Raw genomic sequence first — 56,311 nt, 5'->3', positions numbered from 1 at the left:
CCACGCGATGCGCAACGTGCAGTGGACGCGCGACACCGAGTGGACGGAGGCCAACCTGGTCAGCCCGACGGTCGAGGTGGCGAGCGGCCCCGGGTGGGTCGAGGAGCGCACCGGGCTGCACGAGCTCGAGTTCATCGAGGTGCGCAGACACTGGTTCGAGTCGACCGTGTCGCACGACACCGAGGGCACGGTCAACGTGCTGAACCTGGTCGAGGGTGCGGAGGCGATCGTCGAGAGCCCGACCGAGGCCTTCGCTCCGTTCATCGTCCACTACGCGGAGACGTTCATCGTTCCCGCACAGGTCGGCGCATACACGGTGACGCCGCACGGGCCTTCGGCGGGGAAGCGAATCGCGACGGTGAAGGCGTCGGTGCGCGGAACAGCAGTCTGAAGCGCGCCCTCGATGCCCTTCCCGGGGCGATGGCTAACCGTGAACTGCGGCACCGATCAGCGGCGCGTCGTCGAAGAGGCGTGAGGCGCGCACGGTGACGCGATCGGTCCGGACGTCCGTACTCGCCAGTCCGCGCTCGAACGCGGGTCCGAGTACATCCCACGACCGGGCCATCGACCCTCCCACGACGACCTCGGAAGCGCGGAACCGAACGACCCACGGACCAAGCGCCTCGCCGAGCTCGAACATGGTCGTGTCGAGAGTGTCGATCGCCTGCGACTCTCCGCCACGGGCGCGCTCGGCGATCTCGCGCACCGAGATCTCATGCAGAGCCGGTGCTGCGCCGACATCCGCTGCAGTGACGGTCGCTTCGACATAGCGCCGCTGGATGGCACGCGTGGAGACCGAGTCCTCCAAAGGTCGATCGCCGATGGTCAACAGGTGCGCCCATCCGTGCGGCGGCACCTCGGGGCCGTCCTCCACCGCCCGTCCATCGCTGAGGAATGCCGAGCCGACGCCGGTCCCGAGCGTGATGCACACCAATCGGTCGGGTCGGTGCGGAGAGACGAACCATTCGCCGATGGCGTAGGCGATCGCATCGTTCACGAACCGCACGTTCTCCGGGACGATCCCCAGCAAGCAGCCGAGGCGCTCGCGCAGGTCGACCCCGGCGATGGCCCCGAACTTGGCCACGCCGGCAAAGGTTCCGTGTCCCGCTTCGTAGTCGAAGGGTCCCGGCAACGCGATGGTGCAGCGGTCGATCTCGCCTTGCACGTGCTTCAGCGCGGCCGAGATCGACCCGAGGATCTGGTCGGCGTCGCCGTGCGTCGCGACCGCAGCAGTGGTTCGGCTGACGATGGTCGGCTCGGCCGAGAGTGCGATGCGCGCCGTGGTCACGTGAGATCCGCCGACATCCGCGACCCACGCCTCGCCGCCATCGGCGATTACATCGGTTGCACGCATGGCTTCGGGCGCCGCGTTCACTGCGGCCCTCGTGGCTGCAGCTGCAACTCCACGGGCAGCTCGACTGTCTTCGGCGGCCCGCCTGCCGTTTGCTCCTCGTCGATGCGGGCGAGCAGCAGCTCTGCCGCGCGACGCCCGAGCGCGCGCGGATCGTGGGCGACGACCGACAGCGGCACCGGGGAGAGGTCCGCGAACTCGAACGAGTCGAACCCGATCAGCCGAACCTCGGTGCCTGAGCGCGCGATGGCGCGGATAGCGCCGAGCGTGTTCCGGTTGTTGGCGGAGAAGACGGCCGTGGGCGGCACCGCGTGCTCCAGCAGCTCGCTCAGGGCCTTGTCGGCGCCGGCGGCCTCCTGCTGCCCTGTGCGGATGAGGTGCTCGTAGACCGGCACGTTGTGGTCGCGATGCGCGTTGCGAAAACCCTGCAGGCGGCGCTGTCCGGTGAGAACCGAGGTGCGGGTGCCGAGGAACGCGATGCGCGTGTGACCTTCCTCGAGCATGCGGCTGGTCGCTTCGTAGGCGCCGCCGATGTCGTCGATGAGCACGGTGTCGACGCCGAGACCGGGCACCGGTCGGGACGCGAAGACCATGGGAGTGCCGCTCAGCGCCTCCGGACCGAGGTGGTCGGCGTGGCTCGGGTCCGCCGGCACGACGATGAGGCCCTCGACCCTGCGGCCGATGAAATCGGCGACGAGCTGGCGCTCGAGGCCGGGATCCTCGTTGGAGTTGCCGACGAGGATGCGACGGTTCGCGCGCGCTGCGACCTCCTCGATGCCGCCCTGGAGTTCGGCGTAGTACGGGTTTGCGATGTTCGTGATGGTGACGCCGATGAGGCCCGACTTGTGTCCGGGGCGCAGGCTCCGCGCGTTCTCGTTGCGCCGATAGCCGAGCTCGTTCGCCGCGTGCTCCACCCGCTGGCGCAGCTGAGGGCGCACTCCGTCACCGCCGGCGAACACCCTGGAGACGGTCATCGGGCTGACCTGGGCCCGCGCGGCCACGTCTTTGACCGTGGGCGGCTTGCTCGACAGATGAGCCGAATCGTCGTCCTCGGACAGACCCCTCATGAACGGCACGCTATACCACCGCATCTTTCTGGCTGCACGGCCGAACGCTTGCGCGGCCCCAACCCCTGTGCTACTTTCAAACGATTGGTAACGATACCAAACTTTAGTCGGAACAAGGGAGTTCGTGTGAAGGCACGTAAGTGGCTCGCTGCCACGGCGGTGGCGATAGCAGTGGCGGCAGGCCTGGTCGGCTGCTCGTCCAACTCGTCGGGTGGCTCGGGCAGTGCCACCCTGAACTTCGTCGAAGACAAAGGCTGGAACTACGACCCGTTGTCGACGGCGGCGAAGAAGAACATCGACGTCTCGCTCAAGACGAGCACGTACAGCAACGAGAACCAGTTCCAGGCGTTCGTCAAGCAGTCGCTGCGCACGCCGAAGGCGCCCGACATCTTCACCTGGCACACCGGCGCGCAGCTCAGCGACCTGGTGCAGCAGGGTCTCGTGGCAGACACCAGCAGCATCTGGAAGAAGGCGGTCGCCAACAAGTGGGTGTCGCCGTCGATCGAGAAGATGTTCACGGTGAACGGCAAGCAGTACTGCGTGCCGCTCGAGGTCGACTACTGGGGCATGTACTACAACAAGGCGATCTTCGCGAAGTACAACCTGACGCCTCCGACGACCTGGTCGGAGATGCTCTCGGATGCCGCGACGTTGAAGTCGCACGGGGTCACCCCGTTCTACAGCCAGGACGGCAACCCGTGGGCGTTCGTTTACTACATGCTGATCATGGCCGGCACGAACCTCGACACCTACAACGCCATCAATGACGGCAAGGCGTCATACACCGATCCCGAGGTCAAGACGGTGATGAACACCTGGCTGAAGATGCTGCAGAAGGGCTACTTCAGCGACCCGGGTTCGACCACCCCGTCGCAGACCGTGTTCAAGGACGGCCAGGCTGCCATGCAGCCGTTCGGCACCTGGTACCCCGGCACGCTCGCCAAAGTGGGCATGAAGCCGGGGACGGACTGGGGCATCTTCCCGATTCCGGCGGTCACGGTGCAGAACGGCAAGACTCCGGTCGCCGTCGAGACGGCTCCCGTCTGCGTCACCGCGAAGGGCGCCAACAAGACTGCCGCGCTGAAGTACTCGCAGTGGCTCATGAGCCCGGAAGCCCAGTCGACGTGGTCGAAGGCGCAGGGCATCCTTCCCTACAACCCGAAGGCGACCGCGGCGAACTCGACCCTGCAGGACTTCGGCAAGCAGGTGACCGACCCGTCCAAGTACACGACCTACCTGCGTTACTACGAGGCGGCACCCGCACCCGTGCTGACGGCTGCACTGAACAACTTCACCGGGTTCATGACCTCGCCGGGTGACGCTACCAAGTACCTGCAGAGCATCCAGAGTGCGTCTCAGCAGTACTGGGCGAGCAACAAGTAGTCCGTGTCTGTGAAGTCGTCCACGACACGCGGATACCAGCGATCCGCCTGGGCCTTCATGGGCCCAGGCGTGGCGCTGGTGCTGCTCGCCATGTACATCCCCGTGGTGTACACGATGTATCTCAGCCTGACCGACTACAACGGGCTCGACGCCCCGAAGTTCATCGGGTTCCAGAACTACGCGACGATGTTCGCGGATCCCGCCTTCCTGATGTCGCTGGTCAACACGGCGATCTGGGTGGTCGGAACGCTGATCGTGCCAGTGGCACTCGGGCTCGCCGTCGCCTATCTCTCGTTCGGCTTGAGGTGGGCGGGGATCTTCCGCATCCCGTTCCTCATCCCATACGCGCTGTCGGGCGTCGCGATCGGTGTGGTGTTCAACTTCATCCTGCAGAACGGTGGCGCGCTCAGTCAGGCGCTCACCTTCCTGCACCTGCCCGGCGCGAACACGCACTGGCTGGAGGTGGCGCCGCTCAACACGATCGTCATGATCCTGGCGTCATCCTGGCAGGGCATCGGCGTGAACGCGCTTCTCTTCATCGTCGGCCTGCAATCGATTCCGAAGGAGCCGCTCGAGGCCGCGCGCATCGACGGAGCGAACGGCTGGACGCTGTTCACGACGATGGTGTGGCCGCTGCTACGGCCCTCGACCACCATCGTCGTCGGGCTCTCGATCGTGAACAGCCTGAAGACCTTCGACATCGTCGAGACGATGACCCAGGGCGGACCGAACCGCGTCTCGGAGACCCTCGGCGTCACCATGTACACCGACACGTTCCAGAGCAGTCAGTACGGGCTCGGTGCCGCCGTGGCGATCTTCCTCACGATCGTGACCGTCGCCGCCTCGGTGCTCTACCTGCGCAGGCAGCTCGCGATCGGTGACTCCTCCGGACCTGGAAAGGTGGCAGACGCATGACCTCGCGTGTCGTCCGTTACGTCATCCTCGGACTGCTCGGCGCGTTCTGGCTCATCCCGATCTATCTGCTCTTCGCCAACTCGAGCAAGTCGAACGCGGAGTTCTCCGGAAGCCAGCTCTGGACCACCGGCAACATCGGCGCCTTCTTCAACAACGTCGTCGACGTGTTCACCTCGACGAACATCGCCGCAGGGTTCGGGGTCTCGATCATCTACGCGATCGTCGCGCCGGTCATCGCAGTCATCCTCGGTGCCTGCGTGGGCTTCGCGGTGATCGTACTGAAGCTCACGCACGGGTTCGCCTGGTTCTTCGTGGTGTTCTGCGGAACGGTCTTCCCGATCCAGATGATGGTCATCCCGTGGTTCAGCTTCTCGGCGAACACCGGCCTCTACGACACGATCGTCGGGATGATCATCATCTACTCGATCGTCGCCCTGCCGTTCAGCGCCTTCGTCATGCGCAACTTCTTCCTCGGCATCTCGGAGTCGGTCTTCGAAGCCGCGGTGGTCGACGGGGCGTCGGTCTGGCGTATCTTCACCCGCATCTACCTGCCCATGAGTGTCAGCGCACTGGTCGTCGTGTTCATCCTCCAGGCGACCTGGGTGTGGAACGACTTCCTGCTCTCGCTCATCCTCACCCAGAGCACCGCCCGTCCGGTCATGCCGCTACTCAACGCACTGCAGTCGACCGAGGGCGGCGGTCCCGGTTACACCGTCACGCTGACCGCGGCGATTCTCGTCTCGATCCCGACCGCAGCACTCTTCCTGTTCTCCCAGCGCTTCTTCCAGAAGGGCCTCGCGCTGGGCCAGTACTGATCACCGATCGTTCCGACAACCACCCATCGTTCATCCAACCTCTCATTGGAGAAAAAAGGTCATGTCCTCACCCAAGCTCGTCGCAACCCGCCCGTGGGATGACGAGGATGCCCGAATCGGCCTCATCGACCGCGCGGTCAGCGTGGAGGGCACCATCGGCGGCACTCCGGTCGCCGTACTGCCGGAGCCGCTCATCAAGACCGTCGACGGGGTGCGTGCCCAGTCGGTGCGCCTGATCGGACGCGACGGGCCTCTCGCGGGACGGGGGCTGCACCCGTCGCTCACCACCTCTGACGGAACAGACCTGACGGTCGGCGTCGAAGACGGACCGGCAGGCAGCATCCGGATGCTCGTGCGGGCCGTCGAGGACACCACCGGCGTGCGCGTTGCGGTGCCAGAGCTCGGCGAGGAGACCCTCGCGTTCGACCTGCTCCACCAGCGTGAGTGGACCATCCATCTCGTGCACCACTCGCACTTCGACTTCGGCTACACCGATCGGCAGACCGAGGTCTTCGCTGCGCAGCGCTCGTACCTGGACAGCGCGCTCGACCTGGTCGACGAGACCTCCGACTGGCCGGAAGAAGCGCGGTTCCGATGGAACAGCGAGGCGCTCTGGGCGATCACCGACTGGCGGCGCAACCGCCCGGCGGCGCAGATGGACCGCCTCGTCGCTGCCGTGAAGGGCGGCTCGATCGGGTTGAGCGCCCTGCCGTACAACCTGCATACCGACGTGTGCTCCACGGACGAACTACACGAGCTGCTGCGTGACGCGCGTCGGTTGCGCGACGAGTTCGGCATCCCGTTCAACTCGGCCATGCAGACCGATGTGCCTGGGCAGGTCGCCGGGCTTCCCGACGCGCTGAAGGAGGTCGGCGTCAAATACCTCTCCGTCGCGCACAACTGGGCGGGCCGCTCGCAGCCGCACACCACCGGTGCTCTCAACCTGCCCCGACTGTTCCGCTGGCGCTCGCTCGCCGGCAACGAGGTTCTGGTGTGGATGACCGACAGCCCGCACGGCCTCGCGTACATGGAGGGTCCGATGGTCGGATTCACCGAGGGCATCGAGCAGGTGGAGAACTTCTTCCCGGCCTACCTGACCGCGCTCGCCACACGCGGCTACCCATTCCCTCCCGGTGTGTTCGGAGCGCACGGCGAGTCGTTCGAGGGTCGTGACCCCTACCCGTGGGACGTGCTGCACCTGCGCATCCAGGGCTACATGGGCGACAACGCTCCCGCTCGGCTCGCGTTGCCGAGCATCGTGCGCGAGTGGAACGAGACCTGGGAGTCGCCGAAGCTGCGCGTCTCGCGCAACGAGGACTTCTTCGCCGACGCGGAGGCCCGGCTGGGCGACGAGCTGGTCACCGTCGAGGGTGACTGGGGCGACTGGTGGGTCGAGGGCGTCGGCTCTGCGGCCGTGCCGATCGCCTTCATGCGACGTGCGCAGGCCGAGGTCGTCGACGGGCGCACCATCTCGCAGCTGAGTGCGCTCTCGGGTGGCGAGGCGGTGCGCGTCGAGGCCGCAAGGTCGTCCGAGACCTACGACGCGATCTCCATGTTCAACGAGCACACCTGGGGAGCAGGCAACTCCTGGACCCATGGCGACGAGGGCTTCTCCTCCGGCGAGCTGCAGTGGGAGTGGAAGGTCGCGCAGAGCCTCGTCGCTCAGCAGCGTTCCGCGGAATTGCTGGAGAGTGCGCTCGTCTACTTCGGCGAGACCGTCGAGCCCGGCCCCGGAGCAGCCGCGTCGTTCGCTGTCGCGAACCCGACCGGGCTGATGCGCAGCGGCACGGTGAGGTTCCTGCTGCAGGAGGCCCTCGTGCCCTTCAGCGCAGAGATCGACCTGGTCGACGCGCGCGACGGATCCTCCGTGCCGTTCGTGCTGGAGGCGCAGGGCAACGCTGCGCATCGTGAATCCGGTCGCTGGGTGCGGGCTCACGTGAACGACGTGCCGGCAGCGGGCTACGCGCGGCTCGATGTGCGGGTCCCGGGCGCTCACCAGGACGCCGACGCAGCGGGCGACGTGGACGAGGCGCAGACCTCGCGCAGCGCATCGGGCCGCAGTGAGTACGGCCTGCTCTCGTTGGGTGACTCGGGCCGGAGCGAGGGAGCCGACCTCTCGGCCATCCCGCGCGACGCGCTACTCATCCTCGAGAACGAGCACCTTCGTGTTCGCATCGACGAGCACACCTCAGCGATCGCCTCGATCGTGGAGAAGCGCACCGGCCGGGAGCTGGTGAACTCTGATGCCGTCGTGGGCTTCAACGGTTACGTCTACGACGAGTATGCGAGCTCGGGGGCGGGCTTCAACCACCTGGCGAACAAGCTCGCCACCAGCGAGCGCCTGGAGATGCTCGCCACCCGCACACTTGCGCGACCCTCGCGCATCGTCTCGCGCACCGACGACGACCTCGAGCAGGTGCTGGTGTACGAGTATCAGGCCGCGGGCGTCGATTGGGTGCGGGTCACGCTTCGCCTGCCCAAGGCATCCCCGTGGCTGCTCATCGAAAACCGGCTCTCGAAGCCGTCGCGTCTCGTGAAGGAGAGCGCGTACTTCGCCTTCCCGTTCGCCGGTGACGATGCGCGTATGCGGTTCGAAGTGTCGGGCAGCGTGACCGGCGAGGGACTGCCGCACATTCCAGGAGCCCCACAGCACATGCGCGGCGTGCGTGACTGGGTGCTCGTGGAGAACGGACAGGATGCCGTTGCCTGGGTCACCCGCGACGTGCCGCTGGTCGAGCCGCACTCGATCGCTGTGCCGTACGCGCCGTTCCCGGCAAGCACGAGCCCGCACGAGCCCGGGACCGTGTACTCGTGGGTGCACAACAACGTATGGGACACCAACTTTCCCATCGAGCAGGGCTTCGAGGCGACCTTCGCCTATGCGGTCGGCGTACGCGCGACGGGTGAGGAGTCGCCGAGCGAGTTGGCACTGCGCACGGCGGCCGAGCTGGTGCATCCTCTTCGGGCGGCAAGGGCGACGGGTCGGGCCGGCGCCGAGGACGCGTCTGCTCGGAACGCTGGCCTGCCGGAGGGCGGACTGCTCTCCCTGTCCGATCCCCGAGTGCAGCTCGTCGGAATCGCGCAGACCGAGGACGGCACCACCGTCGTCCGGGTGCAGTCGTTCGCCGACGAACCGGTCGACGTCGCGATCTCCTTCGATCGCAGTGTCGGAAAGGCGGTGCGCTCGACCTTCCTCGGCGACGACCTCGGTGCGCTCGACGTCGCTGGCGACACCGTCACCCTGCCCTTGGCACGGTTCGAGGCGGCAGCGATCGTGGTGACGCCGCAGTCGTGACATCCGATCCGCTGCGGTTCGCCATGATCGGCGCGTCCTCGATCGGTGGCGAGGCGCTCCTCGAGCCGGCGTTGCGGCGCGACGACGTACGCGTCGTCCGTGTCGCCGCGCGCCGGCCGGGGGCAGCCGCCGCCTACGCCCAGCGATGGAACTTGCCGCGTTCCTCTGATCGCTACGAGAACGCGCTCACCGATCCCGAGGTGGACGCCGTCTACATCGCGAATGCCGCGGCGGACCACGCGCTGTGGACGGAGGCTGCGATCGCCGCGGGAAAGCACGTGCTGTGCGAGAAGCCGATCGCGGTCACCGGCAACGAGGCGCGCACAGTGACGGAAGCGGCATCCGACTCGCATCGCCTCGTGATGGAGGGATTCCACTATCGGTTCCACCCGCTCTTCACGGCGGTGCGGGGCCTCGTGTCGTCCGGGCGCTTCGGCGAGTTGGTCTCGATCCACTCCGTCGTGGACGGCTCGCGAGCGTTCGACCCTAGCTCGATCCTGCACGTCGCGTCTCTCGGTGGGGGTGCCCTGCTGCACAACGGGGTCTATGCGATTCACTGGAGCCGCCTGCTGTTCGACGCCGAACCCGTCGCCGCTCGAGCGAGCTCGACACTCAACCCGAGCGGCGCCGACTCCGAGACGCTGTCAGATCTCTACTTCGCGGACGGCCGGACGGCGGTCATCGAGTGCTCCTTCGACCGGGACGCTCCGGTCACGTTGACCCTGGCCTTCGAGTCCGCGCGCGTCATCGTGACAGGCCCGATCGGAGCCCATCACGGACACAGCCTGCGCATCGAGCCGACCTTCGGGTCGACAGAGGTCATGACCGTGGCGGGCGGCACCAGCTTCGACTACCAGTTGGAGGCGTTCGTGCGGCGGGTCGGCGCGGTCGCAACTACCGCCGGCGGCCTCGATCGTGGCGATGACATCGTCGCGCAGGCGGACGTGGTGGACGCCATCCGTCGTGCTGCCGGTTCGGGACGCACGGAATCCGTTGTGCGCTAACCGGCAGTGCTGGACGCTCTGATCGCGGCCTCGAAGCCGTCCGCGATCATGGCGACCCCTGCATCGAAGTCGCCCGTGCCGTCATCATTCGCTGACCCGACTGCCGCCTCCGGCGTGAGTTCGGCGCCGGCGGGCAGCAAGCCGAGGGAGTCCGCCTGCAGACGCTGCTGCTCGTGGAACGCGTAGCCGACGACGTAGTGGGTCAGGGTCTCGGCCGCGATGCGGACGAGGTGCTCGGGGATGCCCGCCCCACGCGTCGCCTCAAACAGCTTCGGATGAACAGGGGACTCGATGAGGCCGAACGCGAGTGAGCTGGAGACCAGCTCGGCGCCGTCCCGATAGGTGAGCAGGCACGCGCGGAGGGTGTCGCCCAGTTCGCGCACGCGGTCGTGAACCGAGACGGCGTGCATGGGCGCCCCGGACGTGGGCGCCCCGGACACCGATATCTCCGACACCGGCGCGAGGATGCGCTCGCTGACGGCGGCCAGCAGCGCCTGCTTGTTCGGGAAGTGCCAGTAGAGGGCACTGGGTTGCACCCCGAGCGCGTCGGCGAGGTTGCGCATCGTGAGGTCGGGTAGGCCGTGCTCGTCGAGCAGTCGGAGCGCCATCTCGGCGACGTCGTCGCGGCTGCGGCGGCGAGGGTTTCCCGATGGCGTCATCCCGCCAGTATAGTGAACGGCGTTCAGGTGAACGCTGTTCAGGTGAAGAGGCAGGAGAGCCCATGGAACGCGAGAAGGGGTTCCGCCGTCGGATCGACGCGACCGACCTGGCGCGGGTCGCCGTGTTCGCGGCCATCGTCGCGGTGCTCGGGCTGCCGGGCAGCTTCACCGTGTTCGGCGCCGTGCCGATCACGGCGCAGACCCTGGGCGTCATGCTCGCCGGAGCCATCCTCGGCCCATGGCTCGGCGCGCTCTCCATGACGGTGCTCCTCGCGCTCGTGGCTGCCGGGCTGCCGCTGATGGCGGGTGGCCGTGGCGGAATCGGTGTCTTCGTCGGACCGTCCGCGGGCTACGCGATCGGATGGATCGCGGGTGCTCTCGTGATCGGTCTGATCGTGCATGCGGGGAGCCGGAAGCCCACGCGGTGGCGGACGCTGCTCGGTGTGCTCGTGGGGGGCATCCTGGTGATCTATGCGTTCGGCATCCCTGTGCAGAGCGCCGTCACGCACCTGCCGCTCGGGGCGACCGCGCTGACGAGCCTGGTGTTCGTGCCCGGCGACCTCATCAAGGCGGTGGTGGCGACGGTGGTGGTCGTCACCCTGGTCAAGGCCTACCCGCGCGCCTTCCGCCGTACCTGGCGCTCGGCGGCCGTCGAGCGCGAAGTCGAGCCGGTTCCCTCTTCGTGACTCCTCGCATCGTGCCGTTTCGGGGCTCGACGGAGGTCGTGGTCGAGCGGCTCCGCGCCGTCCGAGCCGCCGGTGACATCCCTTTGGTCGGTGACGAGCGGTGGCCGGAGGCGCAGTGGGATGCCGTGCAGGCGCTCTGCGCACGTGCCCGGCCTTCGCAGGAGGCCGCCTGGGCGACGCTCACCTCGGGAACCAGCGGCGCACCCCGTTTGCTGACGCGCAGTGCGGCGTCGTGGCAGGCATCCTTCGGCGCGGTCTCGGAGTTGCTTGGAGCCTCGGATCGGGATGCCATCGTGCTGCCCGCTCCGTCGTCCTCCTCCCTCACACTGTTCTCGCTCGCGCACGCGCTCGGCGGCGGCCCGCAACCCGTCTTCCCCCGAATCGACCCACAGGGGGCGCGCGTAGCGACCGCGTTCCACGGAACGCCGGAGGGTCTCGACGCGATGCTCGACGCGGATGCCATCCCCGGGGTGCGCACCGCACTCGTCGGCGGCTCGCGGCTCGACGAGCGGGTGCGCAGCAGAGCCGAAGGCAGGGGCATCCACGTCATCGCCTACTACGGCGCCGCCGAGCTGTCGTTCGTCGCCCTCGACGACGGAGACGGACTGCGCCCCTTCCCCGGCGTCGAGCTCGAGGTTCGCGACGGCGTGCTGTGGGCCCGCTCCCCGTACCTGGCGCTGGGTTATCTCGGAGATGGCGGTCCGATGCGGCGCGATGGGGACTGGGCCACGGTCGGCGATCTCGCCGAGCTGGCGGACGGCAGGCTGAGACTTCGCGGACGAGCGGACGGCGCCATCATCACCGCGTCCGCCACCGTGGTGCCGGAGGAGGTCGAACAGGCACTGCGGAGGCTTCCCGGGGTGCGCAACGCCGTGGTCTTCGCCTATCCCGCGACGGGGGTCGGGTCACTCGTCGCCGCGATGATCGAGCAGGACTCGGAAGAAGCACGAATGGACGCCGGCGTTCTGCGCCGGGCGAGCGCCGAGCTGCTCGCGCCTGCACACCGTCCGCGGCTGTGGTTCAGCGGCGAGCTTCCTCGCACCCCATCAGGCAAGCCAGCCCGCGCCGAGGTCGCGAGGCGCGTTCTTGCGGGGGAGGTCGACCGTGTCGGATGAGCCCGTCATCGTCGCCGCGCGCCGCACACCGATCGGCACCCGTGGCCGCGCGCTCGCGGGGTTCCGCGTGGAAGAGCTCGCTGCTCCCGTGATCGTCGCGGTCCGTGCCGACGCCTCGACGGCGACCGGGCTCCCGATCGACATCGCCGACGTCGTGCTCGGCAACTGCATGGGTCCTGGCGGCAACCCGGCGCGTGTGGCCGCGCTCGCCGCGGGTCTAGGAACCGGCGTGACCGGGGGGACCGTGGATCGCCAGTGCGGCAGCGGCTTGGCCGCTGTGTTGGATGCGGTTGCCGCCATCCGTTCCGGCGATGATCGCGCCAGGATCGCCGGCGGCGTCGAGAGCGCATCGACCGCACCGGTTCGCTCGGTCGACGGCGTGCCCTATGCACGTGCTCCCTTCACTCCGCAGGGCTGGCCGGACCCCGACATGGTGCGCGCGGCCGAGGACCTCGCCGCCGCCAGCGGGATCGACCGCGCCAGGCAGGATGCACATGCCGCACGCAGCCATCGCCGCGGTCGCGCCGCTCGCGACGACGGACGGTTCCTCGCCGAGCTGGTCCCGGTCGGCACGCTCACCGCAGACGACGCCGTCGGAGCCGCCCAAGCCGTGCTGCCCAGGATGCCCGTGCTGTTCCCCGGCGGCACACTGACGGCCGGCACGGCGACACGGATCAGCGACGGCGCGGCCGCCGTGGCGATCGTGCCGCGCCGGCTCGTGGGTGGTGCTCCAGGACTCGTCATCCGTGGACAGGCCGTCGTCGGGTGCGACCCCGCACTTCCGGGCCTCGGCGCCGCACCGGCGATCGAGGCTGCGCTCGCAGCAGCGGGTACCACCGTCCGCGACCTGACCGCGATCGAGATCGTCGAGGCGTTCGCCTCCCAGTCTCTCGCCGTGCTCGAACGATTGGGAATCGAGGATGACGACCCGCGGGTGTGTGCGGACGGCGGGGCGCTCGCGCTCGGGCATCCATGGGGTGCCAGCGGTGCGGTCAGCATGGTCCGGCTGTTCAGCCGTCTCGTTCGGGGCGGGGCTGAGCCCGGCACTCTGGGAGTGGCCGCCGCGTCCATCGGAGGCGGCATGGGCATCGCCGCCGTCGTCGAGGTGGTCAGGTGAGCGTCGAACTCGATCGGGTGGGTGTGCGACTCGGCGACGCCGAGGTGTTGCGCGACGTGACGCTGTCGCTGACCGCGCGCACGACCGCGATCGTCGGCGAGAACGGGTCGGGCAAGTCGACGCTCGCCAGGGTGATCGCGGGGCTTGCCGCCGCGACCTCGGGCACTGCACGCGTGCTCGGGCTGGATCCAGTGCGGCAGGCATCCGAGCTGCGCCGCCGTGTCGCCGTCGTCTTCAGCAACCCCGACGCCCAGATCGTGATGCCGACGGTGAGCGAGGACGTCGCATTCTCGCTTCGCACCGAGAAGCTCACGCCGGCTGACCGATCGGCCCGCGTCGCGACAGCGCTCGAGCGCTTCGGTCTCGCCGAGCTGGCCACGCGCCCGTCGCACGATCTGTCTGGAGGACAGAAGCAGCTACTGGCGTTGTGCGGAGCATTCGTGCGGCATCCGGAGCTCGTGATCGCCGACGAGCCGACTGCGTACCTCGATGCCCGCAACGCCCGCCAGGTCGCCGACCACCTCTTCGCGGACACCGGTCACCGCCTGGTGCTCGTGACTCACGATCTCGTGCTCGCGCGCCGCTGCGAAGCCGCGGTGCTCGTCGCCGACGGACGCGTGCAGGCCGTTGGCGAACCCGATGAGGTCGCCTCGCGATACGAGGAGGTGCTGCGATGGTGACCCTCTACCGCCCGGGAAACAGCCTCTGGCACCGGCTGCCCGCCGGCTGGAAGACGGTGCTTCTGCTCGCGCTGGTACTGGGCGTCTGCCTGCTGCCCCAGACCTGGTGGACCGTCGCGGTCGCTTCCGGTCTGTGCCTGGCCTGCTACGCCCTGCTCGACCCGAGCCTGGGGGAGCTGGGCAGGCAGATCTGGGCCGTACGCTGGGTCGTCGTGATCACGCTCGCCGGACAGCTGCTGTTCCTCGGCCCCGAAGCCGCGATCAGCAACACCACGCGCGTGACCGCGGCCGTCGTGCTGGCCGCACTGCTCATGCTGACCACCCCGGTTTCCGCGGTGCTCGACGTGCTGGAGCGAGCCATGAGTCCGCTCGCTCGGCTGGGCCTCGATCCTCAACGGCCCGCCCTGCTTCTGACGATGACGATCAGCACGTTCCCGGTGCTCGCACGGCTGGCTCGCGAGATCCGTGAGGCGCAGCGTGCACGGGGAGGCCGGGGCAGTCTTCGCCTGTTCGCGATTCCGTTCCTCATCGCTGCGCTGAAGCACGCGGACCAGCTCGGTGATGCGCTGACCGCGCGGGGCGTGCGATGAAGCCTACGACGCCGGTGGTGCACGGCCCGACCGTGGATGACCAGACGCGGTGCATCCACTACCGAACGCCCCTGGATGTCATCGCCATCCGTTTCGCGTGCTGCGGCGAGTACTACCCGTGCCATCTCTGCCACGCCGAGTGCGCAGATCACCCATCGCGTCAGTGGCCCGCCGACGCGCGTGAGGAGCGTGCCGTGCTCTGCGGGGTGTGCTGGACGGAGCTGACGATCACCGACTACATGGCGACCGGCGCGTGCCCCGCATGCGAGGCAGCGTTCAACCCGCGCTGCGCGCTGCACTACCCGCTGTACTTCGCGTGACCCATCCCGGACGCCAACGGACATCGGGCGACCCGGCCGATCTGATATTTTGATCCGGGGCGCGAGTGGACCTCACGTTCTAGGTGTTCGAGTCCCTCCACGGGCAGGCTTTCTGCCCTCTGATCAGGTTGTCCCTTCAGGGTCAGGACTGGATGGTGACGACGTGAACAGGCAGCCGCCGATGCGGGCCGTGGCAGACGCAGCCGGCGTCTCGATCGGGACCGTCTCCAACTACCTCAACTCGCCGTCCATCGTGGCGCCCGCCACGCGCGATCGCATCCAGGCGGCCATCGACTCGCTCGGTTACATCCGCAACTCGGCGGCCCGAGACCTGCGTCGCCGGGGGAGCGAGGGCATCGCGCTCATCGTGCCCGACATCCTCAACCGCCTCTTCGTCGACGTCTCGCGGGGTGCGCAGATCACGGCGGGAAGCCGTGGCGTCAGCCTGCTGATGGCCAACGCGGTCTATACGTTCGAGTCCTTCAGCCCTTACGTCACGAGCGACCAGCAGGACAGATACCTCGACTACTTCGCGGAGGCGAGGGTGCGCGGCATCCTCTTCGCGGCCATGAGCGACCCGACAGAAGGCATCGGGCGCATCCACTCGCACGTGCGGCCGATCGTCGTGATCAACTACGACCAGATGGGCGACTGGTGCTCCGTGCTGATGGACAACGAGCAGGCGGGCCGGCTCGCGGCGGAGCACCTGGCCGAGATGGGCATCCGTACCATCCATTACCTGTCACCGCCCGACGCACCGCAGCCCATCACCGACAGACGACGCGGACTGATGGATGCCGCACACCGGCTCCGACTCGACGTGATCGAGCACACCACGGTGGGCATCCGGTACGAGCACGCGCACGAGCCGACCCGACGCATCCTCGACGACGCGAAACCGGGGGAGCGGATCGCCATCCTCGCGGTCGCCGACGACCTCGCGATCGGAGCCCTCAGCCTGCTGCGTGACTCCCCAGGGCTGCGGGTGCCGGACGATGTCGCCGTGATGGGACTCGACGGCACGCACGACGGCCTCCATTCCGACTGGATCAGCCTGACCTCGATCACGTTGCCAGGGCACCGCATGGGGGAGGAGGCCGTGCGCCTGGTACTCGGCGAGGCGGAACCCGGTCATCGCCACGAGCGCGTGGTCCTTCCCGTCGGCCTGAGGGTCGGCGCCAGCACGGGAGCGATCGCTCGCGAGGCCGGCATCGCGGGATAGTTGCTCAGGGCAGCGATACGGGCGGGGTCGAGGCGCTCCGGTTCTCATCGACGCTGGGCAGCACCGCTGACGCGTAGATAGACGACGAGCCAGCCGAACACTATCGCCCCGGCGATCAGCTCGGTGGCCGTGAGCACGTAGTAGCCGACGACGAAGAACACCGCGACGACCACGACGGCGGCGAACGCGAGATAGCCGAACACGAAGAAGGATCGGGGCGCCGTCGGCAGCGCTTTGCGCACCCAGAACACGACGGGGCTGAACGTGATCAGCATGCCCACCGCCGAGACGTTGTGCAGGGTGGCCGAGACATCGAGCGGAAAGAAACCGACGCAGGCGAGCAGCACGCCGATCAGGATCAGCCCGACGCGGAGACGCATCGATGCCGCTCGGAGGGCACGGTCCTCGATGCCCCGCAGATCTGTGGCGTAGCGGGCGATCGCGGCCATGATCAGGCCGGCGAGGATCAGGGTGATGTTGAACGTGAGCGACGAGAACGTGTTCGACATGCCGAGAGCGCTGAGGTGTTTCTGCCACCAGTGCGGATCGGGCGCGCTGAGCATCGAGGCGAGGAGCCCGACGACGGCGAACACCGCGAGCACCGTCGAGAGACGCATGAGGCTCATCTCGGCTGCCGAGAGAAAGACGATGTAGGCCGTGACGGCAGTTGCGACAGCAGCGAGCGTCATCGCAGAGAGGAAGTACACGGTCGCATCGGTGAAGCTCGCCGCCAGCAGAGCGCCGAGCACCACCCAGGCCAGGAGCGCGATGACGCCGTGGGCAAGCGCGATCACGATCGTGTCGAACACGTTCACCCTGGCCGACGACAGCCTCGGGCCGCTCTCCCGCTCGCGGAAGGGAGTGAGCCGCTCGCGGTGGAAGAGCCGCCCGACGACATAGGCGAGAACGGCGACGATTCCGGCACGCTCTCGCGGAGTGGGTCGTACCTGAGTCATGTCGGCCTCACCCGTGCGTCGCCGTCGCGGTAGTGGTCGCCGTCGCGCGTCCCGGAAGGAATCCGGAGACGACGGAGCCTGCGATCGCCACGACGACGAGCACCGTCATGGCGAGTGGATAGCCGTTCGCGCGTTGCCCGACGCCGAGGCCGAGGATGGTGGCGACGATGGCGGTGCCGAAGCTCGATCCGAGATTGGAGATGCTGCGGGACAGGCCGGAGATCTCGCCCTGCCGTTCCTCGTCGAACGCCGACTGCACCAGGTTGACGCTGGGCGTCAGCATGACGCCGATGCCCAGGCCGATGATGAGCAGGCCAGGAACATAGGGCCAGGCACCCGGTATTGCGCCCACGAGCAGGAGCGCGACGGCGCCGACGGCCGTGACCAGGAATCCGGTCAGCACGAGTGTGCGCTGGGGGATGTACCGCACGAGACGTCCGGCCGCGAGCGACGACACGAGGATGCCGAGCGTGGCAGCCGTGAAGATCACTCCGGTCTCGATCGCGTTGTAGTTGCGCACGACCTGGAGGTGGCTCGAGACCAGGAATGAGATGCCCATCAGCAGGAGCCACTGGAAGTTCTGGGTCACCAGACCGAGGTTCGAGGTGCGGTTGGCGAACAACGAGGTGGAGAGAAGAGGCTCGCGGCCGCGTCGCTCGAGGCGTCGGATCCAGGCGAAGAACCCGGCGATCACGGCGACGCCGACCACCAGCAGCACGACGCCGAGAACAGGAGAGGTGTCGATGACCAGGATGCCCGCCACGATCGCCACCAGGCCGCCGCCCGACAGCACCGCGCCGACGACGTCGTAGGGGCGGTGGGGATCTGCGGGAATCGGGTCCTTCAGCGAGAGAGCGAAGACGATGATGACGACGATCACGATCGCCTGGAACCCGAAGGCCGCTCGCCAGCTGATCGCGCTGCAGATCCACCCGCCGATCAGCGGCCCGGCCGCCGCCCCGATGCCGCCAGCGGCGCTGACGAGTCCGAACGACCGTGCCCTCGCCTGCACGTTCTTCCAGTACAGGGTCACCAGGATGTAGACGGGCGGGATGAGCAGCGCCGTCCCTGCACCCTCCAGAATCGAGTTGCCGACGATCAGAAAGCCGAGCCCGGGGGACAACGCGCTGATCACGGCTCCGACGCCGTAGACGCCGAGCCCGAGCAAGAAGCAGGTCTTGCGCCCGATGAGGTCGGTCAGCTTGCCGAACGGCACCATGAGCGCCGCCATCGTGAGCAGGAACAGCGTGATCGACAGTTGGATGCCTGCAACCGTCGTTCCCAGGTCACGGCTCATGTCGTTGAGCATGACGTTCATGTTGGAGCCGGCGAACGAGCAGATGAACTGCGCGAGCGCAAGAGGAACGAGCGTCCATCCCGCGACCGTGGCGCGATCGGCTGTCGCACTCATGCGCGACCCTTCTTCTCGAGGTGAGCAACTCAAGGTGAGAGACGCAGGTGCTCCGGAAGGAGCGGGCCGGTGCCGCTTCGACGCGGCGGCCTGAAGGATGCCGAGTGGATCGTGTGCGCGAGCGATGGTGCTCTGACCCGCTCATGGTAACTCCGCCCGTGGCAGCTGGGTAGATATGCCGGGCCTGATCCGCTGCCGATCCGTCGCCGTCCCGTCCCTCGGAATGCACCTCCGAGGGGCGCTTTGTTTGTGCCCGCTTGCGATCCCGTTCGGAGAGATATAACTTCTCCGGTACAGAGATACGACCAATTTCAGGAGGCATGCGACCCAGTGGAGAGCGCAGTAGAGAGCTCGGTCGAGAGTGCAACGGAGAGCCAGAAGCCCTTCCCGGCACGATCACGTCGGCGGTATGTCGAGGTCGCGCACAGCCTGCTGACCGCCTTCGCCAAGAAGGAGTTCGCGGTCGGTGATCGTCTGCCGCCGGACAGGGACCTCGGCGTGCGCTTCGGGGTGTCTCGGACCGTCGCACGCGAGGCGCTGCTCGTGCTCGAGCTCATCGGGGTGGTCGAGATCCGCCATGGCGACGGGGTGTACCTGCTCGGCAGCCCTGTGCGCATCGGCGGCACGGAGGGCTCGGCGCTCGACGTTCCGCCGCGCGAGCTGATCGAGAGCCGCATCGTGCTCGAGCCGAGCGTGTCGAGGATGGCCGCCGAGCGCATGAGCGCAGACGACCTCGCGCGCATCCGTGCCGACCTCGACACGATGGAGACCCTCGTCGACGACCTCGACCAGATGCCGCTCTTCATCACCCTCGGCCTGCGTTTCCACGTCGATGTGGCGAGGGCGTGCGGCAACAGCCTTCTCGGAGACATGGTCGGCCAGCTCGTGGACGCAGAGCACCATCCGCTGTGGATGCTCATCAACCAGCACGCGATGGCGACCGCCGAGAACCGGCAGAGCCAGATCGACGAGCACCGCGCACTGCTCGACGCGATCGCGGCAGGAGATCCGGATGCCGCGGCTCAGGCCATGCGGGCCCACTTGAGCGGCCTCGACGCGACGATCTTCCCGTACCCGACACGCTGACCCCCGAACTCCCCGACCTCGACCACCGACTCGACCGCCCACTCAAGGAGGCCCCATGTCCGAACCCGCCATCGACCCAGGCCAGGCGCCGGCCGAGCTGATCGTCTACGGCGGAATGGTGGTCAACGCCGACGGTCGTCGCGAGGCCACCGTCGTGGTGGACGGGGGACGGGTCGTCGCCCTGCTCGACCCCGCGCTCCCCGTGCCCGTGGCGGCCAGGCGTATCGACGCGACCGGGCGCATCGTCATTCCGGGTGGGGTCGACCCGCACTGCCACATCGGCCAGAAGCTCGGCGCGTACACCGCGCTCGACGACTACGAGCACGCCAGCATCGCTGCGCTCTGGGGCGGCACGACGACGATGATCGACTTCGCCATTCCCGACACGTACGAGGCCGACCCGGTCGTGGCAGCGGAGCGCAGACGCGAGCTCGCGCAGGGCTCGCGCTGCGACTCGGCGTTGCACGGCTGCATCGTGCGGTGGGATGACGGAGCAGAGGCCCAGATCGAGCAGCTGGTCGAGCTGGGCATCCGCACCATCAAGATGTTCACCACCTACGAGGGCGTCGTGATGGCCTCGGAACCCACCATTCTCCAGGTGATGCGCGCCCTCAAGAAGGTCGGGGGTCTCACCTACGTGCACGCGGAGGGCAACCACATCATCCGTGACGCGCAGAACGAGGCGACGGCCAACGGGACCATCGACGCCTCGGGCCACGCGGGCACGAGGCCCCTGGTCGCCGAGACGACCGCGGTCTCCGAGGTGCTGTCCATCGCCGAGTACGTGGATGCGCCCGTGTACTTCGTGCACCAGACGACTCCAGAGGCCGTCGACCTGGTGCGCTCGGCACGGCACCGCGGCATCCGCGCCTACACCGAGACCTGCCCGCACTACCTGTACCTGGACGAGAGCGTGTACAAGGGCGAACATCCCGAACGCTTCGTCTGCTCCCCGCCGATCCGCCCGGCCGCGACCGTCGCCGAGCTCAACCGGCGGGCGCTGACCGGCGACATCGACACGATCGGCTCCGACAACTGCTGCTACTCGACCGAGCAGAAGCTGGACCGCCATGACGACGTCACCGAGATGCCGAACGGCTTGCCAGGGGTCGAGACCCGACTCCCCGTCTCGTTCACCCAGCTCGTCACGGACGGCGGCCTCTCCCTAGAGCGGTTCGTGGCACTCTTCTCCACCAACCCGGCACGGTTGAACGGCCTGGGCGGCAAGGGGGCGATCGCCGTCGGCGCGGACGCCGACCTCGTCATCCTCGACCCTCACGAGACGCGCACCGTCTCGACAGACCGACTGCACATGCCGACCGACTACACCCCCTACGAAGGCCGCGAGCTGAACGGATGGCCGCAGGTCGTCGTCAGCGGCGGACGCGTCGTCCTCGACGAGGACGGCTTCCACGACCCGGGCGCGGTGGGCCGCGCTCTCGTCTCCGAACCGATCGCGGCCGGGCTCCTCACCTGACGCGTTCCATCCCCGACGGGCGACACGGCATCGACGCCCCGCCCCCATCACGAACGGAAAACCCATGTCTGCATCCAGCCCGAGTCCGGCACGCGCCGGCTCGACCGATCGGCTCCGTCGTCAAGCCGAGAAGGAGATGGTCTCGGCGCTCGACGCCATCCCCTTCCGCAGCGCACACGTCTGGATTCTCGTGCTCGTCGCGTGCGGCGCGCTGTTCGACGCCATCGAGCAGTACAACGTCGGACTCGCAGCCCCGAGCATCGCCCAGCTCTGGAAGCTGAACGGCGCGGAGGTCGGTCTGCTCACCACCCTCACCTTCGCCGGCATGGCCGTCGGCTCGTTCGTCGCGGGCATCACCGGCGACAAGTTCGGCCGTCGTACCACGTACATGTACAACCTGCTGATCTTCACGCTGGGCGCACTGCTCGCAGCCTTCGCGCCCAACATCGGGGTGCTGCTCGTCGCCAGGTTCATCGTGGGACTCGGGCTGGGCGGCGAGCTCAACACCGGCATCACACTGGTCGCGGAGACGATGCCGACCAAGGCGCGAGGAGCGGCCGTCGCGACCGTCAACATCGCGGCGGGCGGCCTCGGCATCTTCGTCGCCTCCGCGCTCGCGACGCTCATCATCGGGCCTCTGCAGAACGTCCTCGGCGGGCCGGACGTCGCGTGGCGCTGGCTGCTCGGACTGCTTGCGCTTCCCGCGTTGCTCGTCTTCGTCTACCGCCTCTTCATGCCGGAGTCACCGCGCTTCCTGCTGTCCAACGGCAAGATCCGCGAGACCAACTCGGTGCTGAGCCGACTGGCGATCAACAAGCTGCGGGCGCCCAAGGACATGAAGGTGAACGACTACGTCACCATCCCGGAGGGCACGACGCTGCCGCCGGAGCGCGTGCGCTTCAGCGAGATCTTCTCCCGTGGCCTCGCCCGCCGCACGATCATCATCTGGGTCGTGTCGGCCATGACGTTCGGTGCGCAGGTGGCCATCACCGTGTTCATGCCGACGGTGCTGGTCTCGCGCGGCTTCGACATCGGCTCGTCGCTGCTCTACACGACGATCATCAACATCGGCGGTCTGGTCGGCGCGATCCTCTCGAGCGTCTTCGGCTACAAGTTCAAGCGCCGCTTCGTGCTGGGATACGGAGCCGTGATCGCCATCCTGGTCGCGATCGCGTTCGGCGTCTCGTCGTCTGCGGCGCTCATCCTGATCTTCGGCGGCGTGCTTCAGCTGATGTTCATCCTGCTGAACACGACCACCTGGATCTGGGCTCCCGAGCTCTACCCGACGAGGGTGCGCGCGTTCGGCACCGGCCTCTCCGTCACGGTCGCGCTGATCTCGGCCTCGATCATGCCGGTGGTCGCCGGTGCGCTCTTCGACGCCGGCGGCGCCGTGCTCATGTTCGTCGTGATCGCGGTGATGTACGCGATCATGGCGGTCGCTGTGTACTTCGGGCCTGAAACCCAGGGCGAATCGCTCGAGGAGTCGGCCGACTAGCGCGACCTATCGGGCGACGATCCGCTCGGCCAGCCGCAGGGCGCCCTCGACCGGGGCGGCATCGAGTGTGTGCAGGCCGAGCGGATCGTGCCGCAGCGCGAGGCGATCCCGCACGGCGTCGCGCAGCCTGGGCTGGTTCACGATGACGCCGCCGGCGGCGACGACGCGGTCACCGAGGCCTCCGCGCCGCAGCACCGCATCGACGCCATCCACCAGACGGTCCGCTGCAGCCGCGATCGTGTCGTGTGCGAGGAGCGAGCCTTCGTCAGCAGCCCCGAACACGCGCACGGCGGCCGAACCCCAGACCTCCGGGTCGGCGCGGATCGTCGCGGCTGAGGCGAGCTCGATCGCGTCGCGGGCGTCGAAGTGATCGCAGAGCGCGTGGATGAGCGGGTCATCCTGTGACCCGCCGCGGTCCGAATGAGAGAGCAGTCGCCCGATCGCGTCGCGCACCAGCCCTGGGCCGCTGCCCCAATCGCCGAACAGCCAGCCGTGACCGTCGGCGGTCACGCGCCTTCCGCTCGTGTCACGGGCGCTCACGATGGACCCGGTGCCGACGATCATGGCGATCGCGTGTTCGGCCCCGATCGCCGGCGCGAGCAGGTCGGCGTCGTTCTCGACCTGCACCGGCAGTCCGAGTGCGTCGGAGAGCGCGGAGCGGGAGACCTCGAGGTCGGCATCCGTATCGCAGTCACGCAGCCCGACGACGACCCGCGTGCCCTCGTCGAGTCGCGCGAGGGATCCGATCCAGGCGGCGAGGCGCGGCAGGTTGCCGTCGTCGGAGAACAGATGGCCGCTGCGCCAGTCCGACGAAGCGCGGATGACGTCGCGTCGCTCTCCTGCCGTGTCGACGCACGCGAGGTGCGTCTTCGTTCCTCCGACATCCACACCGACGAGACGATCGAACCGCGATTCCTCGATCATGCGAGGTACGTCGCCGTGCGAGCGCGCTCGATCGCGAGGTCGCCGATGCCGGTGATCGCGGCGTCGAACCCGAGTCGGCTCGCGACAATCGTGGGAACCGAGGGGATGCGGCCGATGAGCCTTCGCGCGATCTGCTCGGCGGACAGGTCGCTGTACTGCGCGAAGGCGCCGGCGAGCACGATCACGCTCGGAGCAAGAACGACCGTGATGGCGGCGCAGATCAGCGCGATGTTGTCGAAGAACTCGTCTCTGGCGTGAGCGGCGGCCGCGTCGCCCTCCTCGACGAGCTTCATCATGGCGCGGAAGGCGGGCCCGATGCGTCGGTCCACGTGTCCGTCGCCGGACTGCATGTAGGGCTGGATCTCGGCGGAGATCGTGCCTTCGACATCCCCGAGATCGGTGAAGTAGCGGGAGAACGACGCAGATGAGGTCAGGAGGTAGCCGACCTCGCCCGCCGCGGACCCGAACCCGCGATGGATGCGGCCCTCGCTGACGATGCCCGCTCCGATGCCGGTACCCAGCACGAGAGCGACGGCGCTCTCGGCATCCCGCGCTGCGCCGTGCAGCAGCTCGCAGTACGCAGTTGCGTTGGCGTCGTTCTCGGCGAGCACGGGGAGCCCGGTGCGCTCGGCGATGACCTTCGCGACCGGCACGTTCATCCATTCCAGCTCGAGTGCGTTGACGACGACGCCGTCGTGCGTGATTCCCGGAAGCGTGATACCGATCCCGGTCAGCGGCGCGCGCAGCCCGGTCTCCTCCGAGGTGAGGCGGTCGACGAGTGCGAGCAGTCCGTCCAGGCGAGCCGTCGGGGCACTGGAGTTCTGGAACCGGAAGGGCTCGTAGGCCTCGTAGAGCACCTTGCCGCCGAGATCGAGGATGCGCCCGCGAGCGTTGTTCTCGGTCACATCGATCGCAGCGACGCTGCGGATGTCAGCGACGTACCTCAGCAGATTGGAAGGACGTCCCGCCGCAGACCTGTCCAAGCCTCCGAGCTCGATGGCCCCTTCCTCGAGCAACGCCTGGCACAGCCGCTCGACGGTCGCCGAGCTGAGGCCGGTGCCGTGACGGATCTCGCGCCGGGAGAGCGGTCCGCTCGATCTCAGGATGTCGAGGATCGCGGTGCGGTTGATCTGAGTCACGTCTCGGGTGGTCGCGGTGCGGCGCCTCGCGGGCGCGGTGTGCATCCCGTCGGCGCCGTCGCCGTGGTGCATGGAGGTCACGTGAGAGGTCCCTTCTGCTGCAGGGCGACGGTGCCCGGAGCTGGGTAGCGGAGGGTGAGCACCTCGAACGGGGAGAGACGGATGCGTCCGTTCTCGTCCGGAGACGTGCCGACGGGGGAGTCCGAGTCTTCCTCGAGCAACGACACCGCCCTGCCTGAGCCGTATGCCTCGTCGACGCGGATCGTCGCGGACGCCCGACGCCCTGCAGGCTCGTAGAGGCGCACGATGAGGTCGCCCGAGCGGTCTGCAGCGAGTTTGACGGCCGACACGAGCACTCCTCGACCGTCGATGTTGACGAGTGGATCGACGGTTCTGGACCCCATGATGGCGCGCAGCGGCACATCGGACTCGATTGCCGCGCGGGTGGCATCCGCAATGTCGGATCCGACGACGAGCGCGTACTCGTGGGTGTGAAGTCCCTGGTCGGCCGTCGGATCGGGGTAGCGGGGCGAACGCAGGAGGGAGAGTCGCACCGTCGTGGTGACGCCGCGCTGGTCATCCGTGTCGCGCAGCACGTCGTAGCCGTACGTGGAGTCGGTGATCAGGCTCGCGCCGAAGCCCGGCTCCTCGACGTGCACGAAGCGGTGCATCGAGTGCTCGAACTGCGCGGTCTGCCAGCTCGTGTTGGAGTGCGTGACTCGTTTCACGTAGCCGAACTGGGTCTCGGCCGCCGTGTGATCGGCGTGCACCGCGAGAGGGAAGGCGACCTTGAGGATGCGCTCGTGCTCGTTCCAGTCTGTGGACTGCTTCACGCTCACCAGGGGTGACGCCGGCGCAACCGTGATCACCTGGCTGATGCTCGACGCGGAGTAGCCGCGCATCACGTGCACGTGCACGCCCTCGTCGTCGCACTCGACTTCGAAGGAGTCCGCCCGGCTCAGGTTCTCGACACTGTTGCGGTAGTGCACGTCGAGGTCCCACGCATCGCGCGTGTTCGGGAAGTCCTGGTGAACCTGCAGCAGTCCGGCGGGCGTTCCCGCCGGGATGGCGTCGATGCCCGTCGCGAGGTCGACCGCCGAAGTGATGAGCCCGTCCGTCGAGACACGCACTCGGATGACGCCGTTGTCGATGAGAACACCGTCACGCGTTCGCTCGACGACCGGGGCGGATGGCCGGGCTGTCGTCTTCACGGCGACGCCGAGCGCCGGCGCCATGGAGCGTTCGAAGGGTGATCCGTTGACGACGAGCTCCGTCTCGCCGACGCCGACCAGCGCTTCGAGGGACCTCTGGATGACCGACTCTGCGCCCTGCGCGAGTGCCGCGTACGTCGCAACCGCCTCGCGGTGCACCCACGCGATCGACGTGCCGGGCAGGATGTCGTGGAACTGGTGGAGCAGCAGCGTCTTCCACAGGGCGTCGAGCTCGTCGTAGGGGTACTCCAGCCCGACCCGAAGAGCCGCCGTCGCTGCCCAGAGCTCGGCCTCGACGAGAAGCTGCTCGCCACGCCGGTTGCCCTGTTTGGTGCGGTGCTGACTGGTGAGCGTGCCGCGGTGCGCCTCGAGCACGAGCTCGCCCACCCAGACCGGAGCATCGGGGAGCTCGGCCCGTGCCCGGTCGAAGAAGTCGTCGGGCCGTTCCCACACGACGCGAGGGCTTCCCTCGAGGGACGCGAGCCTCCGTGCCCTGCCGACCATCTCCCGAGTGGTGCCGCCGCCGCCGTCGCCCCAGCCGACCGCCGCGACGGAGCCCGACGCCCTATCAGCCTGGGCGAACCGGCGCCTCGCGCCCGCCAGCTCGCCGACGGAGAGTCGCGCGTTGTACGTGTCGATCGGCGGGAAGTGGCTGAACACGCGCGAGCCGTCGATGCCCTCCCAGAAGAAGGTGTGGTGCGGGAACGTGTTCACCTGGTTCCACGACAGCTTCTGGCTGAGGAACCACTCGAACCCCGCTCGTTTGATGAGCTGGGGGAGTGCCCCGGAGTAGCCGAAGCTGTCCGGCAGCCAGACGCCCTTGCAGCTGATGCCGAACTCGCGACGGAAGAACGCCTGGCCGTAGGCGAACTGGCGCACGAGCGACTCGCCGGAAGGGAGCACCGCGTCGCTCTCCACCCACATGCCGCCCAGAGGCACGAACCGCCCGTCGCGGACCGCCTCGGCAACGCGCGAGTACACCTCGGGGCGGTGCTCGCGAAGCCACTCGTACTGCTGAGCGCTCGACATGCCGTAGAGGAACTCCGGCGTCTCGTCCAGCAGCTGGGTCATCGAGGCTGTCGTCCTTGCCACCTTGCGCACGGTCTCCCGCATCGGCCAGAGCCACGCGGAGTCGATGTGTGCGTGGCCGATGGCCGAGAGGGTGTGCTCGCTCGCCGATGCGGGGCTCTCGAGCACGGGACGAAGAACGGCACGGGCATCCTGCGCAGTCTCGGGCACCTTGTGCAGGTCGACGGCGTCGATCGCGCGGTCGATCGCCCGCAGCACCGATGACCGGCGAGGGCCGTCGTCGAGCTCGGCCTGCAACTCCAGCAGCACCTCGAGGTCGACCGCGAGCTCGTGGCACTCGGCCTCGAACACCGTCAGGTCGGCGCGACGCACGACGTAGAGCGGCTCGTCGGATGCCGTCAGCCGGTCTCCCTGCCAGGTGGGGAACAGCGGCAGATGGTCGAGCAGGTTCGGGTTCGCCGCGGCCTCGATGTAGAACTCGACAGGGTCGCCCGCCGTGTTCTCGATCGGCACCCATTGGTTACGGGGGTTGATCGCCTTGATCGGCTCACCCGCCGGCGTGTAGGCGAGGCCCTCGCACTGGAAGCCGGGGAGCGTGGAGTCGAACCCGAGGTCGACCACCGCCTCGACCCTGAGACCGCTCCATTCCTCGGGTACGCGGGCGCTCGCCCTGAACCACACGGTGGACCATGCACGTCCCCACGGTGTGCCGACGCGGTACGGCGCATAGTCGAGGCGAAGCGCGCCAGCGGGGGCGATCGGCTCCCCGGGCAGCGCGACGGCCTCGAGCTGCAGAGGAATGCAGCGCGCGCGGATCGCGGGTCTCACCCGCTCATCGAGCACACGCTGCGCTCGTTCGACGACCAGCGCGTCTGTCGGTCTCATGCCCCGTGGCCGTCCTTCCCCATTGAGGAGTTTCACATCAGACCGAACAGCCTATCCATCATTGAAGATCACGGATGAGCATGCGAATCTGCCGTGCTGTGTTTGATACTTATTCATCATAGTGATATGAATATCGAACCATCCGCAGGTCGTTCCGGAGGGTCCTGTATCCGACACGCTCTGCCTCCATCGAAGGAATCAATGATGACTCTCAAGAAATTCCAGACGGGGACGCCCCGACTTCGCCGAGTGCTGGCGTCAGTCGCGACCGTGTCCGCCGCGGCGCTTGTGCTCGCCGGATGCTCGTCATCCGGTGCGTCATCGTCGTCGAGCGACACCAAGCAGCTCACGCTGTGGCTCTCGTCGAGCGCCGCCCAGCAGGCCGGCTATGACCAGCTCGTGAAGCAGTACAAGAAGGACACGGGCGTCACGGTCAAGATCGTCAACATCCCCTACAGCGGATACTCGACGAAGCTGCACGACGCCGCGCAGGCCAACGCCCTGCCCGACATCGCCAGCGTGCCGGCCCTGGACCCCATCTGGACGAACAAGCTGATCGACCTCTCGTCGATCGTGAAGACGAAGTCAGACAACATCAACCAGAACTTCGTCGCGAAGACCTCGAACGGTCAGGTCCTCGCGATCCCGTCCGACGTCACCGCATCCGGACTCTTCATCAACAAGAGCCTGTTCGAGAAGGCGGGCGTCTCGTACCCGACCTCTCCCGACAAGACGTGGACCTGGGCCGAGTTCATCAAGGCCGCTGAGAAGGTGCGCGAGGCGACCAACGCCAAATACGATCTCACGTTCGACGCGTCGCCGTCGCGTCTGCGCGCCATGGTCTACGAGATGGGCGGCAAGTACGTGCACGCCAACTCGAAGGGCGTCTTCTCCGTCGACTCGCAGACGAAGACGGCCGTCGACTACTTCGTGAGCCTGAACAACGACTCGATCATCCCGAAGTCGGTGTGGACCAGCGGCGCGGACCCGTCGGCGCTGTTCCAGAGCGGCCAGGTCGTCGCGTACTGGTCGGGCGTATGGCAGGTGGCGTCGTTCGCCGACACCATCACCTCCTTCGACTGGGCGAGTGTTCCGACGCCTGCGCAGCCGGTGCAGGCGAGTGACGTGAACTCCGGCGGTCTGGTCGTCGCGTTCAACAACAACTCGAGCGAGTCCAAGGCTGCCAAGGACTTCCTGACGTGGATGTACGAGCCGAAGCAGTACAAGCAGCTGACCGAGGTCAACGGCTACCTGCCGGTGGAGAGCGGACTCAACCCGGTCTACCCGTTCAAGTCGACCGCTGCTCAGGACGCCTTCAAGCTGTACAACTCGGAGCTTCCGCTCTACGCCCCCATCTCCGGCTACTTCAACCAGGCTCAGACCCAGTGGGTGCTCGCCGGCAAGTCGCTGACCACCGACCCGACCGTCACCGAGGTCGGCAAGGCGATCAACGGGCAGGAGACGACGGATGTCGCCCTGCAGAACATCGTCGCCGGTTACAACCAGCAGGTCGGCAAGTAGCCGATCGCGCCACCGGCGGACAACACCATGACCATCACCGGAACAACGGCGCCGGCATCAGCCTCGGGGCGGAGGGAGACCCCCGCCCCGAGGCCACGCCGGCGTCGCTCGCGATTCAACCACTACACGGCAGCACCGCTCATCCTGATCTCCGCGAACGTGGTGCTCTTCGCCCTGTTCTTCGTGTGGCCGGCCGTCATCGGCTTCGGCTACTCGTTCACCAACTACACGGGGGTAGGCGACCCGCAGTTCGTGGGCGTCAGCAACTACGCCCAGCTCTTCGGCGACCCGAACTTCTACGCGGCGCTACTGCGCACTCTCGAGTTCACGATCGTGGTCGTGCCGCTCAGCTACGTCGTGTCGCTGCTCGTCGCGAACCTCATGGTGAGCAGGTACTCCAAGGGCAAGACCGTGGCGAGGATCATCTTCTTCCTGCCATGGCTCGTCTCGCCCATCATCACCGGCGTGGTCTGGCGTTGGCTCTTCGGTGAGAACTTCGGGCTGATCAACTTCATCATCGAGTCGCTGGGCGGCAAGGCCGTTCCGTGGCAGTCGAACGCCAACCTCTCGCTGCTCGTCGTGGTGTTCGCGGCGACCTGGGCCGGCATGGCGTTCTCGATGCTGTTGTTCATCGCGGCGATCAAGAACGTGCCGACGTCGTACTACGAGGCAGCGTCGCTCGATGGCGCAGGATCTGTGCGGCTGTTCTTCTCGATCACGCTGCCCAACATCGCGCCGACCTCGTTCATCGTCATCCTGCTCACGACGATCGGAACGATGAAGGAGTACGCGCTCTTCGTGTCGCTGAACAACGGTGGTCCTGGCACGGACAACAACCTGCTCGTCCAGTACATCTACCAGACCGGCTTCCAGCGCGGCCAGATCGGCTATGCCAGCGCCGCGAGCTTCGTTCTGATGCTCATCCTGATGGCAATCGCCATCATCCAACTGTTCGTGAACAGGAAGGCGGGATCGCGATGACCGCATCGGCAGAGATCGCCGGCAAGAGCACGGCCCCCGCGAGCACGAAGCCGGGGCGGTCGCCGCGGCCGAGGCGCAAGGGCAACCGCGAACTCGGAAGGCACCTTTCGACGACCACGCTGCTGTGGGTGTTCGCGGTCGGCTTCGCGTTCCCGCTGCTGTGGTTCATCCTGAGCTCCTTCAAGCCGTCGGGAGACCTCTTCTCCTATCCGCTCACGCTGCTCCCGAAGCAGTGGACGCTGACCGGCTACACGACGGCGTGGCAGAGCTTCGACTTCGCGCAGTACTTCCTCAACACGATCGTCGTCGCGTGCGTCACCACGGTGCTGACGGTCGCGGCGAGCTGCGCGACGGGCTACGCGCTCGCGAAGTACTCGAACCGTTGGCTCAAGGTGTTCTTCATCTGCATCCTGGCCACGACGATGCTGCCGACCGAGGTCATGCTGGCTCCGTCGTTCCTGGTCATCCGCGACCTTGGGCTCTACAACTCGCTGGCCGGCATCATCGTGCCGTCGATTCTGACGGCGACAGGTGTGCTGATGTTCCGCGGGTTCTTCCTCACGGTGCCTGACGACATCGTCGAGGCCGCACGCATCGACGGCGCGAGGGAGCTCTCGATCTTCTTCCGCATCATGGTGCCGCTGTCGAGGCCGATCATGCTGACGCTGGCGATCTTCTCGTTCCAGTGGCGGTGGAACGACTACATCTGGCCGCTCCTCGTGCTGAACGACCCGAGCAAGTTCACGCTGCAGATCGGAATCGAGAGCATCGTCGGCGCGCAGAACATCAACTGGTCGGTTCTGCTCGGCGCGTCGGTGATCTCGCTGATCCCGCTCGTGCTGATCTATCTCGTGTTCCAGAAATATGTGATGAACGCCAACATCAACGCGGGGCTGAAGGATTGACCGACTTCATCACCTTCGCCGAGGCCATGGCCTCCCAGCCCGCGGTGCTCGCGGAACTGGAGGCCAGGCTCGACGGAGAGCTCGCCGAGTTCCCCTCCGGAGTCGAGCCGTGGCGCACGGGCGAGACCGTCGCGCTTCTCGCGATGGGTGCCGCACACCACTCGACACATGCGCTGGCCAGGGCGCTGCGCTCGGGGGGAATCCGTGCCCTCGACATCCCGGCCTCCGACGTCGAGGGGGTGGATGTCCGTTCCTTGGGGGACCACGCGCTCGTCGTCTCCGAGTCGGGCCGCAGCCCGGAGCCCATCGCGGCGGCACGGCGCTTTCCGACCGGCAGGCGTCTGGTCATCACGAACGACGCGGATGCTCCGGTATCCGAGGTCGCCGATGCTCTCGTCAGCCTCGGCGGTTTCGTCGACTCGCGGGCGTACACGGTGGGGTTCACGGCGACGCTCGTCGCCTTCGACCGATTGGCGCGCGCGCTCGGGATGCCGCACTCGGGCGATCGCTCGATCTCCTCCGCTGTCGCAGCATCGCTGCAGGCGTTCGCCGAGCCGGCGGCCGCTCTCGGTGAGAACCTTGCGCTGGCATCCTCGGTCGACGTGATCGGCTCGGCGTCGTCCTATGCTGCTGCGGCCGAGATCGCGCTGCTCATACGCGAGTGCCTGCGCATCCCCGCGTCGGCCTACGAGACGCAGCAGTATCTCCACGGCCCGCGGGAGTCGCTCGGACCCGGCACCACGGTGATCGTGGTCGGCGACGGGCGAGAGCGCGTCATCCCGGCCGCGATGGAGGGGAGCGGTGCCGGCTTCGTCGTGATCGGCCGCGACCTGGGAGACGGCGCGCCGCTTCAGTTCGATGTCGGTAACAGCGCGGGATTCTCCCGCGTCGCCGTCGAAGTCGTCGCCGGGCAACTTCTGATGGCCGCCGCGATCGGCCACCTCCCGTTCGAGATCGATGAGTTCGTGCACGGCCAATCGGACACGAAGGTTTGACAGGGCGCGACGCCCGATCCGCTTCAGCTCACGAAAGGCTCCAGTGCTAGACCAGCAATTCCATGTCGCCGTCGTGCGCGCCGCTCACCGGCGCGCACTCGAACTTCTGAAGGACGACGGGCCCGACATCCTGAGCGACGAGCACCGGGTGCTCATGCGCGAGGCGAAGGTACTGCTGTCCCTCGTCGCCGCAGGGGAGGCGACCGGCTCCGAACGTGCCGGCGTGGTCGAGGCCGCAACCGCGCGCGTGAACGCTCTTCGCTCGCTGCAGTCCGACTCCGGGCTCTTCGTCGGGGGCAACAACCTGCAGTCGCCGCCCGACAGCGCCTTCACGATCAACGACGCGTGCGACACCTACGCGTCCCTCGTGATGATGACCGGAGAGTCGAACGGGCAGGACGGCGAATCCGCCCTTGGTGCACTGCTGGTCACGCTCGAGTCGATCATCCGCGACGCGACCGAGCCGCTGCTGCGCGGCGGGGTGCACACCCCGAACCACCGGTGGGAGATCAGCGCTGCGCTGGCGCGCATCCACCGCTCGTTCCCCGACGAACGCCTCGTGTCGCGGGTGAACGAGTGGCTCGCGGAAGGAATCGACGTCGACCAGGACGGCTGGTACTCCGAGCGCAGCCCGAACTACGCCGCCCACGTCTCCAACCCGTCGCTCACGGCCATCGCGCGCATCCTGAACCTGCCCGAGCTCGACGCGATCGTGCTCCGCAACCTCGAGACCACGCTGTCGCTGATCCGCCCCGATGACACCGTCGAGACGGTTCAGTCACGGCGACAGGATCAGGGGGCGCGGTTCCCATTGGCGCCCTACCTGGCATTCTTCCGCGCGGCAGCCCTGTCGACGGGTCGAGGCGATTTCGCCGCCGCAGCTCGGCGAGCCGCATCGCCCGAGATCGCGGACCCAGAGCTGCTCGCGGAGACCCTGCTCAACCCCGCACTGATCGAGGGAATGCCGCAGGAAGACGAGCCCAGCGTCGACGCCTCCTACTTCTTCGACACCGTCGCTCTGGCGGGGCGGCGCTCGCGGGTCACCGAGTCGGTCGTGTACGGGGGATCCGACTACGCCGCGCACCGTCGGGTGCGCTCAGGGCTCGCCAACAACCCCACGTTCTGTCGGGTGTTCGCGGGCGAGGCGATCCTCGACTCCGTGCGGCTCTCACGAGCGTTCTTCGACCTGGGCCCCTTTCGGGCGGCCACCATGCGACCGACCGACGACGGATACGTGCTCGAAGAAGAGCTGGAGGCGGCGTACTACCAGCCGCTGGATGCCGCTGATCGTCGTGCCGACGGCCGCTACGACCTGGTCGACGACGGACGCTTCAGCGCATCGATGTCGTTCCCGCTGCGACGTCGGGACGATGTGGCCATGTCCACCGTCGTCGCGGCACGGTTGCTGAAGGACGGCGTCGACCTCAAGGTGGGCATCGACGCACCCGAGCTGGGGTGGTCGCTCGAGTTCGGCTTCCGCGATGGCGGCACCCTCGAGGGCGGCGTGCTGCAGGATGACGGCACCTGGGTCCTCCCCTCCGGCCATGGCGTCTACCGCGCTGGCCGCTCGAGCATCCACGTCGCGGTCGAGGGGGCTGATCTCACCGAGCATCCTCTGCCGTATCAACCCGGTCAGGACTACGAGTTCCTCGGCGCGACGGATGCCGTCGACGGTGTTCGCGTGCGTGTCGGCGGGGTCACGCCGACGAGCTTCCTCGTGCGGATCCGTGCCGAGCAGGAGGTGGCCCGATGACCGAGACGATCGCAGCGCGTCGTCGCGGCGACGGCCGCCCAGCCCGCGTCGCCGTGATCGGCGTGCACGGCTATGGTGCCGCCCACGTGCTCAGGGCGCAGGAACTGCAGCAGCAGGGCCGCGTCGAGCTCGTCGGTCTGATCGACCCGGTCGACGGACCCATCGTGCGTGAGGGCACGCGGCTGGAGGGCGACCTTCCTCCGATCCTTCCGACCCTCGACGCGGTGCTCGAGACGACCGACGTCGACGTCATCGTCGTGGCGACCCCGTTGCACACGCACGGTGAGATCGCCGCTCGTGCGCTCCGCACCAGTGCCGACGTGCTGCTCGAGAAGCCTCCCGTCACCGACCTTGAGGCGCTCCGTCGGCTCAGCGAGGTGCAGCGCGAGACCGGCGGCCTCGTGCAAGTGGGGTTCCAGAGCCTCGGGTCCCTGGCGCTCGCCGAGCTCATGGCGCTCATCGCGCGGGGCGATCTGGGAGTCATCGAGGCGATCGGCGCCGCTGGTTCGTGGACGCGTAACCGCGCCTACTGGACCCGCGCTCCCTGGGCAGGGCGACGCGAGCTGAATGGCATCCGCGTCGCGGACGGCGCCGTGGCGAACCCGTTCGCGCACGCCCTGATGACGGCGCTGCGCATCGCAGGGTGGGATGACTCGGCCGCAGTCGCCGCAGTGGAGACCGACCTGTACCGGGCCAACCCGATCGACGTCGACGACACGTCGGCCCTGCGGGTGCATCCCAGCGACAGCGGCAGGAAGACCTTCGACGGCACCCTGACCTGCGCGTTCACGCTCGCCGGCCCGCGCGAAGACGACCCGTTCATCACGGTGCGCGGCTCGAAGGGCACCGCTGTGCTGCACTACACGGAGGACCGTCTGACGGTCGGCGGGGTCACCACGCAGTTCGGCCGCACGGACCTGATGGAGAACCTCATCGACGCGCAGGACGGGAAGGCTGAGCTGCTCTCCCCGCTGAGTCGCGCCGGTGCCTTCGTCGCGGTGATCGAAGAGGTCGGGGCCGCGCCCGTTCGTGCGATCTCCGAGTCGGACGTCGTCTGGCGGGGTGCGGACGAGTCGCGTCATCCCGTGCTCGCCGGCGTCGTCGTGGCCATCGAGCAGGCACTGACGCAGCAGCGTCTCTTTCGCGAGCTCGACGAGATCTCCTGGGCGCGATGAGCTGAGCGGGGGCGACCGGGGGACCGGCGGCGGCAGATGCATTCTCTGCAAACATGCAGGAACGCAAACTTGCACGATATGCAACGAAGAGTTATTGTTGCAGTGCCTGCAAGAAATTGCCCGCCAGCGTCGGCGCCCGGTGCCGACCATACGGCGAGGGCGACGTGCGCGAATCGTCTCTCGTCACCCGAAGGGCTCGCATGTCAACCACCACCGCTCCGGCGCGGACCTCACCGGTCCCGACGCCCGGATCGAAGCCGATCATGACGCATCGGCAGATCCTCTTCGTCATCTACGGCCTGATGGCCGGCATGTTCTTGTCGTCCCTCGACCAGACCATCGTCGGCACGGCCATCCGCACCATCGGGGATGACCTGCACGGGCTCGACCAGCAGGCATGGGTCACCACCGCCTACCTGATCACCTCGACGATCACCGTGCCGATCTACGGCAAGCTCTCCGACGTCTTCGGACGCCGCCCGCTGTTCATCTTCGGCATCGTCATCTTCATCATCGGCTCGTTCCTCTCGTCGTTCTCGACCTCGATGGTCGAGCTCGCCGCGTTCCGAGCCTTCCAGGGCCTCGGCGCCGGTGCTCTGATGGCACTGCCGCTGGCGATCATGGGCGACATCCTCGCTCCGCGCGAACGCGCCAAGTACCAGGGGTACTTCTTCGCCGTGTTCGGCATCTCGACGGTGATCGGCCCGCTGATCGGCGGTCTGTTCGCCGGTGCGAACCAGATCCTCTGGGTCACCGGATGGCGCTGGGTCTTCCTCATCAACGTGCCCGTCGGCATCGCCGCGTTGATCATGGTGATCATGTTCCTGCACCTGCCCAAGATGGCGAAGAAGACCAAGCCGCGCATTGACTGGTGGGGTGCAGCGGCCGTCATCGTGGCGGTCGTCCCCTTGCTGCTCGTGGCTGAGCAGGGTCGCACCTGGGGCTGGAGCAGCGGCGGCTCGATCGCGTGCTACGTGATCGGCGCCATCGGAATCCTCTCGTTCATCATCATCGAAGGTCTGATGAAGGACGACGCGATCATCCCGCTGAAGCTGTTCCGCTCCGGCACCTTCTCCATGGCGACCGTGATCGGTGTGCTCGTCGGGTTCGGGATGTTCGGTGCGATGCTCACCATCCCGCTCTATCTGCAGATCGTCGTGGGTCTGAGCCCGACCAATTCGGGTCTGGCGATGATCCCGATGGTGGTCGGTCTGATGATCGCGGCGCTCTCCTCCGGTCAGATCACCGCACGTACCGGTCGATACCGCATCTTCCCGGTCACGGGCACGCTGTTCACGGCCGTCGGCTTCTTCTTCCTGACGTTCCTGAAGTACGACAGCCCGCTGTGGTTCCTGATGCTCGGCATCTTCATCGTCGGCCTCGGCCTCGGCCAGCTCATGCAGTCGCTGGTGCTGGCGAGCCAGAACTCGGTGCAGCCCACCGACATGGGTGTGGCCAGCAGCGCCGCGACGTTCTTCCGCCAGATCGGTGGAACGCTCGGGACGGCCGTCATGCTGTCGGTGCTGTTCTCGGTGCTGCCGGCGAACATCCTGAACGCCACGTCCGACAGGGGAACGCTCACCTCTGCGCTCGACGCCGCCCTCGACCCTGCCGTTGCCTCTGCTCCGCACAACGCGGCCATCATGAAGCAGCAGTGGACCGGGATCGTCACGCCGATCAAGCAGAACGTGCAGCAGCAGCTCGACCAGGCATCCGCTACAGCTCGTGCAGCAGCCGACAAGGCGGTCACCGAGAAGGTCACGACCGCGATCAACCAGCAGGTGGCAGCGGGCTCCGTGCCCGAGTCATTCGCCCAGACGCTCATCGACCAGCAGGTCGCTGCCGCGAAGCCCGCGGCGGAGAGCGCCGCGCTCGCCGCGGTCGCCGACAAGGCGAACGCCAGCGTCGAGAACGGACGGGTCGTCGTGAACTGGGCGAACGCCACCCAGCGCGGACACTGGGTCGACGAGCTCACGCCGGCGCTCGAGAAGCAGCTGGACAAGGCGGGTTCGAAGGCCTCAGCGTCCTCGAATGACGCCACGAGTGACACGTCGTTCCTGAACGGCGCCGACAGTCGTCTCTCCCAGCCGTTCATGGTCGGCTTCACCAAGTCGATCGTGCTCGTCTACTGGGTCGGGTTCGGCGTGCTGCTGATCGCGTTCATCCTGTCGCTGTTCTTCAGGGTGCCACCGCTGCGCAAGACGTCGGCCCTGCAGGAGCAGGCGGACGCGGCAGGAATGAGCGAGACGGGATCTATCCAGGTTCAGACAGCCTGACGCCAAGGGCTCGGGCGGCCACACGACGGCCGCCCGAGCTCCACGGCGGGCAGAATGGAAGCACGATGACCACCACCCAGCAGCACGTACCCGACGCCGAGCCTCTGCGCGAGCGCAAGAAGCAGCAGACGCGCCAGGCGATCCACGAGGCAGCTCTGCAGCTGGTCGACGAGAACGGGCTCGACGGCACGACGATCGAGCAGATCTGTCAGGTCGCGGGAGTCTCGCCGCGCACCTTCTTCAACTACTACCAGTCGAAGGCGGCCGCTGCGCTCGGCCTGCCCGAGCAGGCGATCTCCGATGACGTCATCGCCCAGTTCAGGACGGCGACCGGCGACCTCGTCCCGGCGCTCTGCCAGCTGGTCGGCGACCCAGCCGACCAGCGGATGGACCGTCACCACATGAAGGAGATCATCGTGCGGCGGCCCGAGCTGGTCCCGGCCTTCACCCAGTGGATGGGCTCGGTGCGCGAGCAGTTCATCCAGCTCGCCATCGAGCGAGCGACCTCACGCGAAGACGCGACAGCGGCCGTTGCGCTGGTGATGGCAGGCTTCGGGGTCGCGGTGCACGACCAGTCGGACGAGGACATCCCGGTCTCGGAGCGGGTGCTCGCCGCGGTCGACAGGCTGATCGCCGTGCGCGATGTGCCGCTGGCAACCACGGTAGAGGGCTCGCCGCAGTGACGTGAACGGATCATGAACACCCGTTTCATGATCCGGATTTCTATGAACGGAACGTCCGCGGTGACGTAGGCTCGCAGACGTGCCCACGAGTTCCGCCCAACATCTGCCCGTGCTCGTCCTCGATTTCGACGGCACGGTGTGCATCGGCGATGCACCGGTATGGGCATACGCGGAGGCCGCGATCGCGGCCATCCCCGCCGACATCCCCGGTCGCGACGACGTCGTCGCAGACATCCGCACACGCCTGAGCGCGTTCCTCGACGGAGCTCCCGGCCGCGGAGACTACCTCGACGGTTACGCGGCGGTCGCTGCGCTCACCGCAGGCTACGTCACGGCGGAACAGCTCGACGTGGCCTACCTGACCAGCAGGCAGGAGCTCGCCTCAGGCGCTCTCGCCGTCTCGACGCCGCCCGGCCTCGCGCGCTTCCTCGACGAGATCGGACGCGGCGTCGAGCGCGTTCTCGTGACGAACTCTCCTCGTGACGGTGTCGCCGAGACGCTCGGCGTGCTCGGCCTGCGATCGGTGATCGACCGAGTCGTCACGGATGCCGGCAAGCCGACTGGATGGGAGCGCATTCTCCCCGAGCTTCTGGCCGGCCGTCCCGCCGACGCACTGATGTCGGTCGGGGACATCTGGCGCAACGACCTCGCTCTTCCGGCGGAGGCCGGATGCGCGACAGCGTTCATCGACCGCTTCGGGACCGGCGTCGGGCATCCGAGCCTCGTCGCCCCTCGCTTCGAGGACCTCTACCTCGGCATCTCTTCCTGGGCTGCAGACCCCTCCGCGTTCGTCACCACTACTTCTCCCTCTCTCACGCACCCTCCCCGCACACCTACACACGAAGGAATACGATGAAGATCGCAAAGATGAGCATCGCGGCGGCCGCCGGCCTCGGTGTCGCCCTCACACTGGCGCTCAGTGGCTGCGGAGTCACGCAGCAGACCGCTGCAAGTGGCTCGACGGACGGCGCCTCCGCCGTCTGCTCCGGAAAGTCCGACGGGAAGGCCGCTGACCCCACGCAGCTCACCCTCGCGCTGGTGCCTTCCGGCGACGCGAAGAAGCTGGTCGAGACCGTGAAGCCGCTCGAGGAGGCGCTCACCCAACGCCTCGGCATCCCGGTGAAGGGGGTCATCACGCAGGACTACCAGGCGGCCGTCGAGGCGATCGGCAGTAACCAGGCGCAGATCGGCATGCTTCCGAGCCTGCAGATGAGCCAGGCCTGCGACAAGTACGGCGCGGTACCAGCCCTGCAGACGCAGCGCGCGGGCAAGAGTACCTACGCCGCCCAGTTCTTCACGAACAACCCCGACAAGTACTGCACGGACACGCCGGTCAAGGGCGCCAACGGCATGCTGTACTGCAACGGCACAGAGAGCGGCACCGGCCCTGCAGGGCTTTCTTCGATCAGCAAGATCAAGGGCGCGACCGTGTCGCTTCTGCAGGCGGCTTCGCCCGCCGGCTACATCTTCCCGGTCGCCGCGATGAAGAAAGAGGGCGTGGCCCTCGACGACATCAAGACGACGCAGGTCACGGCGAACGACGCGAGCGTGCTCGCCGTCTACAACGGCGATGCCGAGGTCGGAACCAGCTACTGGGACGCCCGCTCGGTCGTGCAGGGCGACACCCCCGACGTCGGTGACAAGGTAGTCGTCTTCGCGCTGACCGACGAGATCCCGAACGACGGCGTCTCGATCAGCTCCGGTCTGAGCGAGAAGTGGCAGACGAAGATCTCCGACGCGATGAAGTCGTACGCCAAGACGAAGGAGGGCGTCGCAGCCCTCACCGCCATCTACCAGATCACCGGTCTGGTCGACGCCGACCCCGCGAGCCTGCAGAAGACGCAGCAGGCTGCGGCATCCATCGGCCTCGGCTGATGACGGAAGGGGTCGAGGCTATGGTCGCGTCGGCCCCTTCGTCGTTACGCGATATGGCCACGAATGCGGAGGATGAACAGGTGAACGAGACCGGAGCGGCTATCGGCTTCGAGCACGTCGGGGTCACCTACCCCAACGGATACCGCGGCCTGCATGACGTGAACCTTCGGATCGAGGCCGGCGAGATGGTCGCGGTCGTCGGTCTCTCGGGTGCGGGCAAGTCCACGCTCGTACGCACGATCAACGGACTCGTGCCGATCACCTCCGGCCAGATCACTGTCGGCGACGTCGGTCTGAACGGCCTCGGCGGCGCTGGTCTTCGCAGGCTGCGCAGCGACGTCGGCATGGTCTTCCAGAGCTTCAACCTCGCCAAGCGCACCACCGTGCTCAACAACGTGCTGATGGGCAGGCTGTACCGCACTTCGGGGTGGCGAACGCTGCTCGCGGCATGGAAGAAGGACGACGTCGAGCTCGCCATGCAGGCGCTGGAGCGCGTCGAGATCGTGCAGAAGGCGTACGCGAACGCATCGGAGCTCTCCGGCGGACAGCAGCAGCGCGTCGCCATCGCGCGAGCTCTCGCGCAGAGGCCGAAGGTGATTCTCGCGGACGAGCCGACGGCATCCCTCGACCCGCCCACCTCGCACGTGGTCATGCGCGACCTGCAGCGCATCAACGCCGAGCTCGGCATCACCGTCGTCGTCAACCTGCATTTCCTCGACCTCGCGCGGCGGTACGGACAGCGGCTCGTCGGCCTGCGCGCCGGCGAGATCGTCTTCGACGGGCAGGGAGCGGATGCCGACGAAGGTGTCTTCGAGGCGATTTACGGCCGCTCCCTCACCGCCGAAGACGTGCTGCCGAGCCAGGCCGTGGAGTTGTCGTGAGCTCGTTGGGTGCTACAGGGGTTTCGAGACGCCCGACGAAGCCGCGAACGTGGTGGAAGACGCTCATCGTGCTCGGCGTGATCGCGGGCATCACTGTGTGGTCGTCCATCGCCATCGGCGTGGACTTCGCCGCCATCGTGCAGAACGCGAGCAACGCCGCGAACACGCTCATCCAGCTGATGCAGCCGGACTACGCGTTCTTCCCGCAGACGGTGCCTGCGCTGCTGCAGACGATCCAGATGGCCATCATCGCCACGGCGGCCAGCGTCGTGATCGCGCTGCCCGTCTCGTTCTGGGCGTCGAGGGCGACGAACCCGAACAGCGTGACCCTGGGCATCGTGCGTTTCATCATGAACGTCGTGCGCAGTGTGCCCGATCTGCTGTGGGCGTCGCTGTTCGTCACCGTCATCGGCACCGGCGCCCTGTCGGGCATCCTCGCGCTCGTGCTCTTCAACCTCGGCATCATGGCGAAGCTCGTATCGGAAGCGCTCGACGGACTCGACCGCGGCGGACAGGAGGCGGCGCTCGCCGCGGGAGCGAGCTGGTTCAAGGCCAACCGGCAGGCGATGGTGCCGGAGGTCGCGCCCGTGTATGTGTCGCAGACGATCTACGTGCTCGAGCTCAACATCCGGGCATCCACAGTGATCGGCCTGGTCGGCGCCGGCGGTCTCGGCATGCTCATCGACCAGGTGCGCACCTTCTACCAGTACCACTACCTGAGCCTTGTCATTCTGGAGATCCTTGTGATCGTCGTGCTCCTCGAGCTGCTGAGCTCGTTCGCCAGGAAGCGGCTGATCAAGTGACCGCCGTCGGCACCAGCGCGGCGGGAACGCGGCAGCGGCAGCAGGAACGGCCGTCGAAGCCGCTGCACCTCGGGACGAAACTCGTGTGGCTCGTCGTGACGGTCGTCGTGGTCGCTGCGTTCTGGAGCATCGACCTCTCCTGGGACGCCTTGCTGACCCTGCCTCAGAAGATGGTGCAGTACCTGGGCCTGATGTTCGCCCCTCCGGCGTGGTCGTCGCTTCCGGCGGCCCTCGGTGCGGTGATGCTGTCGGTCGCGATGGCGTGGTTCGGCACGCTCCTCGGCATCCTCGTCTCGTTCCCGCTCAGCCTGCTCGCCGCCCGCGGCCTCATGCCCGCCGTCGTGCGCTGGCCGCTGCGCGGGGTCTTCGCCGTGCTGCGCGCCGTGCCCGAGGTCGTGATCGCCGTGCTCATGCTCTCGGTCACCGGGCTCACGGCGTTCACCGGTGCCCTCGCGATCGCGATCGGCTCGATCGGAACCCTCGGCAAATGGGGGTACGAGAGCTTCGAGTCGGTGGAGCGCGGCGCAAGCGAGGCCGCGACGGCCGCGGGAGCCTCCCGTCTGCAGGTCATGAGGTGGGGCGTGTGGCCCACTGCGAAGCCCGACGTGTACGCGTTCTGGCTGTACCGGTTCGAGATCAGCGTGCGGGCATCCGCGATCCTCGGCCTGATCGGCGCGGGCGGCATCGGCAAGATGCTGGTCGACAACATCCAGTTCAGGGTCTGGGATGTCGTCGGCATGCTCATGATCGTGGTCGTCGTCGTTACCATGGCGATCGACCAGCTCTCCGGCATGCTGCGCCACCGCATCATCAAGGGACGCTGGGAGCTTCCGATCGTCACCGCCCTTCGACGGCGCTCCGCGAAACGTGCCGCAGCAGAGGCGATCGAGCTGAGGGTCACATCGGATGACTGAGCGCGGCCGGGTACTCAGCGGCCAGTAGGGTTGCGACGTGGAGTCGAAGCGATGACCGCGGCGAAGCCGGGCGAGGTGATGGCGACGATCCGGTCGCTGATGCCTTCGCTGCTGCCGACGGAGCGAGCCGTTGCCCAGGTGCTGCTGAGTCGCTCGAACGAGATCGTCGAGCTGAGCTCGCAGCAGGTCGCCGATCTGGCAGGCGCATCGCGCGCGACGGTTGTGCGCACCTGCCAGAGCCTGGGGTTCAGCGGCTACCAACAGCTTCGCGTGCTGCTCGCCCGCGACGCCGGGTATCAGCCGGCCGACACCGAAGTGGCGCCCCCGGTCATGGACGGCGCTGCAGGGATCGTCGCCGAGACGTTCCGTCACGTTCAGGCGAGCGTGAACGGCATGCTCGCACTGCTCGACGACGCCGAGGTGGCCCGCGCCGTCGATGTGCTTGCCTCAGCCGACCGGGTCGTGGTGGTGGGGAACGGACTCTCGGCGCCGCTCGCGCAAGACGCGGCGGGACGCCTGACGAGCATCGGCCGGCCAGCCGAAGCGCCCATGGATGTCATCGGTCAGCAGATCACCGCGCGACTCCTCGGCCCCGGAGATGCCGTGCTGTTGTTCAGCGGCAGCGGGGCCAACGCCAGCACGCAGCGCGTGGCCGAGGCCGCGACGGCCGGGGGAGCGACAGTGATCGCCGTCACCGCGTTCGCACGTAGTCCGCTCACCCGGATCGCGGGTATCACGCTCGTGGTCACGATGCCCGACCTGACGTTCCGCGACGAGATCACGCTGACGTCGCGGCTTCCCCAGGCCATCCTCGTCGAGGGACTCATCGCCGCGCTCACCCATGCGCTCGGCGACCGGGCCCAGCGGGCCAAGGCGCTCGCGCTCGACGCGATCAGCGACAACCTCGTGGAATGAATTAAAAAGCATCGGGATACGTTTAATTCGCTACGATGCTGGTCATGGACACCCTTCGCGATCTCGTCGATCGAGACGACGTTGCCGACCTAGTCGCTGCCTTCTATCGCAGGGCGTTCGACGACGAGCTCCTCGGGCCGATCTTCATCGACGTCGCCCACATGGATCTCGACCACCACATGCCGATCATGTGCGACTTCTGGCAGACGGTGCTCTTCAACGCCGGGCTCTACCGGCGCAATGCCCTGCAGCTGCACTTCCTTCTGCACGCGAAGCATCCGCTCGGTGACGAGCACTTCGACCGCTGGCTTCAGCTCTGGACCACAACGGTCGACGCGCACTTCTCCGGCCCGGTCGCCGAGCGGGCGAAGCTGCAGGCAACCCGGATCGCGGGCTCGATCAACCGGCGTCTGCAGGGCAGATCCGGCACCGAGTTCGAGACGATCGGGCTGAGGCCGTGAACGCGGCGGAGTCGGAAGCAGCTGCCGCACTCGAGTCGAGCCCGCGCAAACGGGTGCTCGACGTGTTGGTCGGCTCGCGACATCCTCTCGATGCCACGAGGATCGCTGAGGCGCTCGGCGTGCACGTCACCACCGCACGCTTCCACCTCGATCAGCTGGAGGCTACGGGCCTCGTTCGGCGACAGGCGACGAAGGAGCAGCGCAAGGGTCGACCGCGCATGGTGTACTCGCCTGCCCCCTCGCTCCGCGCAGCGGATGCGCGCGAGCAGCTCATCGAGGTGCTGGTGGGGGCGATCGGCGGCGAGCGCGCCGGCGACGCGGGTGCAGCACGGGCATCGGTTGCGGCGGGGGAGCGGTGGGCGGAGACGTTGCGCCAGGAGCCCGAAGAGGCACGAGATCCGGTCGACGGCCTCGTCGGTGTGCTCGACTCGCTCGGGTTCCAGCCGGAGCGTTCGGGCGACGATGTGCTCATGCACGAGTGCCCGTTCCGCGAGGCGGCGCGCGAGCGGCCGGATGTCGTGTGCTCCGTTCACCGCGGCATGATCGAGCGCCTGCTGGGCGGCTCGGTCGGCGGCTCTCGCGACGTACGACTCATCCCGTTCGTCGAGCCGCAGCTCTGCGTCGTCGCCCTGGGCGGCGCGGGATCGGTGCCCGCTGGCGGAGTCGAGGGATCCGGTGCCGCTACACGCTGACCAGGCCGAGCACGCCGATCCAGACGAGCAGCACGACCTTGAGCACCTCGAGGCCGATGTAGCCGAAGTGCAGGTTGTGGCGGGGCATCCGCTCGGCCGTGTCGCCGGCACGCACGCGCTGGTCCATGAGTGGACGCAGCACGAGCGCCCCGATCGCGAGCATGATGAGCAGTGCGATCGCCAGGCCGAGCGACCACGCCGACGCCGTCGGTCCCTGCACGAGCACCGAGACGAGGAGCACGATGGCGGCGACCGCCTCCACCGTGTTGAGGGCGCGGAACACGAGCCGTCCGATGCCGACTCCGAGCTCCACCGTGATGCCAGGCGCCCTGAACTTGATCGGCGCCTCGAGGAACGAGATGCCGAGCACGAGTCCGAGCCACACGAACGTGACCGCGATCTGGATGCCGTGGGCGACGCTCATGGTGTGCCTTTCGTGATTAAAGCGGATGCAATTCCTTTTTATCAGATGGAAAGTGGAGGTATGGGATGAGCGATCTCACGCGACTTCTGGGCGTTGACGCGCCGATCGTGCTCGGACCGTTCGGCGGGCTCTCGTCAGTGGCACTCACAGCAGCGGTGAGCGAGCTCGGCGGCCTCGGATCGTACGGGCTCTACGGGTACGACGCCGCGCGCATCCGTGCGACCGCGGATGACCTGCAGTCGGCGACCTCGCGCCCGTTCGCCCTCAATCTCTGGCTCCCCACCGGTGCGGAGCGCGACGCGACCGACGAGGAGTACGCGCTGGCCGCGGAGGCGACCCGTCCCCTCTTCGAGCGCGTGGGGATGACCGTGCCCGAGCGTCCGGCACGCTACCTTCCGCCTCTCGAGGAGCAGGTTGAAGCCGCGTTGGATGCCCGGCCCGCAGTGCTGAGCTTCGTGTTCGGTGTGCCTGCGCGCGACATCCTCGACGCTGCCCACGAACGCGGCATCGTCGTGCTCGGCACGGCGACGACCGTCGACGAGGCCGTTGCTCTCGCCGTCGGGGGTGTCGATGCGATCGTCGCCAGCGGATCGGAGTCGGCCGGGCACCGCGTGTCGTTCCTCGAGCCGGCCGCGGACTCGCTTGTCGGTACGTTCGCCCTCGTGCCTCAGGTGCGGGATGCCGTCGAGGTGCCCGTCATCGCGGCCGGTGGCATCGCGGACCGTCGCGGGGTGGCCGCGGCGTTCGCCCTCGGAGCGGACGGAGTTCAGGTGGGCACGGCATTTCTGCGCACCACAGAGTCCGCGGCGAGCGATGCGCATCGAGCGGCCATCGCGGGAACCCCCGCGCATGGCAGCGTGCTCACGACAGCGATGAGCGGAAGGCTCGCCCGCGGGGCATCCAACCTCGCCGTGCGCACCATCGAGGATGCCGGCGCGATCGCGCCGTTCCCGGTGCAGAACTGGCTGACCGGCCGGTTCAGGGCGGAGGCCGGTGCCCTGGGCGACGGCGAACTGCAGTCGCTGTGGCTCGGGCAGGCGAGCAGCCTCGCCACGTGGGATGACGCCGCATCGGTCTTCGCCGAGCTCGCGGAGGGGCTGCCCACGGCCGCCGGTTGAGAAGCACTCGGCGTAGCCGCGCGCGTCATCGTGGGTTGAGGAGCTCGCGGCGTAGCCGCGCGCGTCTCGAAACCCGAACACCTGCGCGGCCAGGTTTCGAGACGCCCGCCTGCGGCGTGCTCCTCAACCCACGGGGCTGAGCGGCCCGCCGCCTAGGCGCGAACGGCGAACCCGCCGGTCCAGCCGATCTGCTCCCGCACGGCGAGCACCATCTGCAGGAAGCCGAACGCCTCGAGCTCGCGAGCGCGCTTGAGCGATCCCGCGTCGGCGACCGGGAGGCCGGCTGCGGCGAGTACGCCGGAGAGCGAGGCCTTGGCCGCGTCGTCGTCACCGGCCACGACGACCGTCGCGGGAACGCCGCCGACGGAACCGGACGCGAGCGTTGCGGCGAAGTTGGTGTTGAACGCCTTCACGACGGCGGCGCCGGGCAGCTTGGCCTGCAGCTCGGCAGCGGCCGAGGAGTCGGCCGACACGGTGAGGCCGTCGAACGTCGCGAAGTCGACCGGGTTGGTCAGGTCGACGACGGTCTTGTCATCCAGCTGGGCCCCGTAGGTCGAGACGACGTCGTCGAGCGCGGGGTAGGGGAGTGCGAGTACCACGATGTCGCCGGTGATCGCGTCACCGAACACCGCTGACACGCCGCCCACCTGCTGGGCGAGCTGCTCCGCCTTTGCGGCATCGCGGTCGATCACCTGCACGCTGTCTGCACCCTTCGCAACGATGCCGGCGATGGCCGATCCCATGTTGCCCGTTCCGATCACGGTGATGCTGGTCATGCTCTTCTCCCTCTGTTCGTCGTGCTCGACATCCGCGAGCCGCTCTAAACTTGTTGCATCTGCAACTAATGAGAGCTAACAAGTTGCCGGTGCAACTATTCCCGATCGCTGAGGTGATTTCTCATGGTGCTGTCCGTTCCCCGCATGGACCCGCTCGAGTCGAGGGCGTGGCTAGCGCTCGTGGCCACCGCGCAACTGCTCCCCGCCGCCCTGGATGCGCAGCTGCGCGCCGACGCCCAGATCACACACTTCGAGTTCATGGTGCTGAGCGGGCTGCAGCGCGCGAAGGACAGCACGCTGCGGATGACCGACCTCGCCGCCATCGTCGACGCGACCATGCCCCGCATGTCCAAGGTCGTCGGCAAGCTCGTGGAGCGCGGGCTGGCCGAGCGTGCCGGAGGAGGTTCAGACGGAAGGGTGATCAACGTGCGGCTGACCTCCGCGGGGCGCAAAGTGCTGGTGCGGGCCCTGCCCGGCCACCTCGCCCAGGTGCGCGACCTCGTGATCGACCGGCTCGACCGCGATCAGTTGGAGGCGCTCGCCGACATCCTCGAACCCGTCGTCGAACGCCTCGACCCCCAGCGGCGCATCGGACAACTGGCCGCCTCCGGTCCTGGCGGCGCCGAAGACTGAGGGCGCCGCTACGCTGTCGAGCATGGCAGGCGAACGTTTCGACACCGCGGTCTATCTGAAGCGCCTCGAGCGGGCCAGGGAGCTCGCCGATCGCGCGGGGCTCGATGCCGTCGTCGTGACGCCGGGCGCCGACCTGCAGTATCTGGTCGGCTCGAGGGCGGCCACGATCGAGCGGCTCACTGCGCTCGTCATCCCGCGCGACCGCGACCCGTACGTCGTCGTTCCGCAGATGGAGCTCGCTGCTCTCCGCCCCTCTGCGATCGGGGAGGCCGGGCTCGAGATCCGTGACTGGGTGGACGGGCAAGACCCGTACGCACTCGCCGTCGACGGGCTCGGGGTCGTGCACCGGCTGGCGGTCGCAGACGCGATGCCCGCGCTCCACACGGTCCCGCTCGCTGCGACGGCTGATGCCCGGCTGGAGCTCGCCACTCCCGTGCTCCGCAGTCTGCGCATGGTGAAGGACGACGCGGAGATCGCGGCACTGCGCGAGGCGGGCGCCGCGATCGACCGCGTGCACGCTCGCATGGGCGAGTGGCTCAGAGCGGGCCGGACGGAGCGTGAACTGGCCGCCGACATCGCGGCCGCGATCGTCGAGGAAGGGCACGCGTCCGCAGACTTCGTGATCGTCGCATCGGGGCCGAATGGAGCCGATCCGCACCACGAGGTGTCCGACCGGGTGATCGGTGAGGGCGAGACCGTTGTCGTCGACATCGGAGGGCCGACCGCGCTCGGGTACAACTCGGACAGCACGCGGACCTACGCGACGGGTGACGTGGGGGCCGACATCCTGAACGCCTACTCGTCCCTCGAGCTGGCCCAGCGTGCGGCGGTCGAGGCCGTGCGCCCCGGTGTGACGGCGGAGTCGGTGGATGCCGCCGCCCGCGACGTGCTCGCCGCCGCCGGTCTCGCGGACCGGTTCATCCACCGCACCGGCCACGGCATCGGGCTCTCGGTGCACGAAGAGCCGTACATCGTCGCGGGCAACGACCTCGTGCTGGAGCCCGGCATGGCGTTCAGCATCGAGCCCGGCGTCTACTTCGGCGGCGAGTGGGGTGCGCGCATCGAGGACATCGTGGTCGTGTCGGCCGACGGAGTCGACCCGCTCAACCTGCGGCCCCACGGCCTCGCGATGCTCTGACTCACAGATCGCTGAGCGGCACGTTCGCGTCGACCAGCCTGCCCGGATCGACGGGTCTGCCCTCCGCGATGAGCGGTTTGACCTGGTCGACGACGTCCCACACGTTCACGTTCATCGCGGCGAGGATGCGATCGCCAGGGTCGACCCAGAACGCCACGAACTCCGGCCCCGCAAGGTCTCCGCGCACCAGCACCCGGTCGTACGAGCCTCTCGGGGCGTGCCCGATGTACTCCATGCCGAGGTCGTACTGGTCGCTGTAGAAGTAGGGCAGCTCGGCATAAGGGGTGTCGTCGCCTAGGAGCGAAGCCGCCGCGGCGGCCGGCTGGTTCAGCGCGTTCGCCCAGTGCTCGACCCGCACTCGTCGCCCGAGCACCGGATGATCGTGGTTGGCGATGTCGCCGACCGCGTAGATGTGCGGGTCGCTGGTGCGCAGGGTGCCGTCGACCAGAACGCCGTTGTCGATCTCGAGCCCGGCGGACTCCGCGAGGGCGAGATCGGGAGCGACCCCGACCCCGACCACGACGGCGTCCGCAGCGATCGTCTCTCCGCCCTCGAGCCGTACTCCGGTGGCCCGGACGCCGTCTGTCGTGATCTCAGCGAGGCGGGCGCCCAGCCGCAGGTCGACCCCGTTGGCCCGGTGCAGGTCTGCGAAGACCGCGGCCGACTCGGGTCCGAGCACGTTGAGAAGGGGAAGCTCGAGCGCCTCGATGACCGTCACGGCGGTTCCAGCGGTCCTCGCCGCGGCGGCCACCTCCAGACCGATCCAGCCCCCGCCGATGATGGCCAGGCCGCGGCCAGAGCCGAACGTCGAGCGGATGGCATCCGAGTCCTCGACCGTGCGCAGGGTGTGCACTCCCTCGGCATCCGCACCGGGTAGCCGAAGGCGTCGCGGCACCGATCCGGTGGCGAGCACGAGCCTCTCGTAGCCGAGGTCGGGGCCGGAGTCGAGGCGCACCCGATGGGCGCTGGCGTCGACATCCGTCACGCGCGTTCCGGTCAGCAGTGTCACGTCGTTCGCGGCGTACCAGTCTGCGAGATGCACGGTCGCGTCCTGAAGCGACGACCTGCCCGCCAAGTAGTCCTTCGACATCGGAGGACGCTCGTAGGGAAGATGGGCTTCGCCTGGGACCAGCGTCAACTCACCGTGGTAGCCGCGCTCGCGAAGAGCCTCCGCGGTCTTCGCGCCGGCGAGACCTCCGCCCGCGATGACGATGTGCTCCGGGGTGCTCATGCGATGTCTCCTTCGATGCGATGGCGGTGGCTCAGGGTCAGGACGCGAGCCCGCACAGCGACAGGAACTCCTGCCGCGAACGCGGGTCGTCGCGCAGTCGGCCGAGCAGTGCCGAGGTCACCGTGCTCGTGCCGGTCGCCTGCGCGCCGCGCAGCGTCATGCAGGTGTGCTCGGCCGAGATGACCACGCCGACCGCCCGCGGGTGCAGGTGCTCGTCGAGCCACCGGGCGACCTGCTGCGTCAGACGCTCCTGCGTCTGGGGGCGGCACGCGAAGTGCTCGACCACTCGCGCGAGCTTCGAGAGGCCGACGATGCGCTCGCCGGGCAGATAGGCGACGCAGGCACGGCCGGTGAACGGGAGCAGGTGGTGCTCGCAGACGGAGCGCACCGGAACGTCGCGCACCAGCACGAGCTCGTCGTACCCCTCGTCGTTCGGGAAGGTGGTCAGGTCGAACGGTCGGGGAGTGAACAGCTCGGCCCACGCCCTCGCCATGCGGCCGGGCGTTGCACGCAGGTGCTCGGACTCCAGCGAGACGCCGAGCGCCTGCAGAAACTCCCTCGCCGCGTTCTCGGCCCTAGCCAGATCGGGCTCGTCGGAGGCGCGGACCACCCGAAGCGGCGCGACCTTGGCGGGATGACCGTCATCGGAGTCGGCGGGATGTGCGACATCCCTCATCGCCATGCTGTTCATCGTGCGGCCGTCCCGTCGCTCATCGCTCTCGTACCAAGTCGCTCATAGTTCTAATGCCAATACGAACTTCTTTTAGAATCTGTCGCCGAGACCTTTTTGTCAAGATCGATTGGCAATAGAATCACTACATGGATGCCCAGCCGTCGCCCGAGCCGTTGGAGGGGCTTAGCGCGCTCGCCGATCCGGTGCGCGGTCGGCTGTACGACTACGTCGCCGGCCGGGATGACCCCGTCGGGCGGGACGAGACTGCCGCCGCCGCAGGTGTGAGCCGCACGCTGGCTGCCTATCACCTCGACCGTCTCGCCGAGGCTGGACTGCTCGAGGTGAGCTACGCGAGGCAGGGCGATCGATCGGGGCCGGGCGCCGGGCGACCGGCGAAGCAGTACACGCGTGCCGATCGCGAGCTCGTCGTGAGTGTGCCGCCTCGCGACTACCGGCTGTTGGCCAAGCTGCTGGCCACGGCCGCGGATGCGGACGAGAGTGGCGTCGTCGGCTCGGCCCTGAACCGAGCGGCGAACGACGAGGGTGTCGAGACGGGGCGACGCGGGGGAGAGTTCCTTGGATGTCTGCGTGAGAGCGGCTACGAACCGGCTGTCGACGACGGCGGGGACGTCGTGATGCGCAACTGCCCGTTCCACCAGGTGGCGCAGCACCAGACCGATCTGGTGTGCGGCATGAACCATGCGCTCATCCGCGGCATCCTGAACGGTACGGGCGACGACCCGGAGCGCGCGGAGCTCGCCCCACGGCCGGGGCGCTGCTGCGTGGTCATCCATCCCGAGGGTTAGCGGCGCGCGAGGTGCGCATAACTCCTGCAAAACCGCGGTCCGGGTGGTGGTTCTGACCCGATTCCCACGATTCTGCAGGAATTATGCGCACGGGCGGCGGCCGAGTTGGCCGCCAGGCGATGGCCGGTCGGCGAGTTGGCCGCCGGGCTGTGCCCGATGGGCCTCACGCGACGAGGTCGTCGAGCTTCTCGTAGCCCTCGCGAATGCCGGTCTCCATGCCGGAGGCGACGATGCCGTCTCGGGCCTCCAGGCTCGGATACACCGCGTGACCGGAGAGGCGGGTGCGGCCGTCTGCGAGGCGCTCGAACCTCATGTACTCGATGCTCGCGGCGTCGGGCACCCCGGCGAACTCGAACGTCTGCACGATGAGCTCGTTCTCGCGCACGGTGTGGAAGACACCGCGGAAGGCGTACTCGTTGCCCTCCGGGTCGCGGTGGATGAACCGGTAGTGGCCACCCGTGGTGACGTCGAACTCGGGGAGGTCCATTTCGTACCCGCGGGGTCCGACCCACTGTGCGAACAACTCTGGGTCGGTGTAGGCGGCGAAGACCTTCTCGACGGGTGCGTCGAACTCCCTGGTGATGTCGACGAAGGGCAGGCCATCGGGGGCGGTGACTGTCAGTGCGTTGCTCATGATCGTTCTCCTTTTTTCGCGTTGGTATTGGGGTCGTTGTCGGTGTGGTTGCTGTTGTCCGTGGCGTCGGTCGCGCGAGACGGCGGATCCGGCATGGCGGCCAGCACGGCGTCGAGTGCACGGAAGCTGCTCTCGTGCGCGAGCCGGTATCCGTCGATCCAGGCGGTGAGCCGCTCGAGCTCACCGGGGTTCAGGTGCACGGGACGACGCTGCGCGTCTCTGCTCCTCGTCACCAGTCCGGCCTCCTCGAGCACGTGGATGTGCCGCGAGACGGCCTGAACGGTGATGCCGAACGGTTCGGCGAGCTCGTTCACCGTCGCCGGACCTCGGCTGAGACGGGCGATGATGGCCCGCCTCACCCGATCGCCGAGGGCGTGGAACGCGCGGTCGAGGTGTTCGTCGTTCGCGTCGTCCGGCGTCATATTCAACTTCTTCCTTTATCAATCCGTACGTTGAATAAGGTAGGCGAACACACTGCGGGTGTCAAGGGGAAAGTTCGTCGCCGGCATTCTGGGCAAGTAGGGTGCCGACCATGACCGTGCCGAACTCCATGCCCACGACGTTGTTCGAGGATGCGAACTGGCCGCGAGCCGGGCGTTGGCCGTCAGCCGATTCGCTGGCGGGCTCGCCCGGTGCAGGCGGTCGCGCAGACGTCGGGGTCATCGGGGTCGGCACCTGGCGCACCTCCCTGTCGGGGTCCGGCGCACACGCAACACCCGCAGCGATCCGCGCGGCGATCCAGCGCTATGGCACGTTCGCGGCCGACGTCGAGCTGCCGTCGGTCGTCGACTTCGGCGACGTCGTGGAGCCGGATGGCGATGGGGAGGCTGACGCCATCGAGGCGACCCGGCGTGCGTCATCCGGGTGCTCGCTCGTCGTCGCGCTCGGCGGCGACAACGCGCTCACGTACAGCGTGGCGCTAGGCGCGTTCGGCGATCGCCTCGCCGACGCGGGGCTGGTCACGATCGACGCCCATCACGACCTGCGCGACGGCATCTCGAACGGTTCGCCGGTGCGTCGGCTGCTCGATGCGGGTCTCGACGGTCGCCGCGTTGCGCAGCTGGGCATCGCGGACTTCGCGAACTCCGAGTTCTACGACCGTCGGGCGAAGGATGCCGGCATCACGGTCGTGCGGCGTGACGAGTTCGAGCAGCGCGAGCTCGCCGGCATCGTCGACCAGGCGCTGGGCGTTGCCGGGGCGGCAGGCGGACCGATCCACGTCGATGTGGACGTGGATGTCTGCGACCGCTCCGTCGCCCCCGGCTGCCCGGCGTCGATCCCCGGTGGGCTCTCGGCGTACCAGCTGCGACGCACCGTTCGCCTGTTGGCGAGCGACCCGCGCGTCGTCTCGATCGACGTCGCCGAGGTGGATGCCACGCGCGACGCCGCAGACGGTCGCACCGTGCGTCTCGCCGCCCTCGTCGTACTGGAGGCACTCGCCGGCTTCGCCGCCCGCCCCACTGCTTGGTTGAGGAGCACCGCGTAGCAGCGCGCGTCCCCACCGCTGGTTGAGGAGCTCGCCGAAGGCGCGCGTCTCGAAACCCGCTCGTCGCACAACGTCAGGGTTTCGAGACGCCCGCGGCTTGCGCCGCGTGCTCCTCAACCGACGGCGGGCGCGGTGGGCGCGGCGGTGGCACCCGCGACGGTGCCCCCGATCCTCCGCGCCAGCTCCGCCGCCGACGCGGCGACCCGGGTGGCCGTCGCCTCGAGGTCGACGTCCCGAGCGTCGTCGAACGTGACGGCTACCGACGCAGCGGGCCAGCCGACGTGGTCGGGCACCGCAACGGCGAGCGACCGCAACCCCTTCGTCACGCTGGACTCCTCGAGCGCATACCCGCGTTCCCGGGTGGCCTTGAGTGTCGCGCTCAGCTCGCGATACGTTGCGACCCCGGCGCCGGTCCGCGTCGTGAACGACGACCGGTCGGGGTAGAGCGCCCGCACCTGGGCCGAGGGGAGCCCGGCGAGCATGGCCAGCCCAGAGGCGGTCAGGTGCGCGGGAAGCCTGACTCCGACATCCGTCACGAGATAGGGCCCGCGGGGCGCCCGCTCCTCGACGAGGTACACGACGTCGCGCCCGAGCAGCACCGTGAGGTGACCGCCGAGACCGAGGTCGTCCACGAGGCGCGCCACCACCGGCGCCCCGATGCGGGTGAGCGGCTGCTGCCTGCTGAACCCGCTGGAGAGCTCGAACGCGGCCACGCCGAGGCCGTACTTCTTCAGCTCGGGCAGCGGGACGACGAAGCCGTGGTCCGCGAGCGCTCCGAGCAGCTGGTACACGGTCGAACGCGGCAGCGAGAGGTTGCGTGCGATCGTCGCGGCCGCGACGGGACCGCGCTGTTGCGCCATCAACCTCAAGATGCGCAACGTCGCGTCGGCTGCAGGGGCTTTGCCGGGCATCCGTTCATGTTAGGTCGGAGAACCGAGTGTTGTCCGGTATCCCGGACGGCGAACATCGGTAACCGGTGCCGCGGCGGAAGGGAAAGTCGTGCAATGGAAGCATGTCCACCACCGTCACCACAGAGGTCGTCGTCGGCGTCGGCCCGCTCTCCATCGCCGACGTCGTCGCGGTCGCCAGGCACGACGTGCGCATCGCACTCGATCCGGATGCCGTCGCCAGGGTCGCCGAGACGCGTCGCGTGATCGAGGCGCTCGCCGACGACCCCGAGCCGCACTACGGCATCTCGACCGGGTTCGGCGCGCTCGCCACCACGTACATCGAGCGGTCCGATCGCGAGCAGCTGCAGCTCAGCCTGATCCGGTCGCACGCGGCAGGCTCCGGCCCGGAGGTGGAGCGCGAGGTGGTTCGCGCCCTGATGCTTTTGCGCCTGAGCACGCTGATGACCGGTCGAACGGGCGTGCGCGCCACAACGGCGCAGGCCTACGCCGACGTGCTCAACGCCGGCATCACCCCGATCGTTCGGGAGTACGGCTCGCTCGGGTGCTCCGGCGACCTCGCACCGCTGGCGCACTGCGCCCTCGCGGTTCTCGGGGAGGGTGACGTGAGGGATGCCCGAGGCACGGTGCTCCCCGCGGCCGAAGCGCTCGCCGCAGCGGGCATTCAGCCGATCGCGCTCGCCGAGAAGGAGGGGCTCGCCCTCATCAACGGCACGGACGGCATGCTGGGCATGCTCGCGATGGCCATCACCGATCTCGAGGCGCTCTACCGGGTCGCGGACATCACGGCGGCGATGAGCGTCGAAGCACTCCTCGGCACGGATGCCGTCTTCGCCGCCGACCTTCAGGCCCTTCGGCCGCAGGCCGGGCAAGCGGCCGCGGCGGCGAACCTGCGAACTCTGCTCGGCGACTCGCCGATCGTGAAGAGCCACGCGGGGCCGGAGGATCCGACCGTGCAAGATGCTTACTCGCTGCGCTGCAGCCCGCAGGTCGCCGGCGCAGGACGCGACACCGTCGCACACGCCAGGTCGGTCGCCGAGCGAGAGCTCGCCTCGGCCGTCGACAACCCCGTGGTGACGCTCGACGGCCGGGTCGTCTCCAACGGCAACTTCCACGGTGCGCCCGTCGCGTACGTGCTCGACTTTCTCGCGATTGCCGTGGCGGATGCCGCCAGCATCGCCGAACGCCGCATCGACCGCCACCTCGATGTCGCCCGCAACAAGGGCCTTCCGGCGTTCCTTGCCGATCGCGCCGGCGTGGACTCAGGGCTGATGATCGCGCAGTACACCGCGGCGGGAATCGTCAGCGAGCTGAAGCGGTTGGCGGTGCCCGCATCCGTCGACTCGATCCCGTCGAGTGCCATGCAGGAGGACCACGTCTCGATGGGATGGTCTGCGGCGCGCAAGCTACGTCGTGCCGTCGACGGTCTCACGCGCGTGCTGGCGATCGAGCTGCTCACCGCGGCGCGGTCGCTCGACCTGCGCGCACCCCTGACGCCGGGCCCCGCGACGACCGCCGCCCGCGACGCGCTTCGCACCGAGGTGGCAGGCCTCGGCCCCGACCGTCCGCTCTCCCCGGAGATCGAGGCGGCTGTCGGCCTCGTCGCCGACGGCAGCATCCTCGCCGCCGTCGAGTCGGTTACGGGCCCCCTGCGCTGACGAAGTCGTCCACTCAATTGCGCCACTTGCGCGCTATTGCGCCAGCCGGAGTGGCGCAATAAGGCGCAAATGGCGCTGACACCGTCCACAAGCAGAGCCACGAGCACGAAGGAGTACCGAGATGAACGACAGGCTGCCCATCCACGCACCGCATGGCACGACGC

54 protein-coding genes (2 of these 54 running past the window's edge) are annotated in these 56,311 nt (G+C 68.0%); 39 read left to right on the top strand and 15 right to left on the bottom strand.

Features of this window, described 5'->3' with window-relative positions; translation table 11 throughout:
- Positions 1-391 carry the 3' portion of a class I mannose-6-phosphate isomerase gene (locus ACYVDN_RS09010; RefSeq protein ID WP_460570557.1) on the top strand. It extends 1,382 nt beyond the left edge of the window, so only the last 391 of its 1,773 coding nucleotides appear in the window; its start codon lies beyond the left edge, outside the window; it ends in the stop codon at positions 389-391.
- Positions 392-424: 33 nt separating this feature from the next.
- Here the strand turns inward: ACYVDN_RS09010 and ACYVDN_RS09005 are convergent, their stop codons facing one another.
- Positions 425-1,354 carry an ROK family protein gene (locus tag ACYVDN_RS09005; RefSeq protein ID WP_460570555.1) on the bottom strand — a complete coding sequence of 310 codons (930 nt, stop codon included), beginning with the start codon at positions 1,352-1,354 and terminating at the stop codon, positions 425-427.
- Between the two features lie 17 nt (positions 1,355-1,371).
- The gene (locus ACYVDN_RS09000; protein WP_460570553.1) at positions 1,372-2,418 is read right to left on the bottom strand and encodes a LacI family DNA-binding transcriptional regulator; all 1,047 of its coding nucleotides are present in this window, start codon (positions 2,416-2,418) and stop codon (positions 1,372-1,374) included.
- A 126-nt stretch (positions 2,419-2,544) separates the two neighbouring features.
- On the opposite strand from ACYVDN_RS09000, the gene ACYVDN_RS08995 reads away from it, so the two are divergent.
- The 5 genes from ACYVDN_RS08995 (at position 2,545) to ACYVDN_RS08975 (ending at position 9,830) form a co-directional block, all read left to right on the top strand.
- Complete coding sequence (locus ACYVDN_RS08995) at positions 2,545-3,801, top strand: ABC transporter substrate-binding protein (protein ID WP_460570551.1); 1,257 nt, start codon at positions 2,545-2,547, stop codon at positions 3,799-3,801.
- 3 nt (positions 3,802-3,804) lie between these two features.
- Positions 3,805-4,716: a carbohydrate ABC transporter permease gene (locus ACYVDN_RS08990; RefSeq protein WP_460570549.1), complete on the top strand. Its 912-nt coding sequence runs from the start codon at positions 3,805-3,807 to the stop codon at positions 4,714-4,716.
- A complete protein-coding gene (locus ACYVDN_RS08985) occupies positions 4,713-5,531 on the top strand; it encodes a carbohydrate ABC transporter permease (protein WP_460570547.1) in 819 nt (272 codons plus the stop codon). The genes ACYVDN_RS08990 and ACYVDN_RS08985 overlap by 4 nt, the downstream gene beginning before the upstream one ends.
- 61 nt (positions 5,532-5,592) lie before the next feature.
- Complete coding sequence (locus tag ACYVDN_RS08980) at positions 5,593-8,826, top strand: glycoside hydrolase family 38 N-terminal domain-containing protein (protein WP_460570545.1); 3,234 nt, start codon at positions 5,593-5,595, stop codon at positions 8,824-8,826.
- Entirely contained in the window at positions 8,823-9,830 is a 1,008-nt protein-coding gene (locus ACYVDN_RS08975; RefSeq protein WP_460570543.1) for a Gfo/Idh/MocA family protein, read from the top strand. Before ACYVDN_RS08980 ends, ACYVDN_RS08975 begins: the two co-directional genes overlap by 4 nt.
- On the opposite strand, the gene ACYVDN_RS08970 is transcribed toward ACYVDN_RS08975, so the two are convergent.
- Positions 9,827-10,489 carry a TetR family transcriptional regulator gene (locus ACYVDN_RS08970; protein ID WP_460570541.1) on the bottom strand — a complete coding sequence of 221 codons (663 nt, stop codon included), beginning with the start codon at positions 10,487-10,489 and terminating at the stop codon, positions 9,827-9,829. The two genes, ACYVDN_RS08975 and ACYVDN_RS08970, sit on opposite strands and share 4 nt — an antisense overlap.
- Positions 10,490-10,551: 62 nt before the next feature.
- Between ACYVDN_RS08970 and ACYVDN_RS08965 the strand changes: the two genes are divergently transcribed.
- The 7 genes from ACYVDN_RS08965 (at position 10,552) to ACYVDN_RS08935 (ending at position 16,219) form a co-directional block, all read left to right on the top strand.
- Positions 10,552-11,175, top strand: a complete 624-nt coding sequence (locus tag ACYVDN_RS08965) for a biotin transporter BioY (RefSeq protein WP_460570539.1) — start codon at positions 10,552-10,554, stop codon at positions 11,173-11,175.
- Between the two features lie 11 nt (positions 11,176-11,186).
- Complete coding sequence (locus tag ACYVDN_RS08960) at positions 11,187-12,290, top strand: AMP-binding protein (RefSeq protein ID WP_460570537.1); 1,104 nt, start codon at positions 11,187-11,189, stop codon at positions 12,288-12,290.
- Positions 12,280-13,407 carry a thiolase family protein gene (locus ACYVDN_RS08955; protein WP_460570535.1) on the top strand — a complete coding sequence of 376 codons (1,128 nt, stop codon included), beginning with the start codon at positions 12,280-12,282 and terminating at the stop codon, positions 13,405-13,407. Before ACYVDN_RS08960 ends, ACYVDN_RS08955 begins: the two co-directional genes overlap by 11 nt.
- Positions 13,404-14,087 carry an energy-coupling factor ABC transporter ATP-binding protein gene (locus ACYVDN_RS08950; protein ID WP_460570533.1) on the top strand — a complete coding sequence of 228 codons (684 nt, stop codon included), beginning with the start codon at positions 13,404-13,406 and terminating at the stop codon, positions 14,085-14,087. The genes ACYVDN_RS08955 and ACYVDN_RS08950 overlap by 4 nt, the downstream gene beginning before the upstream one ends.
- Positions 14,081-14,677 (top strand): energy-coupling factor transporter transmembrane component T family protein, encoded by a 597-nt coding sequence (locus ACYVDN_RS08945; RefSeq protein WP_460570531.1) that lies wholly within the window; start codon positions 14,081-14,083, stop codon positions 14,675-14,677. Before ACYVDN_RS08950 ends, ACYVDN_RS08945 begins: the two co-directional genes overlap by 7 nt.
- Positions 14,674-14,997, top strand: coding sequence for a CHY zinc finger protein (locus ACYVDN_RS08940; protein WP_460570529.1), 324 nt, complete (start codon positions 14,674-14,676; stop codon positions 14,995-14,997). The genes ACYVDN_RS08945 and ACYVDN_RS08940 overlap by 4 nt, the downstream gene beginning before the upstream one ends.
- A gap of 190 nt (positions 14,998-15,187) precedes the next feature.
- Positions 15,188-16,219, top strand: coding sequence for a LacI family DNA-binding transcriptional regulator (locus ACYVDN_RS08935; protein ID WP_460570527.1), 1,032 nt, complete (start codon positions 15,188-15,190; stop codon positions 16,217-16,219).
- Positions 16,220-16,263: 44 nt separating this feature from the next.
- Here ACYVDN_RS08935 and ACYVDN_RS08930 read toward each other — a convergent pair whose 3' ends face one another.
- The gene (locus ACYVDN_RS08930; RefSeq protein WP_460570525.1) at positions 16,264-17,175 is read right to left on the bottom strand and encodes a DUF998 domain-containing protein; all 912 of its coding nucleotides are present in this window, start codon (positions 17,173-17,175) and stop codon (positions 16,264-16,266) included.
- A 7-nt stretch (positions 17,176-17,182) separates the two neighbouring features.
- Complete coding sequence (locus ACYVDN_RS08925; protein WP_460570523.1) at positions 17,183-18,586, bottom strand: MFS transporter; 1,404 nt, start codon at positions 18,584-18,586, stop codon at positions 17,183-17,185.
- Positions 18,587-18,916: 330 nt separating this feature from the next.
- Between ACYVDN_RS08925 and ACYVDN_RS08920 the strand changes: the two genes are divergently transcribed.
- From ACYVDN_RS08920 to ACYVDN_RS08910, 3 genes are all read left to right on the top strand, one after another.
- A complete protein-coding gene (locus tag ACYVDN_RS08920; protein WP_460570521.1) occupies positions 18,917-19,672 on the top strand; it encodes a FadR/GntR family transcriptional regulator in 756 nt (251 codons plus the stop codon).
- 55 nt (positions 19,673-19,727) lie between these two features.
- Positions 19,728-21,149 carry an amidohydrolase family protein gene (hydA, locus tag ACYVDN_RS08915; RefSeq protein WP_460570519.1) on the top strand — a complete coding sequence of 474 codons (1,422 nt, stop codon included), beginning with the start codon at positions 19,728-19,730 and terminating at the stop codon, positions 21,147-21,149.
- Between the two features lie 64 nt (positions 21,150-21,213).
- Positions 21,214-22,644, top strand: a complete 1,431-nt coding sequence (locus ACYVDN_RS08910) for an MFS transporter (protein WP_460570517.1) — start codon at positions 21,214-21,216, stop codon at positions 22,642-22,644.
- A gap of 6 nt (positions 22,645-22,650) precedes the next feature.
- On the opposite strand, the gene ACYVDN_RS08905 is transcribed toward ACYVDN_RS08910, so the two are convergent.
- From ACYVDN_RS08905 to ACYVDN_RS08895, 3 genes are read right to left on the bottom strand one after another with little or no spacing between them, the layout of a single operon-like run.
- A complete protein-coding gene (locus ACYVDN_RS08905) occupies positions 22,651-23,568 on the bottom strand; it encodes an N-acetylglucosamine kinase (protein WP_460570514.1) in 918 nt (305 codons plus the stop codon).
- On the bottom strand, positions 23,565-24,779 hold the full coding sequence (locus ACYVDN_RS08900) for an ROK family protein (RefSeq protein WP_460572301.1): 1,215 nt from the start codon (positions 24,777-24,779) through the stop codon (positions 23,565-23,567). Before ACYVDN_RS08900 ends, ACYVDN_RS08905 begins: the two co-directional genes overlap by 4 nt.
- A gap of 5 nt (positions 24,780-24,784) precedes the next feature.
- A complete protein-coding gene (locus ACYVDN_RS08895; RefSeq protein WP_460570512.1) occupies positions 24,785-27,832 on the bottom strand; it encodes an alpha-mannosidase in 3,048 nt (1,015 codons plus the stop codon).
- A 204-nt stretch (positions 27,833-28,036) separates the two neighbouring features.
- On the opposite strand from ACYVDN_RS08895, the gene ACYVDN_RS08890 reads away from it, so the two are divergent.
- From ACYVDN_RS08890 to ACYVDN_RS08815, 16 genes are all read left to right on the top strand, one after another.
- Positions 28,037-29,353 (top strand): ABC transporter substrate-binding protein, encoded by a 1,317-nt coding sequence (locus ACYVDN_RS08890; RefSeq protein WP_460570510.1) that lies wholly within the window; start codon positions 28,037-28,039, stop codon positions 29,351-29,353.
- 27 nt (positions 29,354-29,380) lie between these two features.
- Positions 29,381-30,334 (top strand): carbohydrate ABC transporter permease, encoded by a 954-nt coding sequence (locus ACYVDN_RS08885; RefSeq protein ID WP_460570508.1) that lies wholly within the window; start codon positions 29,381-29,383, stop codon positions 30,332-30,334.
- Complete coding sequence (locus ACYVDN_RS08880; protein WP_460570506.1) at positions 30,331-31,239, top strand: carbohydrate ABC transporter permease; 909 nt, start codon at positions 30,331-30,333, stop codon at positions 31,237-31,239. The genes ACYVDN_RS08885 and ACYVDN_RS08880 overlap by 4 nt, the downstream gene beginning before the upstream one ends.
- Positions 31,236-32,234, top strand: a complete 999-nt coding sequence (locus tag ACYVDN_RS08875; protein WP_460570504.1) for an SIS domain-containing protein — start codon at positions 31,236-31,238, stop codon at positions 32,232-32,234. Before ACYVDN_RS08880 ends, ACYVDN_RS08875 begins: the two co-directional genes overlap by 4 nt.
- A 43-nt stretch (positions 32,235-32,277) precedes the next feature.
- A complete protein-coding gene (locus ACYVDN_RS08870) occupies positions 32,278-33,987 on the top strand; it encodes a hypothetical protein (protein WP_460570502.1) in 1,710 nt (569 codons plus the stop codon).
- The gene (locus tag ACYVDN_RS08865; RefSeq protein ID WP_460570500.1) at positions 33,984-35,162 is read left to right on the top strand and encodes a Gfo/Idh/MocA family protein; all 1,179 of its coding nucleotides are present in this window, start codon (positions 33,984-33,986) and stop codon (positions 35,160-35,162) included. Before ACYVDN_RS08870 ends, ACYVDN_RS08865 begins: the two co-directional genes overlap by 4 nt.
- A gap of 263 nt (positions 35,163-35,425) precedes the next feature.
- The gene (locus ACYVDN_RS08860; protein ID WP_460570498.1) at positions 35,426-37,438 is read left to right on the top strand and encodes an MDR family MFS transporter; all 2,013 of its coding nucleotides are present in this window, start codon (positions 35,426-35,428) and stop codon (positions 37,436-37,438) included.
- 65 nt (positions 37,439-37,503) lie between these two features.
- Entirely contained in the window at positions 37,504-38,121 is a 618-nt protein-coding gene (locus ACYVDN_RS08855; RefSeq protein ID WP_460570496.1) for a TetR/AcrR family transcriptional regulator, read from the top strand.
- 79 nt (positions 38,122-38,200) lie between these two features.
- On the top strand, positions 38,201-38,977 hold the full coding sequence (locus tag ACYVDN_RS08850) for an HAD family hydrolase (RefSeq protein ID WP_460570494.1): 777 nt from the start codon (positions 38,201-38,203) through the stop codon (positions 38,975-38,977).
- Positions 38,974-39,996, top strand: a complete 1,023-nt coding sequence (gene phnD, locus ACYVDN_RS08845; RefSeq protein WP_460570492.1) for a type 2 periplasmic-binding domain-containing protein — start codon at positions 38,974-38,976, stop codon at positions 39,994-39,996. The genes ACYVDN_RS08850 and phnD overlap by 4 nt, the downstream gene beginning before the upstream one ends.
- A 53-nt stretch (positions 39,997-40,049) precedes the next feature.
- Positions 40,050-40,877 carry a phosphonate ABC transporter ATP-binding protein gene (phnC, locus tag ACYVDN_RS08840; protein WP_460570490.1) on the top strand — a complete coding sequence of 276 codons (828 nt, stop codon included), beginning with the start codon at positions 40,050-40,052 and terminating at the stop codon, positions 40,875-40,877.
- Positions 40,874-41,680 carry a phosphonate ABC transporter, permease protein PhnE gene (gene phnE, locus ACYVDN_RS08835; RefSeq protein WP_460570488.1) on the top strand — a complete coding sequence of 269 codons (807 nt, stop codon included), beginning with the start codon at positions 40,874-40,876 and terminating at the stop codon, positions 41,678-41,680. Before phnC ends, phnE (ACYVDN_RS08835) begins: the two co-directional genes overlap by 4 nt.
- The gene (phnE, locus tag ACYVDN_RS08830; protein WP_460570486.1) at positions 41,677-42,594 is read left to right on the top strand and encodes a PhnE/PtxC family ABC transporter permease; all 918 of its coding nucleotides are present in this window, start codon (positions 41,677-41,679) and stop codon (positions 42,592-42,594) included. Before phnE (ACYVDN_RS08835) ends, phnE (ACYVDN_RS08830) begins: the two co-directional genes overlap by 4 nt.
- Before the next feature lie 51 nt (positions 42,595-42,645).
- Positions 42,646-43,509, top strand: coding sequence for a MurR/RpiR family transcriptional regulator (locus ACYVDN_RS08825; RefSeq protein ID WP_460570484.1), 864 nt, complete (start codon positions 42,646-42,648; stop codon positions 43,507-43,509).
- A gap of 44 nt (positions 43,510-43,553) precedes the next feature.
- Complete coding sequence (locus ACYVDN_RS08820) at positions 43,554-43,970, top strand: group III truncated hemoglobin (RefSeq protein WP_460570482.1); 417 nt, start codon at positions 43,554-43,556, stop codon at positions 43,968-43,970.
- Positions 43,967-44,662: a helix-turn-helix transcriptional regulator gene (locus ACYVDN_RS08815; protein ID WP_460570480.1), complete on the top strand. Its 696-nt coding sequence runs from the start codon at positions 43,967-43,969 to the stop codon at positions 44,660-44,662. Before ACYVDN_RS08820 ends, ACYVDN_RS08815 begins: the two co-directional genes overlap by 4 nt.
- On the opposite strand, the gene ACYVDN_RS08810 is transcribed toward ACYVDN_RS08815, so the two are convergent.
- The gene (locus ACYVDN_RS08810) at positions 44,652-45,086 is read right to left on the bottom strand and encodes a hypothetical protein (RefSeq protein WP_460570478.1); all 435 of its coding nucleotides are present in this window, start codon (positions 45,084-45,086) and stop codon (positions 44,652-44,654) included. The two genes, ACYVDN_RS08815 and ACYVDN_RS08810, sit on opposite strands and share 11 nt — an antisense overlap.
- Before the next feature lie 65 nt (positions 45,087-45,151).
- Here ACYVDN_RS08810 and ACYVDN_RS08805 point away from each other — a divergent pair, with 65 nt between their 5' ends.
- The gene (locus ACYVDN_RS08805; protein ID WP_460570476.1) at positions 45,152-46,204 is read left to right on the top strand and encodes an NAD(P)H-dependent flavin oxidoreductase; all 1,053 of its coding nucleotides are present in this window, start codon (positions 45,152-45,154) and stop codon (positions 46,202-46,204) included.
- A 152-nt stretch (positions 46,205-46,356) separates the two neighbouring features.
- Here ACYVDN_RS08805 and ACYVDN_RS08800 read toward each other — a convergent pair whose 3' ends face one another.
- Entirely contained in the window at positions 46,357-46,980 is a 624-nt protein-coding gene (locus ACYVDN_RS08800) for an NADPH-dependent F420 reductase (protein ID WP_460570474.1), read from the bottom strand.
- A gap of 123 nt (positions 46,981-47,103) precedes the next feature.
- Between ACYVDN_RS08800 and ACYVDN_RS08795 the strand changes: the two genes are divergently transcribed.
- Both ACYVDN_RS08795 and ACYVDN_RS08790 read left to right on the top strand, forming a co-directional pair.
- Positions 47,104-47,613: a MarR family winged helix-turn-helix transcriptional regulator gene (locus tag ACYVDN_RS08795; protein ID WP_460570472.1), complete on the top strand. Its 510-nt coding sequence runs from the start codon at positions 47,104-47,106 to the stop codon at positions 47,611-47,613.
- 22 nt (positions 47,614-47,635) lie between these two features.
- The gene (locus tag ACYVDN_RS08790; protein WP_460570470.1) at positions 47,636-48,751 is read left to right on the top strand and encodes a M24 family metallopeptidase; all 1,116 of its coding nucleotides are present in this window, start codon (positions 47,636-47,638) and stop codon (positions 48,749-48,751) included.
- Between the two features lies 1 nt (position 48,752).
- Here ACYVDN_RS08790 and ACYVDN_RS08785 read toward each other — a convergent pair whose 3' ends face one another.
- Positions 48,753-49,982 carry an NAD(P)/FAD-dependent oxidoreductase gene (locus ACYVDN_RS08785; protein ID WP_460570468.1) on the bottom strand — a complete coding sequence of 410 codons (1,230 nt, stop codon included), beginning with the start codon at positions 49,980-49,982 and terminating at the stop codon, positions 48,753-48,755.
- Between the two features lie 37 nt (positions 49,983-50,019).
- Positions 50,020-50,664 carry a GTP cyclohydrolase I FolE gene (folE, locus tag ACYVDN_RS08780; RefSeq protein WP_460570466.1) on the bottom strand — a complete coding sequence of 215 codons (645 nt, stop codon included), beginning with the start codon at positions 50,662-50,664 and terminating at the stop codon, positions 50,020-50,022.
- Between the two features lie 137 nt (positions 50,665-50,801).
- Here folE and ACYVDN_RS08775 point away from each other — a divergent pair, with 137 nt between their 5' ends.
- Positions 50,802-51,461, top strand: coding sequence for a helix-turn-helix transcriptional regulator (locus ACYVDN_RS08775; RefSeq protein WP_460570464.1), 660 nt, complete (start codon positions 50,802-50,804; stop codon positions 51,459-51,461).
- A gap of 163 nt (positions 51,462-51,624) precedes the next feature.
- On the opposite strand, the gene ACYVDN_RS08770 is transcribed toward ACYVDN_RS08775, so the two are convergent.
- Together ACYVDN_RS08770 and ACYVDN_RS08765 are read right to left on the bottom strand one after the other, a co-directional pair.
- Entirely contained in the window at positions 51,625-52,095 is a 471-nt protein-coding gene (locus ACYVDN_RS08770) for an SRPBCC family protein (RefSeq protein ID WP_460570462.1), read from the bottom strand.
- The gene (locus tag ACYVDN_RS08765; protein ID WP_460570460.1) at positions 52,092-52,517 is read right to left on the bottom strand and encodes an ArsR/SmtB family transcription factor; all 426 of its coding nucleotides are present in this window, start codon (positions 52,515-52,517) and stop codon (positions 52,092-52,094) included. Before ACYVDN_RS08765 ends, ACYVDN_RS08770 begins: the two co-directional genes overlap by 4 nt.
- A gap of 110 nt (positions 52,518-52,627) precedes the next feature.
- Between ACYVDN_RS08765 and ACYVDN_RS08760 the strand changes: the two genes are divergently transcribed.
- Positions 52,628-53,581: an arginase family protein gene (locus tag ACYVDN_RS08760; RefSeq protein WP_460570458.1), complete on the top strand. Its 954-nt coding sequence runs from the start codon at positions 52,628-52,630 to the stop codon at positions 53,579-53,581.
- Positions 53,582-53,694: 113 nt separating this feature from the next.
- Here the strand turns inward: ACYVDN_RS08760 and ACYVDN_RS08755 are convergent, their stop codons facing one another.
- Positions 53,695-54,492: an IclR family transcriptional regulator gene (locus ACYVDN_RS08755; RefSeq protein ID WP_460570456.1), complete on the bottom strand. Its 798-nt coding sequence runs from the start codon at positions 54,490-54,492 to the stop codon at positions 53,695-53,697.
- 101 nt (positions 54,493-54,593) lie between these two features.
- On the opposite strand from ACYVDN_RS08755, the gene hutH reads away from it, so the two are divergent.
- Positions 54,594-56,147 carry a histidine ammonia-lyase gene (gene hutH / locus ACYVDN_RS08750; RefSeq protein WP_460570454.1) on the top strand — a complete coding sequence of 518 codons (1,554 nt, stop codon included), beginning with the start codon at positions 54,594-54,596 and terminating at the stop codon, positions 56,145-56,147.
- Positions 56,148-56,268: 121 nt separating this feature from the next.
- On the top strand, positions 56,269-56,311 hold the 5' end (the start) of the coding sequence (gene hutU / locus ACYVDN_RS08745) for a urocanate hydratase (RefSeq protein ID WP_460570452.1). 1,613 nt of this gene lie beyond the right edge of the window; 43 of the gene's 1,656 nt are visible here — the first part of the coding sequence; its start codon is at positions 56,269-56,271; the stop codon falls past the right edge of the window.

The sequence above is a fragment of the Humibacter soli genome (genome assembly GCF_054779035.1).
The sequence above is the reverse complement of the archived record's forward strand: the minus strand, read 5'-3'. Positions and strand labels throughout refer to the sequence as shown.

What these genes read in the sequence shown, in the direction of transcription:
- ACYVDN_RS09005 (WP_460570555.1), bottom strand. Translation starts at nt 1,354, where the DNA reads ATGCGTGCAACCGATGTAATCGCCGATGGCGGCGAGGCGTGGGTCGCG.
- ACYVDN_RS09000 (WP_460570553.1), bottom strand. Translation starts at nt 2,418, where the DNA reads ATGAGGGGTCTGTCCGAGGACGACGATTCGGCTCATCTGTCGAGCAAG.
- ACYVDN_RS08985 (WP_460570547.1), top strand. Translation starts at nt 4,713, where the DNA reads ATGACCTCGCGTGTCGTCCGTTACGTCATCCTCGGACTGCTCGGCGCG.
- ACYVDN_RS08980 (WP_460570545.1), top strand. Translation starts at nt 5,593, where the DNA reads ATGTCCTCACCCAAGCTCGTCGCAACCCGCCCGTGGGATGACGAGGAT.
- ACYVDN_RS08970 (WP_460570541.1), bottom strand. Translation starts at nt 10,489, where the DNA reads ATGACGCCATCGGGAAACCCTCGCCGCCGCAGCCGCGACGACGTCGCC.
- ACYVDN_RS08965 (WP_460570539.1), top strand. Translation starts at nt 10,552, where the DNA reads ATGGAACGCGAGAAGGGGTTCCGCCGTCGGATCGACGCGACCGACCTG.
- ACYVDN_RS08945 (WP_460570531.1), top strand. Translation starts at nt 14,081, where the DNA reads ATGGTGACCCTCTACCGCCCGGGAAACAGCCTCTGGCACCGGCTGCCC.
- ACYVDN_RS08940 (WP_460570529.1), top strand. Translation starts at nt 14,674, where the DNA reads ATGAAGCCTACGACGCCGGTGGTGCACGGCCCGACCGTGGATGACCAG.
- ACYVDN_RS08930 (WP_460570525.1), bottom strand. Translation starts at nt 17,175, where the DNA reads ATGACTCAGGTACGACCCACTCCGCGAGAGCGTGCCGGAATCGTCGCC.
- ACYVDN_RS08925 (WP_460570523.1), bottom strand. Translation starts at nt 18,586, where the DNA reads ATGAGTGCGACAGCCGATCGCGCCACGGTCGCGGGATGGACGCTCGTT.
- hydA (WP_460570519.1), top strand. Translation starts at nt 19,728, where the DNA reads ATGTCCGAACCCGCCATCGACCCAGGCCAGGCGCCGGCCGAGCTGATC.
- ACYVDN_RS08910 (WP_460570517.1), top strand. Translation starts at nt 21,214, where the DNA reads ATGTCTGCATCCAGCCCGAGTCCGGCACGCGCCGGCTCGACCGATCGG.
- ACYVDN_RS08905 (WP_460570514.1), bottom strand. Translation starts at nt 23,568, where the DNA reads ATGATCGAGGAATCGCGGTTCGATCGTCTCGTCGGTGTGGATGTCGGA.
- ACYVDN_RS08900 (WP_460572301.1), bottom strand. Translation starts at nt 24,779, where the DNA reads ATGCACCACGGCGACGGCGCCGACGGGATGCACACCGCGCCCGCGAGG.
- ACYVDN_RS08895 (WP_460570512.1), bottom strand. Translation starts at nt 27,832, where the DNA reads ATGAGACCGACAGACGCGCTGGTCGTCGAACGAGCGCAGCGTGTGCTC.
- ACYVDN_RS08890 (WP_460570510.1), top strand. Translation starts at nt 28,037, where the DNA reads ATGACTCTCAAGAAATTCCAGACGGGGACGCCCCGACTTCGCCGAGTG.
- ACYVDN_RS08885 (WP_460570508.1), top strand. Translation starts at nt 29,381, where the DNA reads ATGACCATCACCGGAACAACGGCGCCGGCATCAGCCTCGGGGCGGAGG.
- ACYVDN_RS08880 (WP_460570506.1), top strand. Translation starts at nt 30,331, where the DNA reads ATGACCGCATCGGCAGAGATCGCCGGCAAGAGCACGGCCCCCGCGAGC.
- ACYVDN_RS08865 (WP_460570500.1), top strand. Translation starts at nt 33,984, where the DNA reads ATGACCGAGACGATCGCAGCGCGTCGTCGCGGCGACGGCCGCCCAGCC.
- ACYVDN_RS08860 (WP_460570498.1), top strand. Translation starts at nt 35,426, where the DNA reads ATGACGCATCGGCAGATCCTCTTCGTCATCTACGGCCTGATGGCCGGC.
- ACYVDN_RS08855 (WP_460570496.1), top strand. Translation starts at nt 37,504, where the DNA reads ATGACCACCACCCAGCAGCACGTACCCGACGCCGAGCCTCTGCGCGAG.
- phnD (WP_460570492.1), top strand. Translation starts at nt 38,974, where the DNA reads ATGAAGATCGCAAAGATGAGCATCGCGGCGGCCGCCGGCCTCGGTGTC.
- phnC (WP_460570490.1), top strand. Translation starts at nt 40,050, where the DNA reads ATGGCCACGAATGCGGAGGATGAACAGGTGAACGAGACCGGAGCGGCT.
- ACYVDN_RS08825 (WP_460570484.1), top strand. Translation starts at nt 42,646, where the DNA reads ATGACCGCGGCGAAGCCGGGCGAGGTGATGGCGACGATCCGGTCGCTG.
- ACYVDN_RS08820 (WP_460570482.1), top strand. Translation starts at nt 43,554, where the DNA reads ATGGACACCCTTCGCGATCTCGTCGATCGAGACGACGTTGCCGACCTA.
- ACYVDN_RS08810 (WP_460570478.1), bottom strand. Translation starts at nt 45,086, where the DNA reads ATGAGCGTCGCCCACGGCATCCAGATCGCGGTCACGTTCGTGTGGCTC.
- ACYVDN_RS08805 (WP_460570476.1), top strand. Translation starts at nt 45,152, where the DNA reads ATGAGCGATCTCACGCGACTTCTGGGCGTTGACGCGCCGATCGTGCTC.
- ACYVDN_RS08800 (WP_460570474.1), bottom strand. Translation starts at nt 46,980, where the DNA reads ATGACCAGCATCACCGTGATCGGAACGGGCAACATGGGATCGGCCATC.
- ACYVDN_RS08795 (WP_460570472.1), top strand. Translation starts at nt 47,104, where the DNA reads ATGGTGCTGTCCGTTCCCCGCATGGACCCGCTCGAGTCGAGGGCGTGG.
- ACYVDN_RS08790 (WP_460570470.1), top strand. Translation starts at nt 47,636, where the DNA reads ATGGCAGGCGAACGTTTCGACACCGCGGTCTATCTGAAGCGCCTCGAG.
- ACYVDN_RS08785 (WP_460570468.1), bottom strand. Translation starts at nt 49,982, where the DNA reads ATGAGCACCCCGGAGCACATCGTCATCGCGGGCGGAGGTCTCGCCGGC.
- folE (WP_460570466.1), bottom strand. Translation starts at nt 50,664, where the DNA reads ATGGCGATGAGGGATGTCGCACATCCCGCCGACTCCGATGACGGTCAT.
- ACYVDN_RS08775 (WP_460570464.1), top strand. Translation starts at nt 50,802, where the DNA reads ATGGATGCCCAGCCGTCGCCCGAGCCGTTGGAGGGGCTTAGCGCGCTC.
- ACYVDN_RS08770 (WP_460570462.1), bottom strand. Translation starts at nt 52,095, where the DNA reads ATGAGCAACGCACTGACAGTCACCGCCCCCGATGGCCTGCCCTTCGTC.
- ACYVDN_RS08765 (WP_460570460.1), bottom strand. Translation starts at nt 52,517, where the DNA reads ATGACGCCGGACGACGCGAACGACGAACACCTCGACCGCGCGTTCCAC.
- ACYVDN_RS08760 (WP_460570458.1), top strand. Translation starts at nt 52,628, where the DNA reads ATGACCGTGCCGAACTCCATGCCCACGACGTTGTTCGAGGATGCGAAC.
- ACYVDN_RS08755 (WP_460570456.1), bottom strand. Translation starts at nt 54,492, where the DNA reads ATGCCCGGCAAAGCCCCTGCAGCCGACGCGACGTTGCGCATCTTGAGG.
- hutH (WP_460570454.1), top strand. Translation starts at nt 54,594, where the DNA reads ATGTCCACCACCGTCACCACAGAGGTCGTCGTCGGCGTCGGCCCGCTC.